The 57444-nt window shown below is 67.8% G+C and carries 46 protein-coding genes and 11 pseudogenes (1 of these 57 only partly in view); 33 read left to right on the top strand and 24 right to left on the bottom strand.

The window, feature by feature from the left end; all coding sequences use genetic code 11:
* Both OG978_RS00280 and OG978_RS00275 read left to right on the top strand, forming a co-directional pair.
* Positions 1–527: the 3' portion of a hypothetical protein gene (locus OG978_RS00280; RefSeq protein WP_442817629.1), read on the top strand. The gene continues 103 nt to the left of window position 1, outside the view; the window shows 527 of its 630 coding nt (coding positions 104–630); its start codon lies beyond the left edge, outside the window; its stop codon occupies positions 525–527.
* Positions 528–962: 435 nt separating this feature from the next.
* Positions 963–1160: pseudogene (locus tag OG978_RS00275) on the top strand (ISL3 family transposase); the annotation flags it as partial.
* 33 nt (positions 1161–1193) lie between these two features.
* On the opposite strand, the gene OG978_RS00270 reads toward OG978_RS00275, so the two are convergent.
* Together OG978_RS00270 and OG978_RS00265 are read right to left on the bottom strand one after the other, a co-directional pair.
* A complete protein-coding gene (locus OG978_RS00270; RefSeq protein ID WP_326763270.1) occupies positions 1194–2198 on the bottom strand; it encodes an IS3 family transposase in 1005 nt (334 codons plus the stop codon).
* A gap of 20 nt (positions 2199–2218) precedes the next feature.
* Entirely contained in the window at positions 2219–2602 is a 384-nt protein-coding gene (locus OG978_RS00265) for a hypothetical protein (RefSeq protein WP_266726502.1), read from the bottom strand.
* A gap of 71 nt (positions 2603–2673) precedes the next feature.
* Between OG978_RS00265 and OG978_RS00260 the strand changes: the two are divergent.
* Together OG978_RS00260 and OG978_RS00255 are read left to right on the top strand one after the other, a co-directional pair.
* A pseudogene (locus OG978_RS00260) lies at positions 2674–4092 on the top strand (ISL3 family transposase); the annotation flags it as partial.
* A gap of 41 nt (positions 4093–4133) precedes the next feature.
* Positions 4134–4529, top strand: coding sequence for a GNAT family N-acetyltransferase (locus tag OG978_RS00255; RefSeq protein ID WP_326763268.1), 396 nt, complete (start codon positions 4134–4136; stop codon positions 4527–4529).
* 189 nt (positions 4530–4718) lie between these two features.
* Here OG978_RS00255 and ltrA read toward each other — a convergent pair whose 3' ends face one another.
* Positions 4719–6173 carry a group II intron reverse transcriptase/maturase gene (ltrA, locus tag OG978_RS00250; protein WP_326763267.1) on the bottom strand — a complete coding sequence of 485 codons (1455 nt, stop codon included), beginning with the start codon at positions 6171–6173 and terminating at the stop codon, positions 4719–4721.
* A 648-nt stretch (positions 6174–6821) separates the two neighbouring features.
* Between ltrA and OG978_RS00245 the strand changes: the two genes are divergently transcribed.
* Entirely contained in the window at positions 6822–7085 is a 264-nt protein-coding gene (locus tag OG978_RS00245; RefSeq protein ID WP_326763266.1) for a hypothetical protein, read from the top strand.
* A 46-nt stretch (positions 7086–7131) separates the two neighbouring features.
* On the top strand, positions 7132–7260 hold the full coding sequence (locus OG978_RS00240) for a hypothetical protein (RefSeq protein WP_326763265.1): 129 nt from the start codon (positions 7132–7134) through the stop codon (positions 7258–7260).
* Positions 7261–7366: 106 nt separating this feature from the next.
* On the opposite strand, the pseudogene OG978_RS00235 reads toward OG978_RS00240, so the two are convergent.
* Positions 7367–9026, bottom strand: a pseudogene (locus OG978_RS00235) (transposase domain-containing protein).
* Positions 9027–9212: 186 nt separating this feature from the next.
* On the opposite strand from OG978_RS00235, the pseudogene OG978_RS00230 reads away from it, so the two are divergent.
* A pseudogene (locus OG978_RS00230) lies at positions 9213–9428 on the top strand (IS6 family transposase); the annotation flags it as partial.
* 67 nt (positions 9429–9495) lie between these two features.
* Here OG978_RS00230 and fxsT read toward each other — a convergent pair.
* Positions 9496–11775, bottom strand: coding sequence for an FxSxx-COOH system tetratricopeptide repeat protein (gene fxsT / locus OG978_RS00225; RefSeq protein ID WP_326763264.1), 2280 nt, complete (start codon positions 11773–11775; stop codon positions 9496–9498).
* A 77-nt stretch (positions 11776–11852) separates the two neighbouring features.
* Positions 11853–12281, bottom strand: coding sequence for a hypothetical protein (locus OG978_RS00220; protein ID WP_326763263.1), 429 nt, complete (start codon positions 12279–12281; stop codon positions 11853–11855).
* 364 nt (positions 12282–12645) lie between these two features.
* On the opposite strand from OG978_RS00220, the gene OG978_RS00215 reads away from it, so the two are divergent.
* A complete protein-coding gene (locus tag OG978_RS00215; RefSeq protein ID WP_326763262.1) occupies positions 12646–13668 on the top strand; it encodes a DNA-directed RNA polymerase subunit alpha in 1023 nt (340 codons plus the stop codon).
* A gap of 139 nt (positions 13669–13807) precedes the next feature.
* Here the strand turns inward: OG978_RS00215 and OG978_RS00210 are convergent, their stop codons facing one another.
* The gene (locus OG978_RS00210; protein ID WP_326763261.1) at positions 13808–14095 is read right to left on the bottom strand and encodes a hypothetical protein; all 288 of its coding nucleotides are present in this window, start codon (positions 14093–14095) and stop codon (positions 13808–13810) included.
* Between the two features lie 179 nt (positions 14096–14274).
* Here OG978_RS00210 and OG978_RS00205 point away from each other — a divergent pair.
* Positions 14275–15965 (top strand): annotated as a pseudogene (locus OG978_RS00205) (ISAzo13 family transposase).
* 1023 nt (positions 15966–16988) lie between these two features.
* Here the strand turns inward: OG978_RS00205 and OG978_RS00200 are convergent.
* From OG978_RS00200 to OG978_RS00190, 3 genes are all read right to left on the bottom strand, one after another.
* Complete coding sequence (locus OG978_RS00200) at positions 16989–17567, bottom strand: hypothetical protein (RefSeq protein WP_326763260.1); 579 nt, start codon at positions 17565–17567, stop codon at positions 16989–16991.
* A gap of 1100 nt (positions 17568–18667) precedes the next feature.
* Complete coding sequence (locus tag OG978_RS00195; RefSeq protein ID WP_326763259.1) at positions 18668–19030, bottom strand: hypothetical protein; 363 nt, start codon at positions 19028–19030, stop codon at positions 18668–18670.
* A 497-nt stretch (positions 19031–19527) separates the two neighbouring features.
* The gene (locus OG978_RS00190) at positions 19528–21237 is read right to left on the bottom strand and encodes a GH25 family lysozyme (protein ID WP_326763258.1); all 1710 of its coding nucleotides are present in this window, start codon (positions 21235–21237) and stop codon (positions 19528–19530) included.
* A gap of 223 nt (positions 21238–21460) precedes the next feature.
* On the opposite strand from OG978_RS00190, the gene OG978_RS00185 reads away from it, so the two are divergent.
* The 5 genes and pseudogenes from OG978_RS00185 (at position 21461) to OG978_RS00165 (ending at position 24618) form a co-directional block, all read left to right on the top strand.
* On the top strand, positions 21461–22639 hold the full coding sequence (locus tag OG978_RS00185; RefSeq protein ID WP_326763257.1) for a peptidoglycan-binding protein: 1179 nt from the start codon (positions 21461–21463) through the stop codon (positions 22637–22639).
* Positions 22640–22694: 55 nt separating this feature from the next.
* Complete coding sequence (locus tag OG978_RS00180; RefSeq protein ID WP_326763256.1) at positions 22695–22949, top strand: DUF6332 family protein; 255 nt, start codon at positions 22695–22697, stop codon at positions 22947–22949.
* A gap of 382 nt (positions 22950–23331) precedes the next feature.
* Positions 23332–23679: pseudogene (locus OG978_RS00175) on the top strand (Tn3 family transposase); the annotation flags it as partial.
* A 190-nt stretch (positions 23680–23869) separates the two neighbouring features.
* Positions 23870–24151 carry a hypothetical protein gene (locus OG978_RS48125; protein WP_442817628.1) on the top strand — a complete coding sequence of 94 codons (282 nt, stop codon included), beginning with the start codon at positions 23870–23872 and terminating at the stop codon, positions 24149–24151.
* Positions 24152–24195: 44 nt separating this feature from the next.
* Positions 24196–24618, top strand: coding sequence for an RICIN domain-containing protein (locus OG978_RS00165; RefSeq protein ID WP_266767452.1), 423 nt, complete (start codon positions 24196–24198; stop codon positions 24616–24618).
* A gap of 221 nt (positions 24619–24839) precedes the next feature.
* Here OG978_RS00165 and OG978_RS00160 read toward each other — a convergent pair whose 3' ends face one another.
* Positions 24840–25970 (bottom strand): alpha/beta hydrolase family protein, encoded by a 1131-nt coding sequence (locus tag OG978_RS00160; protein WP_326763255.1) that lies wholly within the window; start codon positions 25968–25970, stop codon positions 24840–24842.
* A gap of 117 nt (positions 25971–26087) precedes the next feature.
* Here OG978_RS00160 and OG978_RS00155 point away from each other — a divergent pair, with 117 nt between their 5' ends.
* From OG978_RS00155 to OG978_RS00115, 9 genes and pseudogenes are all read left to right on the top strand, one after another.
* Positions 26088–26276, top strand: a complete 189-nt coding sequence (locus OG978_RS00155; protein ID WP_326763254.1) for a hypothetical protein — start codon at positions 26088–26090, stop codon at positions 26274–26276.
* A 403-nt stretch (positions 26277–26679) separates the two neighbouring features.
* A pseudogene (locus tag OG978_RS00150) lies at positions 26680–26907 on the top strand (transposase family protein); the annotation flags it as partial.
* Positions 26877–27263 (top strand): annotated as a pseudogene (locus OG978_RS00145) (hypothetical protein); the annotation flags it as partial. The pseudogenes OG978_RS00150 and OG978_RS00145, both read left to right, overlap by 31 nt.
* A gap of 43 nt (positions 27264–27306) precedes the next feature.
* A complete protein-coding gene (locus tag OG978_RS00140; protein WP_326763253.1) occupies positions 27307–27852 on the top strand; it encodes an ISAs1 family transposase in 546 nt (181 codons plus the stop codon).
* 94 nt (positions 27853–27946) lie between these two features.
* The gene (locus OG978_RS00135) at positions 27947–28585 is read left to right on the top strand and encodes a GrpB family protein (protein WP_326763252.1); all 639 of its coding nucleotides are present in this window, start codon (positions 27947–27949) and stop codon (positions 28583–28585) included.
* On the top strand, positions 28582–29832 hold the full coding sequence (locus OG978_RS00130; protein WP_326763251.1) for an MFS transporter: 1251 nt from the start codon (positions 28582–28584) through the stop codon (positions 29830–29832). The genes OG978_RS00135 and OG978_RS00130 overlap by 4 nt, the downstream gene beginning before the upstream one ends.
* 503 nt (positions 29833–30335) lie before the next feature.
* The gene (locus OG978_RS00125; RefSeq protein WP_326763250.1) at positions 30336–30506 is read left to right on the top strand and encodes a hypothetical protein; all 171 of its coding nucleotides are present in this window, start codon (positions 30336–30338) and stop codon (positions 30504–30506) included.
* A gap of 182 nt (positions 30507–30688) precedes the next feature.
* Entirely contained in the window at positions 30689–30886 is a 198-nt protein-coding gene (locus tag OG978_RS00120) for a hypothetical protein (RefSeq protein WP_326763249.1), read from the top strand.
* A 47-nt stretch (positions 30887–30933) separates the two neighbouring features.
* The gene (locus OG978_RS00115) at positions 30934–31653 is read left to right on the top strand and encodes an IS6 family transposase (RefSeq protein WP_326763248.1); all 720 of its coding nucleotides are present in this window, start codon (positions 30934–30936) and stop codon (positions 31651–31653) included.
* Positions 31654–31998: 345 nt separating this feature from the next.
* On the opposite strand, the gene OG978_RS00110 is transcribed toward OG978_RS00115, so the two are convergent.
* Entirely contained in the window at positions 31999–35022 is a 3024-nt protein-coding gene (locus OG978_RS00110) for an NACHT domain-containing protein (RefSeq protein ID WP_326763247.1), read from the bottom strand.
* Positions 35023–35036: 14 nt separating this feature from the next.
* On the opposite strand from OG978_RS00110, the gene OG978_RS00105 reads away from it, so the two are divergent.
* From OG978_RS00105 to OG978_RS00095, 3 genes and pseudogenes are all read left to right on the top strand, one after another.
* Positions 35037–35246, top strand: coding sequence for a hypothetical protein (locus tag OG978_RS00105; RefSeq protein WP_326763246.1), 210 nt, complete (start codon positions 35037–35039; stop codon positions 35244–35246).
* Positions 35247–35342: 96 nt separating this feature from the next.
* Positions 35343–35606, top strand: a pseudogene (locus tag OG978_RS00100) (helix-turn-helix domain-containing protein); the annotation flags it as partial.
* Between the two features lie 177 nt (positions 35607–35783).
* Positions 35784–36332: a hypothetical protein gene (locus OG978_RS00095; protein WP_326763245.1), complete on the top strand. Its 549-nt coding sequence runs from the start codon at positions 35784–35786 to the stop codon at positions 36330–36332.
* A 165-nt stretch (positions 36333–36497) separates the two neighbouring features.
* On the opposite strand, the gene OG978_RS48120 is transcribed toward OG978_RS00095, so the two are convergent.
* The 5 genes and pseudogenes from OG978_RS48120 to OG978_RS00075 form a co-directional block, all read right to left on the bottom strand.
* Positions 36498–36854 carry a helix-turn-helix domain-containing protein gene (locus OG978_RS48120; protein WP_442817627.1) on the bottom strand — a complete coding sequence of 119 codons (357 nt, stop codon included), beginning with the start codon at positions 36852–36854 and terminating at the stop codon, positions 36498–36500.
* A 266-nt stretch (positions 36855–37120) separates the two neighbouring features.
* Positions 37121–37909, bottom strand: a complete 789-nt coding sequence (locus OG978_RS00090) for a hypothetical protein (protein WP_326763244.1) — start codon at positions 37907–37909, stop codon at positions 37121–37123.
* A gap of 164 nt (positions 37910–38073) precedes the next feature.
* A pseudogene (locus OG978_RS00085) lies at positions 38074–38877 on the bottom strand (TniB family NTP-binding protein); the annotation flags it as partial.
* A 391-nt stretch (positions 38878–39268) separates the two neighbouring features.
* A complete protein-coding gene (locus OG978_RS00080) occupies positions 39269–41629 on the bottom strand; it encodes a hypothetical protein (RefSeq protein WP_326763243.1) in 2361 nt (786 codons plus the stop codon).
* The gene (locus OG978_RS00075; protein WP_326763242.1) at positions 41626–42456 is read right to left on the bottom strand and encodes a hypothetical protein; all 831 of its coding nucleotides are present in this window, start codon (positions 42454–42456) and stop codon (positions 41626–41628) included. The genes OG978_RS00080 and OG978_RS00075 overlap by 4 nt, the downstream gene beginning before the upstream one ends.
* Positions 42457–42585: 129 nt before the next feature.
* Between OG978_RS00075 and OG978_RS00070 the strand changes: the two genes are divergently transcribed.
* Positions 42586–42855, top strand: coding sequence for a hypothetical protein (locus OG978_RS00070; protein WP_326763241.1), 270 nt, complete (start codon positions 42586–42588; stop codon positions 42853–42855).
* Between the two features lie 46 nt (positions 42856–42901).
* On the opposite strand, the gene OG978_RS00065 is transcribed toward OG978_RS00070, so the two are convergent.
* Positions 42902–43441, bottom strand: a complete 540-nt coding sequence (locus tag OG978_RS00065) for a hypothetical protein (protein WP_326763240.1) — start codon at positions 43439–43441, stop codon at positions 42902–42904.
* Between the two features lie 230 nt (positions 43442–43671).
* Between OG978_RS00065 and OG978_RS00060 the strand changes: the two genes are divergently transcribed.
* Positions 43672–44568 carry a trypsin-like peptidase domain-containing protein gene (locus tag OG978_RS00060; RefSeq protein WP_442817626.1) on the top strand — a complete coding sequence of 299 codons (897 nt, stop codon included), beginning with the start codon at positions 43672–43674 and terminating at the stop codon, positions 44566–44568.
* 255 nt (positions 44569–44823) lie between these two features.
* On the opposite strand, the gene OG978_RS00055 is transcribed toward OG978_RS00060, so the two are convergent.
* From OG978_RS00055 to OG978_RS00040, 4 genes are all read right to left on the bottom strand, one after another.
* Complete coding sequence (locus OG978_RS00055; RefSeq protein WP_326763239.1) at positions 44824–46752, bottom strand: integrase; 1929 nt, start codon at positions 46750–46752, stop codon at positions 44824–44826.
* Positions 46753–46797: 45 nt separating this feature from the next.
* Entirely contained in the window at positions 46798–47208 is a 411-nt protein-coding gene (locus OG978_RS00050) for a hypothetical protein (protein WP_326763238.1), read from the bottom strand.
* Entirely contained in the window at positions 47205–47939 is a 735-nt protein-coding gene (locus OG978_RS00045; RefSeq protein WP_326763237.1) for a hypothetical protein, read from the bottom strand. Before OG978_RS00045 ends, OG978_RS00050 begins: the two co-directional genes overlap by 4 nt.
* A gap of 169 nt (positions 47940–48108) precedes the next feature.
* Positions 48109–49098 (bottom strand): hypothetical protein, encoded by a 990-nt coding sequence (locus OG978_RS00040; RefSeq protein WP_326763236.1) that lies wholly within the window; start codon positions 49096–49098, stop codon positions 48109–48111.
* 326 nt (positions 49099–49424) lie between these two features.
* Between OG978_RS00040 and OG978_RS00035 the strand changes: the two genes are divergently transcribed.
* Positions 49425–51845 (top strand): DEAD/DEAH box helicase, encoded by a 2421-nt coding sequence (locus tag OG978_RS00035; RefSeq protein ID WP_326763235.1) that lies wholly within the window; start codon positions 49425–49427, stop codon positions 51843–51845.
* A gap of 320 nt (positions 51846–52165) precedes the next feature.
* Here OG978_RS00035 and OG978_RS00030 read toward each other — a convergent pair whose 3' ends face one another.
* Both OG978_RS00030 and OG978_RS00025 read right to left on the bottom strand, forming a co-directional pair.
* A complete protein-coding gene (locus tag OG978_RS00030) occupies positions 52166–52942 on the bottom strand; it encodes a hypothetical protein (protein WP_326763234.1) in 777 nt (258 codons plus the stop codon).
* A gap of 6 nt (positions 52943–52948) precedes the next feature.
* A complete protein-coding gene (locus tag OG978_RS00025) occupies positions 52949–53275 on the bottom strand; it encodes a hypothetical protein (RefSeq protein WP_326763233.1) in 327 nt (108 codons plus the stop codon).
* Positions 53276–54184: 909 nt separating this feature from the next.
* On the opposite strand from OG978_RS00025, the gene OG978_RS00020 reads away from it, so the two are divergent.
* The 4 genes and pseudogenes from OG978_RS00020 (at position 54185) to OG978_RS00005 (ending at position 57144) form a co-directional block, all read left to right on the top strand.
* Positions 54185–54604, top strand: coding sequence for a hypothetical protein (locus OG978_RS00020; protein ID WP_326763232.1), 420 nt, complete (start codon positions 54185–54187; stop codon positions 54602–54604).
* A 53-nt stretch (positions 54605–54657) separates the two neighbouring features.
* A complete protein-coding gene (locus OG978_RS00015; protein WP_326763231.1) occupies positions 54658–56133 on the top strand; it encodes a DEAD/DEAH box helicase family protein in 1476 nt (491 codons plus the stop codon).
* A 56-nt stretch (positions 56134–56189) separates the two neighbouring features.
* A pseudogene (locus tag OG978_RS00010) lies at positions 56190–56546 on the top strand (helicase associated domain-containing protein); the annotation flags it as partial.
* 166 nt (positions 56547–56712) lie between these two features.
* The gene (locus OG978_RS00005; protein ID WP_326770307.1) at positions 56713–57144 is read left to right on the top strand and encodes a helicase associated domain-containing protein; all 432 of its coding nucleotides are present in this window, start codon (positions 56713–56715) and stop codon (positions 57142–57144) included.
* The last annotated feature ends 300 nt before the right edge of the window (positions 57145–57444 follow it).

Genomic DNA, 57444 nt, shown 5'->3' with positions numbered 1-57444 from the left:
GCGACGCCGATCCCGCAGACGCGATCCGCCTGTGGAAAGCCGCCCGCCGCTCCGAGGAAGAACTCCGGCGTCGAGAGGAGACCACCACAGAGTTCCAGGACCTGGCCACCTCGGTGCGCTCCGCACTCACTCACCCGGAACTGATCGAGACCTTCGGTCAGTTACGCCGGGCGATGATCCAGGTCCGTGCCAGGGAGGGCCAGCCGTCTCTGGGCTACTTGCAATCCGAGGCCGGGCGGACCGCTGATGGCCGGCACTTCCGGCTCCCGAAGAGCAGTCTGAGCGCCGTTCTGCGGGGGGAAGCGGTCCCCTCCCGCGAGCACGTCACCGCGTTCATGGAAGCCCTCGGCGCTTCCCCCCGCAAAGTCAGACCGTGGGAACGAGCGTGGGACCGGATCGCGCAAACCCACGCCCGCCAGCCTCCGGCTGTCGTCGAGATCCGCGTCGCGGACGGCCGTGCCACCCCAACCCCCCGTCCTACTGATGACCGCAGCCGCGAACGGCCCCGACTACGACTACCTCCGTGACCAAGTGGTGAGCGACTACATGAACACCGACATGCCCCGCATCTGGAAGGGCCCGCAGCGCCCCTACCCGCCAGCAGGCCAGACTCGCTCCGGCCTGCCCATCCGGATCCCGCGACGCTACGAACGCCCAGCCCACCGCCTTCAGCCTCACAAAAAACCCAGCCCAACCAGCGCCACACCCGTCCTTGCCGCATTTGGCCGCCCACGCCCGGCCGCTTCCCAAGCCCTGGAGAAGACCCTTCAACTACGCCTGCTCCGTGACGCGTAGCCCGGGCGGTGCAGCCGTAAGCCCGGTGGCTTTATTCACCAGTAGTGGTTCTGGCTCAGGTTGTGTGGTCCGTGCACTGTGAGTAACGACTGAACTCCCTGGGGCGGCCAGGTAAGTTGCCTCAAAACGAGCAGTGGCATGCGTGGCTGGGCCGATAGTTCGTGGCTGTGAATGAGATCTTGTTCCGGCTGGAGGAGCTGTTGTTCCCGTCGATCGCGGATGTCGCGGTGCTGTCGGTAGACGTGAACATCGCGATAGTGCGTGTTGATGTGCGGTGCACCGCAGCTGGTGCCTCGTGTCCGGGTTGTGGGGCATGGTCAGCCAAGGTGCACGGCTCCTACCTGCGATTTCCCGATGATGTTCCGGAAGATTTCAAGTCCAGTGAGACGGTCGTGACGCTATGAGGTTTGTGGTGCGGGTTCCCTGCGTTTGGCCGGGTCGTTGATCCAGGCCGTCTGGGGTATCTCGGGTGGTCTGGGGCGGCGGCCGAAGCGTTCGGGGTGGCGGGCGTATGCCTCGGCGAGGGTGACCGCGCGCTGGTCGCGGACTTCCTCGGCGGTCCCGAAGTGGACGGAGGCTGGTGTGTGCCAGCCGATACCCGAGTGCCGGTGCTCATGGTTGTAATACGCGATGAACGCGTCGAACCACTCGCGGGCGTGGGCCAGCGAATCGAACCGTTCAGGATAATCCGACATGTACTTCGTGGTCTTGAACTGGGCCTCGCTGTAAGGGTTGTCGTTGGAGACCTTCGGCCTCGAGTGCGACCGCGTCACGCCCAGATCGATCAGTAGTTGGGAGACCTTCTTCGACGTCATCGAGGTGCCGCGGTCCGCGTGCACGGTCTGGGGCACGATGCCGTTGCGGGCGATGGTCTCGCGGATCAGCTCCTCGGCCCGCACAGCTGATTCGGCTCGCTCGACGGTGTGGCCGACGATATACCGGCTGAAGATGTCGATGATCACGTAGGCGTGATACCAGACGCCCTTGGCCGGCCCGGCCGCCTTGGTGATGTCCCAGGTGAACACCTGCGAGGGCCCGGTGGCGACCAGCTCGGGCACCGCCTTGGCGGGATGGGTGGCCTGCCGTCGGCGCTCACCGGACTGATCCTGCTCGCGCAGGATCCGGTACATCGTCGAGACGGAGCAGTGATAGCGCCCGGCATCCAGCTCGCGGGCCCAGATCTGCGCGGGCGCCAGCTCGGCGTACTCGTCGCCGTTCATCAACTCGAGTACCGCAGAACGCTCTTCGGCCGTCAGGGCCGACGGCTGCATCTGTGGGGCACGTGTTCTGCGTGGTGGTGGGGGCCGGAGCCGACGGTAATGCGTGGCGCGGGAGCGGCCGGTCAGCCGACAGGCGGCCGTGATGCCCAGCTGAACCTCGACGCTGGTGAACGCCTCGTCCACGACAGGGTCGGCGGCAGGCTTCAGTCCGCGCTCTCGGAGATCATTTCCAAGAGCGCGGAAGCTTTTCCCATCACCTCGAGTGCGGCCTTGTTCCGTGCCAGGTCCCTCTGCAACCGCTCCACCTGCTGCCGCAGCTTTTCGTTCTCCACCTCCGCGGCGGACTTCTTCGCACGGGCCGGGCTGGTCCGGCGGTCGACCAGGTTTTCCAGGGCCCCGGCATCCCGGGCGGCCCGCCACTCCTTGACATGCGAGTGGTAGAGCCGTTCCCTGCGCAGGACCGCACCCTTCTCGTTCCTGGGCGCGGCGTCGTACTCGGCGACGATTCGCAGCTTGTACTCCGAGGTGAAAGTGCGGCGCTTCGGCCTCGGCGCCGGCTCGGACCCGACGGGCTCTGTACTGGGCATAAGGGACGGTTCTCCTGTCGTGCCCTCTCAGGCTAACCCCGCAGAACGGGATGTCTCACCCAAGGCTGACAGAGAGGGTTCCGAGCGCGGGACGAAGCGTGGTTCTCCAGTTGCGGGTCCGCCGGTTCACCTGCGGGAACGTTGAGTGCGGACGTCGCACGTTCGTCGAGCAGATACCCGGCCTGACCCGGAGAAACGGTCAGCGGACCGAGCGGCTCCGCTCGACCCTGGCCTCGATCGGTCTTGCCCTGGCCGGCCGGGCCGGTGCCCGGCTGGCTGCCATCGTGGGCGGGGCGGTCAGCCGCAGCACGGTCCTGCGGTTGGTCGACGCGCTTCCCGAGCCGGAGGTGCCCGCTCCGCGGGTGGTCGGCGTCGACGAGTACGCCACCCGCAAGGGCCGCCACTACGGGACCGTTCTTGTGGACGTCGAGACCCGCCGGCCCATCGACCTGTTGCCTGACCGGGAGTCGTCGACCCTGGCTGCGTGGCTGGCCCAGCGGCCCGGAATCGAGGTGGTCTGCCGGGACCGCGCGCCGTTCTTCGCCGAAGGCGCCGCCGTCGGCGCCCCGCAGGCCGTGCAGGTCGCAGACCGGTGGCACCTCTGGCACAACCTCAGTGAGGCAGCCGAGCGGAGCATCGCCCAGCACCGGCGATGCCTGCGTGTCCTGGTGCCCGAGACACCTGAAACGCCCGAGGCGGAGCCAGGACCTGTGCAGGAGTCCTCCGACTCGCCTTGGCCGACCGGCCACCGGTTCGCCGACCGAACCCGGACCGTTCACGCCACGGTCCACGCCCTGGTGGAGGCGGGGCACAGCCGCCGCGCGATCCAGCGGCAGCTCGGCATGACCAGCCGAACCGTCAAACGGTACGCGGACGCTGCCAGGCCAGAAGATCTTTTCACCGGTCAGTGGCAAGCACGGCGCTCGGTTCTCGACGAGTACAAGCCCTATCTCGACGACCGCTGGAACGAGGGCGGAACGAACGCCTGGAAGCTGTGGGAGGAGATCGTTCCGCTCGGCTACACGGGCAGCTACCAGCGGGTTCGCGCCTACCTCCGCCAGAAACGCACTTCACCAGGGCCGGTGACGGCCCGTGCGCCTTCGCCCCGGATCGTCGCCGGGTGGGTCCTCCGCCGACCGGAAAGCCTCTCCGAGACTGAACAACTCCGCTTGAAGCACGTCCGGGCCAACTGTCCCGAAATCGATGCACTCACCAGGCACGTCCGGTCCTTCGCGACCATGCTCACCGAGCGCCAGGGCGAGCTCCTGCCGGACTGGCTCACCGCCGTGAGACAAGACGATCTCCCCAGCCTCCACACCCTCGCCGCGGGCATCGGCCGCGACCGTGACGCCGTCATCGCCGGCCTGACCCTCCCCTGGAGCTCTGGTGTCGTCGAAGGCCATGTCAACCGGATCAAGATGCTCAAGCGCCAGATGTTCGGCCGTGCCGGCTTCCGTCTCCTCCGGAAGCGGGTTCTCCTCGCCCAGTAGTCGATGCGGACCAAGTACCTTCTCGGCACTAGGATCTGGACGTGGCGATCAAGTATGAGTGGCAAGGCGACTTCGACAACGCATCCCTCAACAGATTGCACGCCGACGGTTTCGGATCCCCGGTCGCTCAGACCGACTGGCAAGCACGGCTTGAGCGCCACAGCCTTGGCTGGGTCTGCGCGAGGGAAAATGGCGATCTGATCGGATTCGTCAACGTTGTCTGGGACGGCGGAGCACACGCCTTCATTCTGGACACGGTGGTCGCCCAGCATCTTCGGTCGATAGGGGTTGGCGCCGCGCTTGTCGCAGTCGCAGCCAAAGAAGCCCGTGCCGCGAAGTGCGAGTGGCTCCACGTCGACTTCGAGGAACATCTGCGCTCGTTCTATTTCGACGCCTGTGGCTTCCGGGAGACAGCAGCAGGGCTGATCGCCCTGTAACACCACGGCCCGACCCCCTCAGCCCCGGTGCACACCGCCCCACTCATTCCCAGCTGTCACTCACCGTGTCGGCACCGCTGAGTAGGCCCGGAGCGCGGTGCCGGGATTGCTCCCGGTCCGTTTCTCCGGACCTCTCGCCGAACCCGCCGTGCGCCTCTCAGCGCAACGGGCTCTCCACGGTCTCTGCCGTCAGACGGGGTTCGCAGGGTGCCATGGGTTGGGGATCCTGCTGGCCCGGTATCGGTAACGGCTGACCGTGACCGATGCGATCTGGAACAGTTCGGCCCCGTCCGCCGCGATCGGTAGCCACCGCCCGGTGGGGGTGGTGAACCGGCGGCGGACTTCGCCCCAACTCCAGTGGTGACGTTCCCGCAGCATGCGGATCAGACGCCACCACACGAAGGCGTCAAGCTTCGTGAAGACATGCTTGGCGACAGCGTGCTTGAAGTAGTTGGCCCAACCGCGCATGATCTGAGTGAGTCTGATCAGCACGGTGGCGAGATCCTGCTGCGATGTCCTGCCTGTCACAGCACGGACCTTCGCCTTCAAGGACCGGATGGGCCGGTCCGCGATGAAGGTGTAGACGTGCCATCTGTCCGTGCCTCCTTTGCGTTTCCACTGGATGCGGAAGCCCAGGAAGTCGAACCCATCACTCATGTGCGCGATCCGGGTCTTCGCCTGCGACAGGCGCAATCCCAGAGGTTCGAGCACGTCAGCGACTTCTTCGCGCAGTGCCGCAGTGTCGGCCTCGGTGCCGTGCACCAGGACGACGAAGTCGTCCGCGTAGCGGACGACCCGCCACGTCGGCCGACCCTTGCGGCGCCGGTGGGCGCGTTTACCTTCGGTGGCCATCGTCCCGCCCGGCTCCCACGTCTCGTGCAGGTGCTCATCGAGCGCCGACAGAGCAATGTTCGCCAGCAGCGGGGAGAGGATGCCGCCTTGCGGGGTGCCGGTCAACGTCTCCTTGTTCTCACCGAGTTCAGTAAGAATCCCGGCCTTGAGGAAGGCTTTGACCAGCGACAGGACACGCTTGTCCTTCACCCGATGACGCACTCGGTCCATCAGGGCCGTGTGGTTGATCGAGTCGAAGCACGCCTCGATGTCCGCATCCAGCACCCAGCGATATCCCCGGGTGCCGAAATAGTGGATCTCGGCGATGGCGTCCTGGGCCCGCCGTCGGGGCCGGAACCCGTAGGAGACCGGCTTGAAGTCGGCCTCGAAGATCGGTTCCAGCACCAGTTTCAGCGCTGCCTGAGCGACCCGGTCCGCGATCGTCGGAATCCCGAGTTTACGGACCTTTCCCGAGCCTCCCGGCTTGGGAATGCTGCGTTCCCGCACCGGCAGAGGACAGAACGCACCGCCCTTGACGGCGACCCGCAGGTCGTTCAGGAATCCGGGGACACCGATGGATTCCTCGACGTCGGTGGCGGTCAGGCCGTCGACGCCGGGAGTCCGGGCTCCCCGGTTGCCCGCGACCCGGTCGAACGCCACCAACAGCGTCGCCGGATCGTGCACGAAGTTGAACAGGTCATCGAACCGGCGGCCGGGATCGGCCACCGCCCAACGGTGAAGCTTGGCCTGCATCTCCAGTACCCGGGCCCGAGGGCCCGGGGCTCCGCCATTCGGCGGGGCATCTTCCGGCATTGCAGCGTCCTTCCCTTCTCGATACCGCTGCCGCCCTTCCCCATGCGGCCGGCTTTCCCGGCCTCGGAGTACTACGGCGGCTCCGCCCCGTCCCGGACCGATCGGCGGTCGATGCGCCCAGCCCCGGCAGCCTGCTGGAGACAGGTAGCGGGGCGAGGTTCGGGACGGTTCCCGTGTTCACTGTGGTTCGCTCGACGGAGTAGGAGCCCGACTGTGTCCCTGCGGCATCGCCACGAGTACGCCGCAGGCTTTCCTCGTGGCCTCCCGGCCAGCTTTCGTAAACCGACCCAGGAGTTGTCAGACCACCCGAAAGGATGACCCGAGTACGCACCGCTTCCGGCCCAGATCCACCAGGTTGGAGCCGGAGGCTCGTTAAGAGACGTAAAACGCCGGTTCCTCGCGTACTCCTCTCCATCACACTTGCCGGACCCGCCCCATCTGGCAGTACTGGTCACGTCCCGGCTTCGTCAGGGCCGCTCTCACCCTCCCCGGCATCACCCGGATCAGGCTGCCCTCAGCTTCAACCCAGCTGCTGCGACAGCGGGTTGGTGCAGGCCTTCCACCTCCACTCGAACCAACAGCGCCTCACGGCGCAAACAGAAGTTGAGCCAGAACCCGTTTTCATGAACAAAGCCAGCTGGCCGCGCGGTGGCGGACCGGTCCGCAGAGGCAGCCGCCTGGCTGCGCGAGCTGGTGGCCGGCGGCGAACTCGCCGCGGACGAGGTTCTCGACGAGGCGGTCGACTCCGCGGTGCTGACCGGTCTGCTGGCGCTGCAGGAGGCGCGCACCGCGACCGATCCGAGCACGGCGGCGGAACTCTGCCTGAACGCCGTCCCTCACATCGCGCTCGTCACCCTGGCCAGCACCCATGGCCGAGGCCAAGGCGACCAGGGCGGTGCCACGTCCGGGTGACAGCGCCCGCTGGTGGGGCGGTACAACCTGGCGAGCCACGGTTCACGTGAACGAGGAGAACGCCAAGGTCGACACCGACACCCGCAACAACATGATCAAGCATTATGACGACGGCCAGAGACAGATGTACGCCATGTTGCGCGGGATGGCGACGAAACGCGGGCTCACGGACTAGGAGCTGGACGCGAGCCCCGGCGAGTACGAGGACCAACTCCAGACGCTCGCTGAACTTCTGAGTCGGCACTGTCAAGTTGAGTGAGTGGTCTCCCAAGGCCACGAAGTTAAGGACGCAGGGGAAACTGCAACTCGCCTGACAGCTGGGGACCTTGGGACGAGGTGGGAGCGATCAACTCCGCAGCGAGTGTGTAGCGCCCGCGTCCGAGGCGTTGCAGTATCCCTTCTTTGGTCCATTGTCCCAACTGGGCACAGAAGCTGCGGTAGTGGCTGATTTCTAGAGCGGCGGCGAGTTCGATGGTCCGCCAGGACCGGTCTGGCTCGGTGCGCAGGAGCTGGAGGGCCCGGTCCCAGCGGCTCGTCCCGGAGCGGGCGTTCATGGTCTCTGGCAGCCGCGGGGAGGGTCGTGAGGCGGCACGGGCAAGGACGTCGACGGCGATGGACACGATGTTCTGGCTGCGTGCGGGGCGCTTTTCGTTCTGTTCGACGGGGTAGCGCGAGACAGGGCACTTCACTTTCCGGGCGCTGAGGCGGGCGCGGCGAGGCGGCAGGAGGTTGTTCAGGATGGCTTTACCGATGGCTTCGGCCCGAGGGGTGGCGGTGGCCGGGATGATGCCGCTCGCGGTGATGACCTGGTCGCGGGTGGCCTGGAGGGCCACGGTGAAGCCAGCGCGGTCGGGGTCGGTCCCCGGTGCGGACTCCACGGCATCGACCATGGCGCGGCGCAACGTCTGGTAGAGGGCGAGCTGGGCCCAGAGTTCTTGCTCCAGGCCGAAGGGGTCGGCCGATCGCAGGACTCGGCCGGCGAACAGTGTGTGGCGCAGGGCCAGGAAGGATGACTCGACCTCCCAGCGTTCGTGGTACAGGTGCACGAGGCGCGCGGCCGGGTCGGCCCGGTGGTCCAGCAAGGTGGTGGCGAGCCGGTAACGGTCGCGGATGCGGTGCCCGTCGCCGCACATGACGGTCACGTCTGCGTCGATGATGCGGAAGGTCCGGCCGTCGATGCGAGTGAGGAAAGAGCCGTCGGGCAGCGCGGCCCAGATGGCGGATCAGCATCTGGGCTCCGGTGTCGCCCACCGCGGTGAGGAAGCCGCTGCCGTCGAAGGCCCGGTCGGCGAGCAGTAGCATGCTCGGGTTCAACAGCGGCAGCAACCGACGGGCGTAGATCGTCTCTCCGGTGTTGGTCGGGCCGAACACCGCACCGAGCAGTCCGCGGGTGCCCGTCTCGCACAGGGCCATCAGCCGCAGGTGTGGATAGCCCTCCAGGCCGCCACGGGTACGCCGGATCTTGCCCAGAAGAGCGCGGATACGGGGCTGGTCAGGGGCTTCAATGGAGCTGCAGCCGTCGAAAGCGACCGTCCGCCATCGCCGATAGCACACCCCCGGCGTCGCGGGCTGAGCCAGGGGCCCGGCCATGACCTCGAACAGTGCCTTCAACGGAGCGGGCCCCAGCCGTCGGCGTAGATCGCGCAGGGCCTTCTCCGACGGGGCCGGTAGTGGTAGTCCGTGCAGGCCAGCGACCAGCTTGTCCCACACCCGCGCGTACCCGAGACCGGGAAACAGCCCCAAGGCCAGCACGAAGTACACACCCACCCGGGACGGCAGCTGTCGCAGCCGGTGCTGCACGGCTCGCGTCTGTTCCAGCACGTCATCGACGAGCTCGAAGGGTAGGTACTGGGTCAGCTCGCCCAGGTGGCCAGGAGCGAAGACACCATCCGCAACCGTGATGGTACGGGTGAGCGTCGTGGTGGCAGACTGGTCGGACAACGGGACCTCTCGCGGCAGGAAGACTTTGGTCGGTCTCCCGCTTCTACCAGAGGTCCCGTTCTCGCATCCCCAAGGTCCCCAACCGTCAGGCGAGTTGCAGTTTCCCCCACGCCCTTAACTTCGTGGCCTTGAGTGGTCTCCGGGCCGGAATGGTAGCCGGGTTTGTTGATCGTTCGGGAGTAGCTGGTGGCGGAGGGCGCCGGGGAAGGGCCGTCGTACAAGGGGTTCCGGTTTCCGGCGGAGGTCATCTCCCACGCAGTATGGCTGTACCACCGCTTCCCGCTCTCCTTCCGCGAAGTCGAGGAGCTGCTCCTGGCACGCGCGATCACCGTCTCCCATGAGGCGATCCGCCGGTGGTGCGACCGGTTCGGCCCCCGCTACGCGGCCGCCCTGCGCCGCCGCACCCGCACGACCGCCTCATGCACGACCAGAAAGACGCCCCGCCCACCAGGATCTTCGCGGTCCCTCTTTACAACGGAGGCTCCCCAAGACCATCCCCCGCCGACCGCCACCGGGACAGAGCATCACGAGCAGAACAAGTGTCGGGGTGTTCGTTGCCAAGCAACCGCTCGCGATCGGCGAGCACGCGCTCTTCGATTTCGATGGCGTCGTTGGTGCGCCCGGCCTGCCGGTAGGAGGCGGCGAGGTTGGCGCGGGCGCTCAGGGTGTCGGGGTGTTCGTTGCCGAGGAGTCGCTCGCATTGGGCGAGGACGGGCTCTTCGATTTCGATGGCGTCGTTGGTGCGCCCGGCCTGCCGGTAGGAGGCGGCGAGGTTGGCGCGGGCGCTCAGGGTGTGGGGGTGTTCGTTGCCGAGGAGTCGCTCGCATTGGGCGAGGACGGGCTCTTCGATTTCGATGGCGTCGTTGGTGCGCCCGGCCTGCCGGTAGGAGGCGGCGAGGCTGGCGCGGGCGGCCAGGGTGTCGAGGTGTTCGTTGCCGAGGAGTCGCTCGTACTCGGCGAGGACGTGTTCGAGCAGGTTGATGGCGTCGTTGGTGCGCCCGGCCTGCCGGTAGGAGGCGGCGAGGCTGGCGCGGGCGGCCAGGGTGTGGGGGTGTTCGTTGCCGAGGAGTCGCTCGTACTCGGCGAGGACGTGCTCTTCGATTTCGATGGCGTCGTTGGTGCGCCCGGCCTGCCAGTAGGAGGCGGCGAGGCTGGCGCGGGCGGCCAGGGTGTCGGGGTGTTCGTCGCCCAGCAGCCGCTCGCAGTCGGCGACCATGTGTTCCCAGTACGTCGAGGAGGCGCTGTGCAGGTGAGCATTGAGGAGGCTTGCTCCCGTGCGGTAGAGCACGGGGTGGGCGTCGGGCGTCCATAAGGACTCTCCGGCATGGGTGGTGAGGGAATCCGTGTTGGCGCGTAGCGTGCTGGCCAGTTCGCGCTGGGTGTGGTCGGGGTCTGGCCATATTTCGACGAGGGTGTCGGCGGCGGTGACGGCGGTCGTCGGCTGCTGGTCCTGAGGAGTGGTCTCGCGCACGGCGCGTGCGGTGAGCGCGTGGATACGCACCGCTCGGGGGTTGTCGGCGGAGTCGTACGTGATCAGTCCGTACCGGTCGAGGAGCCGCAGCGCTGCGGCTGCCTCGTCACCCGTGACGGTCCGCACCGCGCTCCTGCGCCGTCGGCGCAGGCCGAGGTTCCGCCGAGCCGGGACGGCGGCGCGCTGTTGCTGGATGAGGTAGGTGAGGAAGGCGTTGGTGGTCCATAGGGCGGCGGGTTGTCCGGCGGGGTCGAGGTAGGCGGTGATGCGGAGGGCGGTGCGGGCCAGGGGTCCGTGGGGGTCCTGGTCGGTGGCGTCGAGGGCGAGGAGCAGGGTGGTGGTGACCTGCCGGCCGTAGCGTTCGGCGTCGGCCCAGTGGGGCAGGAGTTTGTCCAGGTGCGTGGCGCGGTCGGTGAACTGTTCCAGGTAGGTGCTGCAGGAGGTGTTCTCGCGAAGCATGTAGGCGGCGGCGTGTCCCAGTGCCAGCGGCAGGTGTCCGAGTGCCTCGGCGAGGGCCGGGGCTCGGTGGTCGGCCAGGTGGGCTTTGTGGTCGTGGGTGAGGCGGGTGGTGAGGTAGTCGGTTGCTTCGGTTGGGGTGTAGACGTCGACGTCGATGCGGGTCCGGCCGCCGCCGGTCAGGCGCGGGTCTTTGAGGCGGGTGGTGGCAAGGGTCCAGCCGGTGCCGCGCTGGCTGTCTGGCCACCAGGGCTCGATCGCATCCGGGTTGGTGATGTCGTCCAGGATGACCAGCCATCGTCGGTCGGTGGCCGCCAGCCAGCTGAGGAAGGCTCGTGCGTCCGTTTCCAGGTCCGTGCCGGTATGGCCGGGCGCCTGCACGAGCGCAGCGGCCTGCGCATAGACGGTCAGAACCTGTTGGATATCGGTTGCCGGCGTCCACACCACCAGATCGGCGCCGTCCGTGACCGCTTCACGGGCGTAGGCGGCGGCCAGCTGCGACTTGCCCACCCCGCCGCCGCCCGACATCACCTGCACAGACGCACGCGTACCGGACCGCGACCGCTCACCGTGCGGGGTGTCACTCGCCAGCACGACGCTCCGGCCGTGCCCGCGGGCCTCGTCGACCGCCTGACGCAGTACCTCGCGCGGCTGGAACGCGGACGCCAGCACCGGCACCGTCCCCACCACCACCGGCCACCCCACCGGCACGCCGGCCTCTGCCACGTACTGCTTGTCCACATACGTGACCCGGCTGTTGTCACCCAGCGCGGAACCGGTGATCCCCCCGCCCGCCGCGACCCCACCTGCCCCAGCGGACACTCTGCGCGCCGCCCCCGCCCCTGGGGGAGTCGCACCGTCTCCAGACTTACGCCCGCGACGGGCCCGAGGGAAAAGGCTCACCGCTCGCTTCCCTCACCCAGGGCACTGTCGGTGATGTCGCCACCAGCCGCGACCCCGTCCCGCCCGGCACGCACATCATCCCCATCCCGCCGCGAGGAGCCCATCCTCGGCGGGGTGCGGGGACCGGTCACCTTCGAGTCCTTTCCGAGAGCGGAGCCCGTGATGTCACCACCGGCCACGACCGCACCACGACCACCACGCACACGGCGCCCGCTCGCGGATCCACCGCCGCGGAACAGCGCGACCACCGACACCAGCAACGCCACCAGCGCCACCATCGAACCCACCACGCTCGCAGCCTGACCAGCCGTGTCCAGATCAGCCAGAACCGCCACCAAAACCAGCCCCACCGTTCCCAGGAACGCCACCACCGCCGTCACCCACACCCACACCCGCGCCACCCCCGCCGAAGCCACAAAGCTCACCGACCTTCCCGCAACAGACCACATGAACAAAGCAGTTCAAATCTCAAGAGCCGAGAATCCAATGTGCCGTCAGCTCTACTGAGACCGTAGCGGCCCAGCGCTCCCTCGCCCCAGCCAAACAGGAAAGCCCACCCCCGCCGACGCATCCGTGCCAGCTGCCGTCCTCCCGCCGATGGCGCTGCGGCTACCAGCTCATCCCGAGGGCATCCAGGTCCGCACTCACTCCTGTGCGCCGTTCCATCCTGCGGAAATCTGTGCTTTGCCCCGAGCCGGGCGGTGCGGCCTCTTGTGAGGTCGTATTGCCGATACCGTGCGGTGTCTACGGCGTCAAATAGCGGGCGCCGAAAAATGGAGGCAGCACCCTATGCTGATTGCTCAGCGTCCCGCGTTGACCGAAGAGGTTGTCGATGCGTTCCGCTCCCGGTTCGTGATCGAGCCGCTGGAGCCGGGCTTCGGCTACACCCTCGGCAACTCTCTCCGCCGTACGCTCCTCTCCTCGATCCCCGGCGCTGCTGTCACCAGCATCCGGATCGACGGTGTCCTGCACGAGTTCACCACCGTGCCGGGCGTCAAGGAGGACGTCACCGACCTCATCCTCAACATCAAGCAGCTGGTCGTCTCCTCGGAGCACGACGAGCCGGTCGTGATGTACCTGCGCAAGCAGGGCCCCGGCCTGGTCACCGCTGCTGACATCGCCCCGCCGGCCGGTGTCGAGGTCCACAACCCGGACCTGGTCCTGGCCACGCTGAACGGCAAGGGCCAGCTGGAGATGGAGCTGACCGTCGAGCGCGGTCGCGGCTACGTCTCCGCCGTCCAGAACAAGCAGGCGGGCCAGGAGATCGGCCGTATCCCGGTCGACTCCATCTACTCGCCGGTGCTCAAGGTCACGTACAAGGTCGAGGCGACCCGCGTCGAGCAGCGCACCGACTTCGACAAGCTGATCGTCGACGTCGAGACCAAGCAGGCCATGCGTCCCCGTGACGCCATGGCTTCGGCCGGTAAGACCCTGGTCGAGCTGTTCGGTCTTGCCCGCGAACTCAACATCGACGCCGAAGGCATCGACATGGGCCCGTCCCCGACGGACGCCGCCCTCGCCTCTGACCTCGCGCTGCCGATCGAGGAGCTGGAGCTCACGGTCCGTTCGTACAACTGCCTCAAGCGCGAGGGCATCCACTCCGTGGGTGAGCTCGTGGGCCGCTCGGAGGCCGACCTGCTCGACATCCGTAACTTCGGTGCGAAGTCGATCGACGAGGTCAAGGCGAAGCTGGCCGGCATGGGCCTGACTTTCAAGGACAGCCCGCCCGGATTCGACCCGACGGCCGCGGCGGACGCGTTCGGCGCTGGCGACGACGCCGACGCCGGGTTCGTCGAGACCGAACAGTATTGACAGGGCGATTCACGAGGTTCGGCGCTGGCGCCCGTCCGCGCCGGATGCGCGCCACCGCTTGGGCGTCCGCCCCTTCCCCGCTGGGGCCTTCACGGCCAGGCAACCAACGACCCCGGTCCGTGCAACGCCGCTCCGCTCCTCAGTACCGGAGTGCCTGGTTGAGTTCGTCGATGGTGGTGGCCCGCAGTTCTGGCGTGTACGCGTTGGTCACCTCGTCCGGGGTGACGCCGAGACCGCGGGCGAGCTGCCCGGTCTGCGCGGGAGTGAGCCCGTTGGTTAGTGCGATCGACGCCCACACGAGGAAGAAGCGGCGCCGCGGGACGGTGACACCGTCCAGCTCGTCGACCGCGTCGAGGTCCCAGTTCATCAGCCGGGCGTGGTGAAGCAGCCACCGGTAGAACTCACTGTCTCCCGCACTGATCCGCATGAATTTCTCCCTGGTCGCCGTGGTGCCCTCAGGCCGCGACTCCGCGGCCGCGGGCATGTGTTCAGCCTGCATGGCACGCTCGTGGCCGCGGGCGCGGCTTACGGATGTTTCCTGTTTCGTATTTAGGGCTCGTAAAGAATCAACACGTTGCTTCACGGTCTCCCTGTCGTTGGTGTGGTATGCGCATACCGAGTGAGGTTCGTGACCAACTTGCCCTGAGATTCGGAGTGTTGTTCCCTCATCTGAATGAGCGGCAGCAGCGGCTGGCGCTGGCCGCCGAGGCCCGGCTGCTGGGGCACGGTGGGGTCCGGGCCGTCGCGCGTGCCGCAGGGGTGAGCGAGACGACGGTGCGGAAGGGTGTCTTCGAGTTGGAGGGCGGTGAGGACCCACTGCCCGATGGCCGGGTCCGCCGGGACGGCGGCGGTCGCAAGAGCGCCGAGAAGCTTGACCGGCTGCTCGTTCCGGCGTTGCTGGCGCTGGTCGAGCCGGATGAGCGGGGGATCCGATGTCGCCGCTGCGGTGGACGACCAAGTCGCTGCGGTCTCTGGCCGGGGAGCTGACGCGGCAGGGCCATACCGCGTCGGCGCCGACCGTGGGCAGGCTGCTGCGGGAGAACGGTTTCAGTCTGCAGGCCAATGCCAAGACCCTTGAGGGCGCTCAGCACCCCGACCGGGACGCGCAGTTCCGGTACATCAACGACCAGGTCAAGGACCATCAGGCGGAGGGCGAGCCGGTGGTCAGTGTGGACACGAAAAAGAAGGAAGTCGTCGGGGATTTCAAGAATGCGGGACGTCAATGGCGGCCGGCCGGTGAACCCGTGCGGGTTGACGTCCATGACTTCCCCAGCGATGCACTGGGCAAGGCCCTGCCTTATGGCATCTACGATCTGGCGGCGGACACCGGCTGGGTGAATGTCGGTACGGATCACGACACCGCAGCCTTCGCGGTCGAATCGATCCGCCGTTGGTGGAACGGGCAAGGACGCCTCGACTACCCGCAGGCCAGACGTCTGTTGATCACTGCCGATGCCGGCGGCTCCAACGGCTACCGCACCCGGGCCTTCAAGACCGAGTTGGCCGCGTTCGCCGCCCGGACCGGCCTGGCCGTCACGGTCTGCCACATGCCGCCGGGCACATCGAAGTGGAACAAGGTGGAGCATCGGCTGTTCTCCGCGATCACCATGAACTGGCGCGGCAGAGCGCTGAACAGCCACGAGGTCGTCGTGCAGTCCATCGCCGCGACCACCACCCGCACCGGTCTCACCGTCCACGCCGAACTCGACACCGGCACCTATCCCACCGGTGTGAAGGTCAGCGACACCGAGCTGAACGCGGCGCCGGTCACCGGACATGCCTTCCACGGCGAATGGAACTACACCGTGCACCCCCACCCCGCCAGCCCGGCAGACCCCACCAGGCCGACGCCCGGGCCGGCGGCGGTCTTCGACCGCGGTGCCCTGTCACATCCCGCGCTGACCGGCATGACCTGCACCGCACTGGCCGAGCTGACCGAGACCCTGACCCCTGGCTGGCAGGCGCTGCAGAAACAGGACCCGGCCACCCGACGCGACGGCGGCACCCGGCGCCGGGCCCCGGGCGGCGGCCGCAAAGCCAAACTCGACCTGGCCGACCGGGTCCTGGCCACCGTGCTGCAACAAAACCTCGCTCTGCCGCCTACCGTGCTGGCCCACCTCTTCGCCGTCAGCAAGGACACCATCCGCCACACCACCAGCGAGATCCGACGACTGATGGACCAGCACGCGCACACACCCCAGCCCCCAGCAGCACACCTCAGCACCCTGGCAGGACTCCTCGTCCACGCCACCGCACACGGCGCGACCCTCACGACAGAGACCAAACCAACGTGTTGATTCTTTACGAGCCCTTAGCCGCAGCCCAGGCAATGAACGGAGTATGCCCCTGGCATACTCCGTTCGCTGGAAGTTGGTAGCTGTGCAGTGCCCGCGTGCGTAGCATCGGCGGTGTCGTCGTGAGACGCAGGAACGGGGCCGTCCCCTGAAGGAACGGCCCCGCGGAGCGGTCGCCGGGCTACAGCGGGAGCCGACTGAGTAAGTCGAGCAGCAACTCGACTGCACTCAGGTAGAAGCTCCACGCGGCGTAGTCCGGCGCATCGTCCCACTTCATGATCTGCCTCCTCGACAAGGCCGGGAGAGGCACTTCCTCCCTCCAGCCAGCTGGTCCGGAGGGAAACCCGCGAAGAGGGACACCGCGCGATCGCACTCTAAGCGCCGGGGCACGGCCACCCTCCGCCATGAACGAAAGTGCACGCTCGGTGCCCCTTCCTGACCGAGTACGAAACCGCCGCGATGGCAGGACCGGAGCGCCGGGAGCACGCTGGAGTCATGACCAGCGCGCCGATCACCGTGCACCAGCCCGCCGGCACGGGCGGCCGACGCGTCACCGTGCACACCCACGGCCGTGCCCTTGGCGCAGGCCCCCAGGCTCCCGCGCCCAGCATTCGCGCCGCCCAGGCCGACCTGCTCGATGTTCTTCCCGGAGAGCGTCTGTCCGACCTCGATGAACTGCGAGCCCGAGGCGTGCTCGGTTCTCGCCCGGCGGCGCCCCGTCCCCGCGGCGGACCTTCGGAACCGGTGGCCGCACCGCCGAGGAACAGCCCTGCCATCCCGCCTGACACTCCCTCAGCGATGGTGCGGCACCTGAGTGCTGCCGCGCCCGCGAAACGCCCGGTGGGCGGCACTCCACCCCCTCCATTGGCTGACGCGCCGAACGGGCTGATGACTCGTTCCGCCTGTCGTGAGGAGCGGGGAGCGGGGAGCTGCCAGCCCGAGTGCGAAGGAGCCCTGACGGCTCGTGTAGGCCGTCAGGGCTTCGTGTCGTTTGCCGCCGGGGTGAGGCTGGCTGGGGTGAGGGGGTCAGGGTTGCGGTCGCAGGACCTTCCAGAAGGCGACGTCGGCGTTGGCGCGGTTGGAGTAGGCGCTGGTGTCCACGTCGTACCGGGCGCCGGTCGCGGTGCTGACGTCGTTGGTGTCCAGGAAACCGCCCCTGTTGTGGTAGGTGCTCCACAGCTGGACGGTGTCGTTGAAGCGGACGAGGCCGTCCAGGGGCGCGGAGGTGGTGTCGAAGATCTGCCAGCGGCTGCTGTTCTCGTCGCGGTCCTTGCCCCAGGCGGTAGTGACGTCGTAGATGCCACCAGAGCTCTGCTGGCCAGCACTGGCTGCGCCGTTGACGTCCAGGTAGCCGCCGTTACCGTCCCAGAGATTGCGCAGGTAGACGATGTCGCCACTCCTCACCGGGGAGCCGGCGGCCTGGCAGGAACCGGAGACGATCTCCCAGGTACCGGTGCCCGGCGCGCGCGTGGCGGTGGGGGCCGTGGAAACTGCCAGCTTGGCCCCTGGCGCGCTGGAAGTGCCATTGGTGTCGAGGTAGCCCCCGTCGCCCTGATAGAGGTTCTGCAGGTGCAGCCGGTCGCCGTAACGCAACTCGTTCGCCATCACTGGTTCCTCTCTTCGGTGGATCCGCGCTGAGCCGGTTCCCGCTCTGGACAGCAGGCGGGGCCCGACACTTCGGATGGTGTCGGCGGCGGCGACGACGCGCCCGGGCAATACATGCAAAGCACACCTTCAGATGAATTGAACTGATAGCGCGCGTACTGGGCGAACAGTCTTTTCAGGACAAAGGTGCGAGCGGGTGCATCCTCTTGCCGACCGCGTGCGGACACGAAAGAAGTGGCGGATACGGCCCGCCCTGCGCCCTTCGGTGTATGTGGAACTGGTCAGCCAGAGGTCTGGGACCGGGGTCCCGTGTGGGATAGCGCGAGTTCATAGGCCCAACCAGCTCGCCAACTGCGGTGCATAGCACCGCAAACAAGGCACTACGCGTTAACGGCGGCAATCAAATCTTCCGGTACGCCGGGGACCAGGGGGCTTCGAACCCGCGGGTGAACGTCTCCGGCAGCCTCAAGCGCATCGCGGTGGGCTCCCGGACGAACGTGTGGGGCGTCGATCCCGCCAGCATGTGCTGGGAGTGGTGTGGGCTGGGGTGTTGCGGGTTGGTTGAGAACCAGTCGGGAACGGGCTGGTCGGGGTGGTGGGTGGTCTGGCCTGGGAGTGTCTCATCTGTGACCTGCTGTGGTCGGGGCCTGGGTCGTGCCGTGGGCGGCCGCCCCGTCGCTGTCGTGATCGTTTTTCATCTCAAATTCGTCCTTCTTCCTGCTCGGATTCAAGGGATTCTTTATGGGATTCCCGCAGGGTGGATTCTGAGTACGTTTCAGGGCCCGAGAGAGGGTTTCTCTCGGGCCCTTCGGGTGTTGATTGCGGGTCAGTTTTTGATGGTGGGTGAGTGGTGATTCTATGGGGTTGTCGGGATTGGTGCGCACGGCCCTGGGCTGTCGGTGCGGCGCATCCTGAAGGGTATGGGTGAGAACGACGAGGTCCAGGGCGGTGTCGCCGGACCGGTGTCGGCGCCGGCGGTGTTCGTCGTGGGGAGAAGTTGGACCGTGGCCGGTGGCCGGTGGCCGGTGGCCGGTGGCCGGTGGGCAGGCCGGTGCCCCGGTCCGGCTGGTGGGCCGGGCCGGGGCACCGGTGGGGGTGTGTCAGGTTCCGAGGTATTCGAGGAGCCAGCTGATAGGCACGTCGTCTGCGGAGTCTCCGCCGTCCTTCTTCATGCGGCCGATGACGACTTTCTGGGTGCCGGCGGGGAGCCGTTCGCCGAGGCGGTTGCCGTTGTCGGGGACGGTCCGGGGCTGGACACCGCCCCAGGTGCTGCCGGTGTAGATGCTCACGCCGAGTTTGGTGTCCGCCCAGGCGCAGCCGAAGCTGAGCCAGCAGTCGCCCCACGGGCCGGCGTTGGGCGGCGGCACGGTCAGGATGATGGTGTGCTTGTAGTGGATGAGACCGCCGGTCTCGGTGAACGCGAAACCGTGCGGGATCTCACCGAGTTGAAAGTTGTTGGCCACAGATACTCCTTGCTCAGCAGGGGTGCGGCACATCACACGGTATGAGCAGGACCGATCTCTTGATCTCCTGCCGGAGACAAACCCCCGGTTCGAGCGGACCTGAAGTACGCCCGGCGGCTTCCACCGCGCCCGTACGCCTCTCCCCACCAGCCAGGTTCGGCACCCGCGGACCAGGGCCACCCATCTGACTGGCGGCGGCGTTGAGCACCAGGCCCAGCCAACGGATCCTGGTTCTCGCCACACCCGCGCCGGACCGTCGACGACCTCGCCTCCCACGCCCACGCGATCGGCGAGCTGCTGCTCGAAGCCACCCCCGCAGTACCTCGCCAACACTGCGGCCACCGGCATCCTCACCCCCGGTCCTGCGACGACATCGACCCCGAACCTGACCACGGCCTCGCCGCTACGCCCGTCTGAAACGTCCGGTGGGCGGCACCCGCATGGGGTGCCGCCCACCGGACGTTGGTGGCGCAGGTGTCAGTCGACTTGGAGGGGGATCAGATGAGGGTGATGTCCCAGTGGATGCCGCCGCTGCGGGGGATTTCGTAGACGTACTCGGCGGAGATCCCGTTGAGGGTGCCGTGCCAGCGGGCGTCGTTGCCCCGCGGGGCGCCCTTGCGCTGGGTGGTCTTGATCCAGTTGGTCACGCAGCGGCCCTCGTCACGGGTACGCAGGTCGAGCTTGTAACCGTTGGCGTGGGAGTGGTTGCCCCGGGTGCTGTGGCCGGACTCGGTGCCGCCGGTGATGACGATGGTGCAGCCGCTGGCCTTCTTCAGAGCGATGACGCCCTGGATGGTCCGGGCACGGACACCTGCCAAAGAGGTCCGCCCGACCGGGGCCTTGATACCGGCCGCGGCGAGCTGCGTGAGGGCCTGGCGCTGGGTCAGCCTACCGTTCGCCGGAGCGGGCGTGGTCGGGGCAGGCGTGGTCGGGGTGCTCGTCTTGGTTCCGTTGACGAGCTTGTTCCACGTCTTCGGGCCGATGATCCCGTCGGCGGTCAGGCCGTGGGACCGCTGGAACGCGGCAGCCGCGGCCTGGGTGGCCGGGCCGAACGCCCCGTCGACCGCGATGCGGTTGCCATACCCGGCCAGCTGCGCCTGGGCCGCCTTCACCGTGGATCCCTTCGAGCCCTGGCCAACGGTGCGGACCAGCTTGTTCCAGGTGTTCGGGCCGATGATGCCGTCGGCGGTCAGGCCGTGGGAGCGCTGGAACGCGGCGGTGGCGTTCCGGGTGTTCGGGCCGTAGATCCCGTCGGCGGTGACGGACTGGCCGCCCGCGGCCAGCAGGTGCTGGGCGGTGGTGACGTTGACGCCGCGCGTCCCGTTCTTGAGCAGCGGCCAGACGGCCGTGGACGGAGCAGATGGCGTCGTGGACGGAGCAGGCGGCGTCGTGGGCGGAGCAGGCGGGGTTGTCGAACCTGTTCCCGGGCGGGTGGGGGTCTGGCCGGGGCTGAGGTGGGCGAGTGCGCGGAGCTGGGTCAGTGTGCCCTTGTAGACGTTGATGTCGGCTTTGCCCCGCAGGCCGGGTACCGTCCCGTTCTCGGTGTACTGCCAGATCGACCAGTACCTGCCGCCGACGGGAGCGGGCTCACGCGTTCCGCTCTCGTAGCGGGGCTGCCACAGCGGGCTGTTGGCCAGGGCGCCGGTGTTGCCGCGCAGGCAGGTGTCGGCGAAGTCCTTCGAGGTGTAGACGATGGGGTTCACCCCGAACGCCTGACGGGCCTTGGAGAGGAACGCGGCGACCTGGGTGTTGTTCACCCCGGCCGGGCACCGGCCGCGGATCTTCTCCAGGTCGACCACCGGGGGAAGTTGCCCGGGCCGCTTGCCGTCGTAGCCGGCGGCCCGGGCCGTACGGACGAAGTGGTCGGCCTGGGCCACGCCGGAACCGGAGTCGTAGAAGTGGTAGGGCGCGGCCATCAGCCCGGCCTGCGAGGCGCCTGCGAAGTCACCGGCGAACTGCGGGTCGCGGTAGCCGGTGCCCTGGGTCGCCTTCTGGAACACGAACGAGTACCCGGCCCTCGCGGCTGCCGACCACTGGATCGGGTGGGAGTTGTGGTGGCTGGTGTCGAAGCCCTTCACGCTGTACGCGGCCGGGCTGTTCGCCTGCGCCTGCTCGTTGCCGGAGTAGCTGATCAGGCCAAATCCGGCGGCCGCGACCGCCACCATGGCACCCGCCTGAAGACCCGTCTTCTTGCTGATGATGCACACGACTTCACCCCTCGTCAGACCCACCGGCACACATCCGGAGGGCGATTCACACGGCGCCTTTGCGGCGTCGACGAGATGAAGATTCGGGGTACCGCCGTCCCACCGGTAGCCTGATCGCCATTCCAGCCGTACTGCGCCGTCCCGGCCGTCCCACAAGGCCCCTGACCTGCGAAAAGGAACGGCTCTGGAACACGACGATCACATCGGCACCAGGGGGAGACCTGTGCAACCCAACCAAGGCGACAATTCACCCGCACAGCCACTGCCGGAAGTCACCGCACTGCTCCAGGCACTACGGCAGGTCAAGACATCCAAGAACCTCTCCCTGGACGCCTTCACCCACGACACCGGCTACTCACGCTCCTCGTGGAACCGGGTCCTCAAAGGCACCGCGTTCCCACCCCGGGCAGCCGTGGAACGACTCTGCTCCCGCCGCGGCCTGGACAAGAACACCCTGCTCGGCCTCTGGGACACCGCCGACCAGGCCCGCCGCGCCGCAGACACCCAGGACGAAGCACCGTCCGAAGCAGCGCACGTTCCGGCACCGGCGGACTCCGCACCAGGCGTACCGGACCCCACACCGCCGACAGCCCTTGCACCGGACCCCACACCACCGACAGCAGCCCCAGACCCCACACCGTCGGCAGCCGCGGACCCCGTGCCGCCGACAGTCCCGGACACCGTTCCTGGCACCGCAGCTCCGAAACCCGCAGCGGCCACCCCGGCTCCCGCACCATCCACGCCCGGCCCGGCCGAACCGGCAAGGCCGGCCGCTGCTCCCCGAAGCAGGATCAAAATCCTCGCGCTGATCGCCGCTGCCCTCGCCGCGCTGCTGCTGGTCGGACGCTGGTACTCGGTCCACGAGACGAAGGACTCCGCCGTCTCCCAGCCCGAGACCGGCGGCGACAACCGCCCCGGCGACGACCAACCAGTGGCCGACGAAACCCCCGTGCCCCCGAAGAGCAGCACCGCACCGACCAAGACTCCGCCGGACGACGAGAAGAAGGACAAGGACCAGGACTCCACGGGCGAGGAGGACACGAACACGAAGCCACCGCGCCCCAGCAGTTCAGCCAAGGACCAGGCCTCTTCCCCGGCCTCTGCTTCTGCCTCTCCCAGTACGGCCGCCTCGCCCGGCGCCGCCGGCCGCGCCAGCTGCCGCTACAACTGGGACCGCACCCAGGTCATGGCTAAGGGCATGGTCGGCTCGAAGGTGAAGCAGATCCAGTGCCTGCTGAACTCCAACTACGACTACACACTCACCGTCGACGGCAAGTTCGGAGAAAGTACCGACGTCGCCGTACGTGCCGTGCAGAGCTGTAGCGGTCTCAATCCCGACGGCCAGGTCGGACCCCAGACCTGGAAGTACCTCGACACCCCCATGTCCGGCTGCGGCCACTGAGCCAGGTGCTGTTCGGTCCAGGCGCAATGGCTTGACGTGATGTGAGACTTGCAGCATGGATATGGGGCGTGAGTCGCGGTGGGAAAAGGACGCAATGACGGTGGAGATCGTTTTTGCTCTGGTGACTGCCGTCGTGCTGGCTGCGGCGGTCTTTGCCGTCGCTCTGGCTCTCGCACTGGCTTTTGGCGTCTCTGGTCCAGCGGGGAAGGGCGCGTTGGTGGGGGGTGCGCTGCTCGGAGCGGCGGCCGGAGTGTGGCGTCTGGTCCGGGTGCTGCGCCGGTTCGACGCACAGCGCCGTAAAGGTCACTGACCGCAGGCCTCCTCCTTGAGGTCGGTAGCCCACCGGCGGTTGTTCCAGCATGTGGTGCCGGAGGCACCCCCCGCGGCCTCAGGGTGGCGGTCGGCGTCGGCATGGCGACCGTGCCCTGGGCCCGCCGATGTCCCGGAGCCGGAATCTCCTGCGGCACCTGTTGCGTCATGCCCCGCGGGTTCTCCTGCGGTATCTGTTGCGCCCTCTCACCAAGGCGTCGGGTGTTTGTGCAGGTCACCATGCCTGTAGGGGCGTGGTCGGGGTGCTGGCATCCCCTCTGCGCACCCCCTGCTGCCCGAACTGCCGAAAGAGAAAGGGGTGGGGGTGGGGCGGGCGGGAGCGCCTCGGGGATCGGCGGCCGGCCAGTCTGTTCGGCCGCGAGGGGCACCCCACACCGCTGGGGGCGGCGTTCGCCGAGTACGGGCGCATCGACAAGACCATGCACCTGCTCGCCCTGGTCGACCCGGTGGACGACACCTACCGGCGCCTGATGAACCGGCAGCTCACCGTCCAGGAGTCACGCCACCGCCTGGCCCGCGCGATCTGCCACGGTGGCCGCGGGCAGATCCGCCAGGCGTACCGGGACGGCCAGGAGGACCAGCTCGCCCTCGGACTCGTCCTCAACGCCGTCGTGCTGTGGAACACCCGCTACCTGGACGCCGCCGTCGCCCAGCTCCGCGCGGAGGGCCACGACATCAAGGACGAGGACATGGCCTGGGAGTCTTCGCTTCTTTGTCTGGGGTGGTTCTCGGTTCGGTGTCCGGTCTTGGGTGCTGTGGGCCGGGCTGATTCGGTTTGTTTCATTGGGGTGTTGAGCGCTGATGACCGGGCGATGATGTTGGACAAGTCGTGAGGATTAGCTGGTCACTGGGTGAGGATTACCTGGTCAGGGGAGTGAGAGCTCCCACTGGGCACCTGCTGTGACCCGGGCTTCGCTTCCCTTCGCGGACGACACCTCCACCTCATGGGAGACGGCGTTCGCCAAGATCGAGGACCGTCTGCAGGGCACCGAACTGGCCGCCCAGGCCATCGGGCTGGTAACCACGCCCGGAGCCGGGCGTTTCGCGCCGCCTTGCCCGATCGACTGCTGGAGTCCGGCTGTCGGGAACCGACGGCTGTTCGAGCCGGCCGATTATCCCGAGCCCTCACAGGGCGCTTTCTGGTCATACAGCTTGTTGATCACGACGGAGGCGGGGCAGTGATCGTTATGCCGGTGGTCGAATTGATCACTGAACGAGGAGAACTCATGGCCGTTTTCACTGCCGCTCTGGTGGCCCGTCACAGCGACAAGCTCGTGTCCGTCACCGCCTCGGGGACCGAGGACGGCGCCGAGGTCGTCCAGTGGACCGACAAGAACAAGCCCAACCAGCACTGGAACCTGGTGGCGACGACGGGTGGCTACTACAACGTGATTGCCGTGCACAGCGGAAAGGCCCTGTCGGTCACCGCCTCGGACACCGAGGACGGCGGGACCGTCGTCCAGTGGACCAACAAGGGCAAGCCCAACCAGGAGTGGAAGCTCGTCCAGAAGGACGACGGGTACTTCTCCCTGGAGGCACGCCACAGCGGCAAGCTCCTGTCCGTCGTCGGCGAGGACACCGCGGACGGTGCCAAGCTCGTCCAGTGGACCGACAAGAACAAGCCCAACCAGCATTTCCGCCTCGGCTGAGCCACGCCTTCGGAGCCCCTGCCGGAAAGCACCCCGGCGGGGGCCCCGCTGCGAAATGGGCTCTTGGACGGAGTGGTCGCCGCGACTACGAGTGGGGCGGGAGTGAACGAAGCCACCGCGTCACGCCCACCGGCTGCGGCCAGCGCTTTCAGGTGAACCTGGCATTCGTGAAAACGGGCTCGACAGGAGCGATGCGGGCCACCCAATCCCGTCTCGGGTCACTAGCTGCTGACCGGTGACCAGGTGGGTACGTTGTTGGCGGCCCCGAGGAGATGGTGGTCGAGCCAGGCGAAGGCTTCGTCGAGTGTCGGGGCGGTGTCGCTGAGCGGGACGGTCAGCCCGGCGTGTTCAGGTGCGGGCCGGCTGCCGTTCTGCAGGCTCAGTCGCTTGGGCACGGTGAGCTGCTCGAAGTGCTTGGTGATCTGCCTGAGCGGGAACAGCGCATCGCTCCCGGCGTGGGAGATGAACGTCGCGGTGCCACGGGCATTGGTTTGCCCGACGTAGGAGAACGCAGCCCGCTGCATCGCCCACGAGGCGACATCGTCGGGGTTTTCTCCGGCCTGGAGGTCCGCGAGGATCTGCTGCGTGTCCTCATCGAACTTGTGCTTCACCGGTCCGCCGGTGAAGTTGGTCAGGTCGGCGACCGCGGCGAGGTGTCCGCGGTCGTTCTGGTGGCCGGCGACCAGGTCCTCCCACGTGCTCAGCGCGACGACGGCGTCCACACGGGCGCCAGGATCGTGCGCCGCGACGAGCTGGCTGATGAGCCCGCCGTAGGCCCTGCCGAAGAAGGCGATACGGCTCGGGTTGAAGTGCTGTTGAGCGTAGTCGATCACGGTCGAGCCGTCGGCCCAGTCCAGGGGGCCGGCCACGTCGATCGTCCCTCCGGAGGTGCACGGGCCGTCCATGTACCCGCCGCCGTGCACGTCTGCCGTAAGCCCGAGCCCGCGGGGGGTGTAGGCCAGCACGTGGTAGCCGCGCAGCGCCAGCTTGAGATACGTGTGCTCGAACAGGGGCCAGCCGGCAGGCGTCCAGTCGGACGGCACGATCACCACCGGCCGGGGCTCTGGGGCATTGAGCTTGATGGTGTGTGCCGACAACCGGATCCCGTCGGCGGAGGTGATGCGGGGGAAGCCGATGGTGGCCTTCTGCCGCACCTGCTCCGTGAGCCGCTGGAGGTCATCGGTCAGCAGCGGCTTTTCCGCCGCGCCTTGCAGCGTGGCGATCAGCGCATGGCCCACATTGACGGCTTTCGGGTCGAGCGAAGTCGGTGTCGCGAAGACACCCTGCTTCGCGATCCGGGCCACGTCTGCCGCGGTGACCGTGGTGGTCGCCTCGTCCTGTTCAACGCTCATGGAACATGCCCTCTCGATTCCGTCGACCGGATGCACTGAGCAGGCCGACGGGGCTTTCCGCCGGACAGCCCGACGTCTTCCAGATCATTTCTCGCTCTGCAAGAGCCTGACCAGGGCGTGCAGGGGGACACGACAGCGCACCCACGTCCACCGCGCGCCCCCACCCAGGACCAATGGGCAAGCGCTCCCCACCGCGGCTTCTGCGAAGTCGCGGGGATCGGCGGCGGCCCGGCGCTCCTGACCGACTGGATGGCCGCACGCCGCATGGACGTGGTGATCCTCTCCGAGGACGGCCCCGACTGGTGACCGACCGCTTCCACTGGCCCCGCGCTACCAGCCCCGGGGCTGGGGCGATGAACTGCGCCGCCGCCTGCACAACGCGGGCCTCTCCGTATGGGAACTCGCCGACCTCCTCGGCGTCCACGAGCACGACGTCACCATGGACGCCCTGCCTAACCAGCCGCTGCACGTCGTCCTCGAACTCGCCCGGCGCCTGGACCTCCACCCCGCCGACCTCACGCCGTACGCCAGGGGCATTGCATAGTCGCGATCGGTCCGGTTCGTCTGCCTCATGCGTGACGTGGCGTCATGTCCCGGCCTGGTCTGAGATGCCCCCGGGAAGCAGAGCAGGCACGGTGCCGGTGATCATGTGGTTGTCGAAGACCCATGAGAACCGAGCGAGACCGTGCCTGCCCGGACATCATCGCCCATGCCCGCCGGGCTGGGGAATCTGGCCCTCCCGAACCTCTGCGCCACTACGCAGGACGCCGCTGACCTGCGACGCTTCCTAGTCTGGGTGCCCGATCCGCGTGGCCTGCGAGGACGACGGTATCCGCTGCTCCCCCTGTTGTGCGCGGCCGCGGCAGCCGTCCTGACCGGTGCCCGGTCTCTCATCGCGATCGGTGAATGGATCGGCGATGCCCCGCAGCCCGTCCTGGGTGTGCTCGGCTTCCCGGCCGACCGTTCACCGGCATCCGGCCGGCGCCGCACGCCGCCACCGTCCGTCGCCTGCTCCAACGCGTCGACGGCGACGCGCTGGATGCGGCCATCGGTGCTTACCTCCAGGCCAGAACGCCACGGCCGGAAGAGTCCGAGCCGCCGCCGAAGCCGGCTCTGCGGGCGATCGCGGTCGACGGCAAGACAGTCCGCGGCTCCCGCACCGCCACGACCACTGCGGTCCAGCTGCTGGCCGCGATGGACCACCACGGCGTGGTCCTGGCCCAGCGTCAGGTCGCCTCCAAGAGCAACGAGATTCCATCTTTCCAGCCACTTTTGGACACCATCAACGTGGAGAACACCGTGCTGACCGGCGACGCCCTGCACACCCAACACAGCCATGGTGCGTACCTCCGCCGACGACTACCTGGCCATCGTGAAGAAGAACCACCCCGGACTGTATGCGCAGGTCACCAAGCTGCCCTGGGCCGAGATCCCGCTGGACCACCGCACCCGGGACCGGGCCCACCACCGCGACGAGATCCGTCGGATCAAGGTCGTCGCCTTCCACCACCTCGGCTATCCCGGCGCCCGCCAGGCCATCCAGATCGTCCGGTGGCGGCGCGAGCTGAGCACCGGGAAACTGACCACCGAGCGCGTCTACGTGATCACCAGCCTCGACGTCTTCGACGCGACACCGGCCCAACTCGCCACCTGGATCAGAGGCCACTGGGGCATCGAGAACCGCCTGCACCACGTCCGCGACCGCACCTTTTGCGAGGACGACTCCAAGGTCCGCACCGGCCACCTGCCCCGCACCATGGCCGGCCTGCGCAACCTCGCCATCAGCGTCTTCCGCCAGAACGGCGAGACCAACATCGCCGCCGCCCTCCGCCGCACCAGCCGCGACTACCACCGGCCGCTGTCGACCCTCGGCCTCACGTGATCAACCCGGACAGATCGCGATCAGGCAACGGCCCTGGCTAACTACCCTCTAGCCTATTGGAGTTGACAAGCGAACCGAACAAGGACGAAATGTCATGATGCCACAGGAACGTCAAGAGCAGGAGATCCCCCGCGTCTCGATGACTGACGAGGAGATCGAAGCGGCGAACCTGAAGACGCCCCCCCTACTCAACAGCAACATCAAGCTGATGGAGTACACGCCGGAATGGGCCGCCGCGTTCGCGGAGGAGGCCCGCCGGATGAGCGACGAGCTGGGCGCGCTGCCACACCGGATCGAACACACAGGGTCCACCTCGGTACCCGGGTTGCCCGCCAAACCGGTCATCGACATCCTGCTGATCGTTCCCGACTCCGCCGACGAATCCGCCTACGTGCCCAGCCTGGCTCCCCTCGGTTACGCGCTCGCGGTCCGGGAGCCCGATTGGTATGAGCACCGCGTCCTGCGCAAGCCCGACCTCGCGCCCAGTGCCGAATCAGCCAATCTGCACGTGCTCTCCACCGGCTGCCCCGAGATTCAGCGCATGATCCTTTTCCGCGACTGGCTGCGCGCCCACACGAACGATCGCGACCTCTACGCCCGAACCAAAAGGGACCTCGCACAGCGGACATGGACGTACATGCAGCACTACGCCGACGCGAAGAGCGAAGTCATCGCGGACATCCTCGAACGTGCCATGAGAGCTGAACCTCCCAGCGCCCATGGCAGCTCATGAAAGGTGATCTCAGCCTGCTGCGGGAGCGGAATTTCCTCCTGTTCTTCCTCGCCCGCACATCGTCCCTGACGGGCAACGTCATCGCACCGCTGGGCCTCGCCTTCGCCGTGCTGGCCTTGCCTGACGGCTCCCCGTCCCAACTCGGACTACTGCTGGGGACCCGCACAGTCGCTCAGCTCGGTCTGATTCTGCTGGGCGGAGTCCTCGCGGACCGGTTCCCCCGCCAGCGTCTGATCATCGTGGGGGAGACCGCCGCCGGATGCTCCCAAGCGCTCACCGCCGCCCTGTTTCTGCACGGCAGCGTGCCGATGAACCTTCTGATCGTCCTCGCCGCCGTCAACGGCGCGTCCTCCGCTGTCAGCCAACCAGCCGCCACCGCGCTCGTACCCCAGCTCGTCGACGCCGAACGCATTCAGCCTGCGAATGCGTTGCTGCGCCTAGCGGCCAACCTCTCGCGTATCGGAGGCGTGTTCGCCGGCGGAGTACTCGTCGCGGCCGTCGCGCCTGGCTGGGCCTTGGCGGCCGACGCCGCCACCTACTTCCTGTCCGCCGTGCTGCTGATGTTCAGCCGCCCTCGTACGGCATCGCGGGCACTCACCGCGACAGAGGCGCCGACCAGTCTCCTCAGCGAACTGCGCAGCGGCTGGACAGAGTTCTCCTCCCTGCGCTGGATGTGGCCGGTCGTAGGCCAGTTCGCCATCGTCAACGCCTCCTTCGGAGGAGCCATCATGGTGTTGGGCCCGGCGGTGGCCAAGCAGGAGCTGGGCGGGGCGGTCGCCTGGTCGGTCGTTCTCGGCGCCCACTCGGCCGGTTTCGTCCTCGGCAGCCTGATCGCGATCCGCATCCGTCCCCGTTACCCCCTGCGTACGGGCGTTTTCGTCACCTTCGGCTTCTTCCCGGCCTACCTGTTCCTCGCCGGGGGCTCCCCAACCTGGCTGATCGCCACCAGCATGCTGGTGGCTGGCATCTGCATTGATGTGTTCGAGGTCCTGTGGAGAACCACGGTCCACACTCATGTTCCCGAGCAGTCCATGTCCCGGATCAGCTCATATGACTCGCTGGTCTCCTTTATCTGCACGCCCCTGGGCCTCGCCGTGGCAGGCCCGGTGGCTGCTCACATCGGCATAGCCGAAACACTCCTGCTCAGCGGTGTACTCGTCCTCCTGGCCAGCACCATCCCTCTCCTCCTCTCGGCCGTCCGCAACCTCCCGGCTCGTTGCACTGTCCCGGAGCATGTACCCGAATAAGAGCTCGCAGAGGATCAATATGCCTTGACCACCCCACAGCTGGTCATCAGCGACGCCGCTTCAGCCCACCCGAAACGGCGAGGTTAGCTGTGGTCGGCCAGGGCCCAGGTCGTTGCCTGATCGCCGACAACCACATGATCACCGGCACCGTGCCTGCTCTGCTTCCCGGGGGCATCTCAGACCAGGCCGGGACATGACGCCACGTCACGCATGAGGCAGACGAACCGGACCGATCGCGACTATGCAATGCCCCTGCGCCGTACGCCGAGGCCGTCTACCGCCTGCCCCGCTACCGAGACGCCGAGCACCCGCCCGAGGACCCCGGCGCCGACGATCGTTATCTAGGTCTGTCAACTATCCCTAGAAGTCAGGTCGTTGCTTGCTTGTCAGGCAAGTAAGGCAAGTTAGGTGTCCTCCCCGGCTAACTCGAAGGACATGGGGGTGAGCCCAACTGACGGACTGCGGCCCCGTAACCGTCTGCCAGCCTCGTAGTTACATCCGCTATGAACACCACACACCGCATCATCGGGGCCGTGGCCCTGTCCCTCGGCGCACTGGCCGCCACCGCACCCGCGCACGCTGACGACGGCTCCAACGGCCCTGCCTACCTGCGGATCGACGCGTCCGATGTAGCGGGCTACTGGGACGCCATCGTCGATTCGCCGCCGGAGTAGCAGAAAGGAATCTCCCGCACGATGGTCAACGACAACCCCCGCTGACTATCAACCGGTCAAAACCGTTCAGGCCCCCGCGCGAATCCGCCGGGGCCTGAGCCCTGTGCGCCGGGCGAGTAGCGTGGTTCCCATGCGACTGACGTTGCCCTTGCCGAAAACGTCATCCATTGAGGTCATGCGGCATGTCGGTACTCGTGGAGAATGCCGCCGAGGCGATCGCGGCGGCGTATGTCGAGGCGGGCGATCTCGTCCGGAACAGTGATCGGCGTGGGCAATGGATACAGCGGGCGGGCATTCGCGATGCCCTGATGCGGCCGATGGGAGTTGTAGAACTGTTCGATCGCGCGCAAGGCGTGGAGCGGCACTGTCACGTTGACTGACCGGCCTGGGATGATCTTCTGGTTGGTCGTGCTGGGAGGGGGCGTCCGTGGACAGCGCGCCGCCGTCGTACAGGGGGCACCGGTACCCGGTGGAGATCATTGCGCACTGCGTGTGGCTGTGCTTCCGTTTCCTGCTGTCGTTCCGCGAGGTCGAGGAGCTGATGCTCGAGCGCGGCGTGATCGTCTCCCACGAGACGGTCCGCCGCTGGTGTACGAAGTTCGGGCAGGCCTACGCCAACGGCCTGGGCCGCCGGCGTGTGCAGCCGGGCGACAAGTGGCACCTGGACGAGGTCTTCCTCAGGATCAACGGTGAGCTGAAGTACCTGTGGCGGGCCGTCGACGCCGATGGCAACGTGCTCGACATTTTGGTCCAGAACCGGCGGGACACCGCTGCGGCCAGGCGGTTCTTCCGCAAACTGCTCAAGAAGACCTGCTCGGTGCCGAGGGTGGTTGTCACCGACAAGCTGCGCTCCTACGGCGCGGCCCACCGCGAGGTCATGCCCTCCGTCGAGCATCGCTCCCACAAGGGTCTGAACAACCGGGCCGAGAACAGTCATCAGCCGACGAGGCAGCGCGAACGCGCGATGAAGGGCTTCCGCAGTACCGGCGGGGCCCAGCGGTTCCTGTCCGCGTTCAGCGGCATCTCACCGCACTTCCGACCACGCCGCCACCTGATGACCGCCACCGAATACCACACCGAGACGACCACCCGCTTCGCCATCTGGGACGAGATCACCGGCGCCACCGACCAGCCCATCGCAGCGTAAGCCAAGCCCCCCCACCCGACCCCTACACACCCTGACACGCCCTCAATCGATCAACACCGCACCAACGTGACAACGCCGGCGTCAATACCCGAACCAAGAAGATCATGCGGCAGATGCGCGGCCGAGCAGGATTCGACCTCCTCCGTCACCGCATCCTCCTGCAATAAGGAGAACGCACCGTCACCACCGACGAACAGAGCCGCTCGTTTGACAGACCCCTACCAAGCACGAAACTCGCGCGCCCTCTCACGAGGCCAGGGCAGGCTCGTCACCGCTGGCCGACTATCTGCTCAGCCTCTATCTGCACGACATCGGCGTGGTCCTGGACGAGGCTGTGCGAACACCTCAACTGCTTGCTGTCCGCGGTCGCGGGTACAGCCTGACTGCGTCTGGGGCGAATTTTCCGAGACCGACGACATTGCTTGCGTAGCTGATGGAGATCTGGATTCCCTCGATATGGCTCAGTGGAGTGATGTCAATCATGGAAGTTCGTGCCGAGCGACAGTTAATGAAGAAGCTTTCGAGATTTGGGAAGAGGTCCGGGACTAGATCCAGCTGTATTTCTGAATTTGGGAGAAGGCGGAGATAGGTGATGCTGGGCATTGGGGCGGCGTGGTTGAGGTCGTATTCTGAAATGCACAGCTCAGTCAGGCGGGGGAGCGTGGAAAGTTCTTGCCACTCTCCGCTGCTGGGTGCGGCGTTAATTACTAACTCCTGCAGTTGCTGCCACCTGGAGATGCCGGCCAAGCGTGTGCCGACCCAGCCGCCAAGCTCTAGCCGCGTCAGACCTTTGGGTGCTGGCAGTTCCGCCAGGGTTTCCCAGGGCAGACGCGTGTAGAGGGTAAGATTGGTTATTTTGGGCAGGGAATCCAATGCGTCAAAGGAGAATTCGTCCGGTAAGTGAAGGAGGCTCAAATTGAGCAACGGAAGTCCTGCAAGTTCTTCTATCTCTGTGATTTGGGTGCATTCGGAGATGGTTAGTTCCTTTAGGGCTGGCAATCCGCGAGCGAAATTTAAGTCTTGGAGTAATTGGCCGGAGTAGATCCGCAGAGTTTCGGTGTGTTCAGGTGAGAGGTGTTCGACGATCTCGCCTGCGGTGAACTTCCCTCGGAAGGCGACGTTGGTGATGGGTTTCAGGAGTCGCAGCGCGTTCAGCTGATCAGCGGTGTGTACTTCCAGAAACAGACGTTCCTGATCCGGAAGGGGGAGCAGTAAGTCGCGGGCGTATTGATCAGCCTCGAAGTGCTCCCAGCGCCGGAATAGCGCGGAGGGCGTTGCGTCAGAAGGCATGGACTGTACGAAGCGGTAGAGGAAGGCGTAGGCCTGGTCGCCGCCGATGGCGGCTGCAGTTTCGATGACGGGACCCACTTCATCGTCTTCCAGGCCTTGGGGCCCCGGCAGCAGCTCCAAGACGCCCGGCCCCAGCGCGGCAAGCGCCTCCGCCTCCTCCGCGGAGCGGGGAGGCATCAGGACACGCGCACGCTGTTCGACCAGTCTGCGAGTGTCGGGCTCGATTTCGGTCGCGTAGTACAGGCTGGCTGCCGCCAGGAGGTGGAGCCTGGGACGGTGCTGGTTCTCAGCATCACCGCGTTCGACGAGGCGCCGTAGCAGATCGGCGCTTTCGACTGGCCTGGCGTGGGTGGCAGCCATGCGTACGACGTCCTCCCACTGGTCATCGTGGGCGTTGTTGACCAGGAGTGGGAAGTCGTGGGCTTCGATGGCGGCCTTGGCCCCGAGGTAGTCCTGGAAAGTGCGGTGCACGAAGTCGATGGTGTCCATGGTGGGCTGGCGCAGGAGCCCGCTGCGTCCAACCAGGTGAGTCAGAACCTGGTCGGCAGTGCCTTGCTCGGCCACGGCCTGCATGGCCGGCAGCGCGTCACTGACTAGGGCCAGCGCGGTTGCCCGGCCCATCTCTGTCTGGCGGTTGCGGATGAGCCAGTAGGCCAGACGCTGAAGAAGCTGGACGTTCTGGTGCTCGGTGAGCTGAATGCCCTCTGGGACGTCGATGCTGCGCTCAAGGTCACGGCGCACGAGGAGCATCGACAGTGCTGCCTCGTAGAGCTCCATACGACTATGAGGCAGATGACCGCGGCGGTCCCGGTGCAGCGCACAGATAAGCGCACACATCAGGGGAGTGCTGGACAACTGTGCCAGGTCACGCTGAGCACGTACCGTCACCAGGAGCACTGCTTCGAGATCACGCAGCTGCGAGCGTTCGGTGTCGGTCGCCGCACTGTGCCGGGCAGCGGTATGCCACCGACCGACGAACATGCCCGTGTCAGCGGCACTCATGGGCCGTACGGACAATTCGGTGAAGCGCGACGAAGCCAGCCAACCTTCGGGAACCGCTGACGGCCGGGTGGTGACCACAAAGTATGCGTCCTTGTAGGCCGCCAAGAGCTGTTCAAGCCAGTCCCGTGTGGCAGCCCGATCCTCCTGGGGGACTTCGTCGATGCCGTCGACCAGGACCAGGGCCTCACCTCTGGCGAGCACGCCATCGGCCCATCCCTCAGGCTGGGAGCTGGCCAGAGGTGTTCCGACCGCAGAGAGGAACTCATGTGGCTCCGGAAGGGGCCCACGCCGCACCAGTGTGCGCAGCGGCAGGACGAACGGAATCTTCCCCCGCCAGTCCGCCAGTTCATCCGGCAGCTCATCGCGCGCTGTGGCGACAGCCAACCACTGCAGCAGCGTTGTCTTTCCGCTGCCGGCGAGCCCTCGCAGAAGTACCCGTCGACAGCTGGCCAACGCGTTCTCTGCACGCTTCACCACAACGGATGGCCGGTCCGCCTCCTCGCTACTCGAAGGCCAACTCTCTGGCTGCTCCGCCAGTTCCAAGCTCAAGTACGCCGCGTCCAGCGGCCAGTGTGCACGTTCTGGCCGGCTCAGGTCCAGCCCTACGACAGTCAGCCGGGAATGCCGCTCCGCGACGTAGCTGAGGTACCGCTCCTCGAACGAAGGCTGCACCGTCGGCCGCACCGACCTACGAAGCACTCTTCTCGGAGAGCCCTCCCCCACCTGCGGCATGCACGCGGCGGCGCGGCGTAAGGCCAGCAACGGGACTACCTCCGTACCCAGCGCCTTAGCCAAGATCACCAGCGTGGCCTCGGATGGCACCTTATGACCGCTCAGCGCTTGGCTGACCGTTGTTCGCCCTAGCCCTGTCCGCTGCTGCAGCCCAGCCATCTGCAGGCCTCGCTGTGTCTTAAGGGTGCGCAGCCGCAGCGCGAGCTCCGCCAACGGATCCTCGTGCACCTCCTCCATGTCCTGCTTCTCCTCTCTTGGGCGACCGTCTTCATTCATCTTTGTTCGGCCTGAACCCCTGTGAACACCAAAACCGCGAAGTTCATCGAAGTCGCCGTCGTCAACCACCTCGGGAAGAAGGCATGAACACCTCCACCAACCACCTGATGCTCCTGGTCCTCCTCCTCTCGGTCGTCGCGCTTTTCTGCACGCTCGTCGGAGCCGCAGCCGGCCTGCTCGCTCGCATCGACGGAGCCACCTACGCCACCGCCCTGTTGCGTGGTGCCGTGGCCTTCGCAGGCAGCGCCACCCTGTCCCTGGCGCTGCTGACCTTCGTCCTCACGGCGTTGTGAACCGAGTGCCAGGTTGACCGCCCACTTTGCATCTTGCGTCCGTTTCACAGGCCGCTCGTTCTCCTCGGCTGGTGTGATCTTGATGGTGTTTTCCAGGATCCGGTCCGTAAGGGCCGCCCGTGGTCTCTTCCCCTGGAGGACCGGGTGCTGCTCGTGGCGGCCCACTGCCGCACGAACTTGACGTTGCGTCAACTTGCTTCGCCTTTCGGCGTTCCGAAGTCCGCAGCCGACCGCATCAGCGACGACCTCGGCCCGTCACTCGCGCTGCATCCCCGCAAGCGGTTCGCGAAGGACACCGTGCTCATCGTGGACGGCACCCTGGTGCCCACCCGCGACCACGCGATCGCCGAGCAGTCCAAGACTCCTTGGTGAGGATCCGGTCGAGCGCCTCCACCGCCAGGGGCCGCAGATCCGCCGAGAGCGCGGGCAGGGGCTCCTTCGGGGCGTACGAGGTGGTCACCGGGTCACCCCCGGGCGCTGCGCCGCGAGCAGCGCACTGACAACGGCCTGTCGGTGCCGTGTGCTTGGATCGCCGCCATGACGAAGGACGACGACATCCAGCAGGCCCCGGAGGGCTCCGCCGAGCTGTGGATCGGGGCGGTGCCCTCCCTCGGGCCCGGTGGGCGTGATGTGCTTCTGGGGCTCGGTTCGCACGCCGACGAGCCCGGAGCCCGGCTGGCGCGGCTTCTTCTCGACCGGGGGCACGAGGGTGAGGAGGGCGTTTTCTATCTGCTGCCGGAGGATCTGGCCGCCCGCTACGAGCGGACCGGTGACCGGCTCGCGGTGACGCTCCTCGCCCGCCGGGACGTCCTCGCTCACAGCCTCCGGGCGCGCCCGGAGGAGGGGCGCGTACTGTCCGGAGCACTGCCCTCCGATCCGCTCGACGCCGACCGGGTCGTCCTGCTCCGCCGCGAGCTGACCACCGGCTTCGTCCCCGTCGAGCAGGGCGGGGAGTTCCAGCCGGTCCTCCTCGTCGACCACACCGCCGGTCCGGATGCCGGGCCCGAGGAGCTGATCGCCTTGTTCGAGGAGGGCGAGGCGGGCATCGCCGTACTCAACGCGGAACTGCTGCCGGACCGGGCCTGACGTTCCAGTGCAGGACGGTTCGGTCGGGGCCGAAATGTCCCGTCGGTAGCGTGCCGAACGCAGCCCGCCGGCGGCGAACCGGCCCCGCCGGGAGCGGTCACCGGAGGATGTCGTGGCGGTCCCGGCGGAAAGTCGCACCGGACCGTCGACGGGCCCACGACGGCTTCAATGATCGAAGACATTGGCCAGCCGTCCTTCGATAGGAGCCCTGCCTCGGGAAACGGCACGGTCGGTGAGAAGGCATAGCTGTGCCGGGGTGAGTCCGGCAAGGTCGCGGAAGTCGCGGTTCATGTGTGCCTGGTCGTAGTAGCCACACACAGCCGCCCGGTCAGCCAGCGACCTGCAGGCACCAGTCGGTAAGGTGAGCGCCCGTTGAAACCGCAGTATTCGGCTGGCGGTTCGCGACGGCAGTCCGATCTGCTCGCGGAGCAGCACCTGGAGCCGCCGACTGCCGCGGCCCGTGGCAGCGGCCAATTCTTTGGCGGATACCTGTCCGTGGCCGGCGCGCAGCCGACTCCACACCTCGGCAACTGTGACGGAGCAGTGATGTTCAGGGGGTTGGGCTGCTTTGGTCTGGTGTTCCGTCTTTGGAGTGGGACTCGGGACGGCTGAAGTGGCTGTGTTCGGGTGTGATGGGTGTGGCCTGGGATCGCGTTCGGTTTGGTTGTTCGGGCGTTTGGCCTGCGGTCCGGTGGCTGTGTGGGAATGATCTTGGGTTTCCCGTTGATGTAGTGGTGCGTCTATAGGCGGCTGCGTTCTATCCGGGCTTCAAAGCGCGGTTTGGCTGGTCAGTGGTGTGTGTGGGTGAGGAAGATACGGAGGGGGTCGTTCGCGCTGGGGGTCAGGTGGGTGAGGTTCAACCGGTGAGCGATGAGGCCGAGGGCGTCGTTGGTGGTGCGGTGTGGCCGGTTCGGCAGGGTGGCGAGTGCGCGGGTGAGGGCGACGGTTTCCGGGTAGATCACCAGGTCGCGCGCGAGGAGTGCGGGGGAGGCGCTGCCCGTGGTGGCCAGGTGGGGGTTGCCCGCGCAGAGTCGGGTCAGGCGGGTGTGCCAGCGGTGGGTGAGATGTTGCTGGTGGTCGTACCAGCGGGTGGTGATGGCGCGTGCCGCGGTCCAGGCGGTAGCGGCGCCGGGATGTCGTAGCAGGCGCTGGTGGGCGTGGCGCGCGGCCGCGAGTTGGGGCACGGCCCACGTGTGGATGGGGGAGGCAAGCCGTGGGTCGGGGGCGGCTTGGTGGTGACGCGGGCACACCAGCCGGTGCGGCGGTGGGTGAACCCAGGCGGTGTCGGTGGTGCCGTGGCTGCGGTGGTGGGTGCACAGGGTGCAGGCGCGGACGGGCTGCTGTGCGGCGTTGAGCCGCTTCCAGCGTGCGGCGGCCTCGGCGCTGGGGGCGGTGTCGTTGAGGGCGGGGCGGGGCAAGGCACGCAGGAGGTTGGGGAGTGGGACCCGGGCGAGGGCAGCGAGGTGCCGGGCCGCGTTGTGGTTGAGGTGGAGTTCGGCTGCCGGCAGTGTGCCGTGGCCGTGGAGGGCGATACCAGCCCCGTCGAGGAGCTGGGGCAGAGTCAGCTGATAGGACATAGCGATACGTTGGGCGTACGAGGCGGTCGCTTCGCCGGGCAGCGGCCGTACTCGGAACACGCCCGGCGCGGCTGCCGGGACCTGCAGCCATGCCCTTGCGGTGACGGCGCTGCACTGTGGGGCGCCGGCCTCTGCTACGGCACGGTCCGTAACGTCTGTCCGGCTCACAGGGTGCTGGCGCTGCGGCTTCGGGGCCGGGTGTGGGGTCGGTAGTGCTGTTCGGCGAGGTGGTCCAGGCGGATGGCTTCGAGGCTGGTTCTGGTGATGCGTTCGGTGCCGTCGAGTAGGGCAGCGATGGCGGCCTGGCGGATGAGGCGGGCGAGGCTGCTGATACGGCCGGCGGTGCGTTCGTGCAGGTACGGGGCCAGTTGGGGGAGAGTTCCGGGCCGGTGGTGGCGCAGGTCGAGCGCGCCTTCCATGGCGGTAATGAGGTCGCGGAAGGGTTCGCTCTCACCGAGGCGGGCGGGAAAGGCGGCGCAGTCGATGAGGGAAGCGCGTCCGGCGAGCTGCGCACCGCGCACCCCGGTGAACAGAGGTGTGGTGGTGACGTCGATTCCGGCGTAGACGAAGGTGGCGCCGATGCGTTCGGTGAGGTCTTTGATCAGGTCGGCGCTCTGGGCGCCGGTGGTGGTGCGGGGGTTGAGCCGGTGGACCTCGTCGATCATCACCAGCTGGACGCCGGCAGCGGTGTAGGTGTGGCAGACCGCGTTGGTGATCTGGACCTGGGACATGCCGGCGGCGACGGGGATGCCGAGGTAGCGGGCGAACTCGGTGGCCAGGGTCTTGGCGCTGGCGGCGGGCGGGACCAGGACGTAGGCGACAGGCACCTGCCCGGCTGTGGCTGTGGGGCCGTGGCGTCGGGTGTGGGCGAGGTGGCAGGCACGACCGACCTGGAGCAGCGCGGTGGTCTTCCCGGCGCCGGCGGGGCCGGTGACGATCAGGGACGGCCGTGCGGTGACTGCCTGGTGTGAGTTCTCATTTTTGTTGTAGCGGAGGTATGCCTCTGACCTGGGGTGTTGCAGGCGGATGAGACATGTCGTGGTCCTGTTCTGTCACGTCGTAAGGGTGTTTGACCTGTACTGCTGCAAGTTGAGTGAGAAGCCTGCAGATATGTTGAGAAATCTGATGCACGACCACCCCTTTCCTCTGCTCGCTTGCACGTGCCGGTGCGGCTGGGTTGGTTCGAGGCGGATGATGCACGCCCGCCGCCCACCCGGTTCCGGCTTCGCTGTGGAGCCGCGGGTGTGCGTCCTCGTGATCGGCAGGGAGCGGTGTCTGGCAGGGGTCTTGCTGGAGGGCGTGACGGAAGCCACGGGAACGCTGCGGACGCGGGGCCCGGGGCGGCGTTCTGGCCGTCTGTCAGTGGTCGATGTCGTCGAAAAGACTGCGCTGTTCTGGGATCGGTTGGCTGTTCTGTGGGGTCTCTCGTCGGTAGGGAAGAGGATCGGGAGCCCAGTCGCGGTGTGCTTCGTCCGGATCCTCGCGGATCTGTTGGTAGATGTCTTGTGCGCGGTCGAACTCACCGGCGGTGTCATCGTCCAGCCGTCGCTCGAAGGCTTGGCTGTACCAGAACAGCGCGTCGTCGACGGGGTCGTTGTCTGGGTCGCCGTTGAACTCCGAGGCCCAGTCGTATACCCGTTGTTCGAGGCGGGGAACGAGTTCACGGCATACGTGCTCGAACAGGTTCTCGCGTTCCTCTTCCGTGAGGAGGACGTGCCAGGCATGGTGCAAGTCGTTGTCTTCAATCCACGAGGCGTCGGGTGCCATGACGGCTAGGTCCGTCATACGTGCGATCGCCTGCTGCCGGATGTCTTCGGGGAGCAAACCGGCGCGGTGGAGGCGGGCCAGTACCCGCGAGCGGATGTCGTCGTTGGCCGGCGTGCCGAAGTCCATGAGCACCGAGTGGAGATCGGGATCTTCCATGAGGTAGGCGCGTAGGAAGCCGTCGCTGCTGTCCCGCGACAAGTAGGAGAAGACGCTCTGTCGACGCTCGTACTCCTCCTGCCAATCCCTCAGAGGACTGCGGCGATGTCGGCGCAACGCGGAGATCCGTTTGGCCGTCGCCTGGTACAGAGGCGGCGGGATACGCAGGAGAGTGCCCTGGCGCTGTTCGCTGCCGGTGGGCAGGCAGTCCGTGCGGGAGAGCAGGGCCCGGTCGGTCATGCCGGTGAGGACGATGGGCAGCAAGTGGGCCTGGGTGGTCAGCCAGGTGGCGAAGCCCTCCCGGAGAGTGGGGTGGTGGAATGACCAGTACGCCTGCCCGTCAAGGGCGGTCGCCTCGGTGAGGAAGGTGCCGGTCAGCGTGGTCATGGCCCGGCTGGCGGCGCCGGGGGCGGCGCCAGCCCGATCGATGATGTCGCGCTGGGCCGGATCGAGGGCGAGGGGGCTGGGCAGCCCCTTGTCCTGACCTGTGGCGTACACGAGGGCGAGGGCTGCGTGGGCGTGTACGTCCAGTTGGTCGTAGACATCGATCAGGAGCTGCCGGGGCCGGGCCATGAAGGACGTAATGCTCTCGCGGGTCAGGGACAGCCCCGTGGTGAATGCCTGGAGTCCGAGGCGCCGTGCGGCTTCGGGGCGGAACGGCTCGGCGTCGGCTGCGGCTTCGAGGTGCGGTTTCATCCGGCTGAGCACGTCCGCCGGCTGATCGCCCGCAGCGAGATGGTTGTAGAGGATCTGCTGCCGCTCCGTGCGGGCGAGGTCGGCGACATCGACGGTGACCTGCTGTTCGTGCAGCAGGGGGTAGGCATACGGTTTCAGCAGGGGCCGGGCCTCGTTGTAGATGTAGTTGCGGGAGGTCAGCACGACCCGGGCCCCGTTCTTCACGGCGCTCATCACGTGCGGCAGGTCCCGTGCCCAGGCGTGGGTGAGGATCTCCTCATGGCGGACGGCGCCGAAGGCGTCATCGAGCCAGAAGAACTGGTCCTTCTCGTGCGGGTTCCAGCGCTGTACCAGTTCGTCGGAGGTGCGCGGCTTGATGGCCACGCAGCTCCAGTTGTCGGCGGCGCTGATGGCCAGCATCAGGGCGATGACGGATTTGCCCACGGCCGGGTCGCCGAGCAGCAGTACGAAGCCGTGGTCGCGCAGTGCGCGGGCGGCCTTGCGGTAGGCGCTGGTGACGACGAACGTGGAGACCTGTTCCGGCGCGGACTTCATCAGCACTGAGGCCTGGGTGTAGGCGCGTTCGTCGAGAATCTGTGACAGGTCACCGAGTCCATAGACACGGGGGACGAACATCCGCAGCTCTCGATGTGAGGCGATCATGTCGCTCAGCCACTGCCCGTCGAGGACCAGGGGGTGTGCCACCCCGCAGGCGCGTAGTCGCCGCTGGATCTTTTCCTCGGACAGGCCGCTGACCCGGGCGTTGGTCAGCAGCACATAGGTCGCGCATACCCCGCGCTTAACCAAGGCACGGACCTTGGCGAATTCGTCCTCGAGTTCCGACGGGGCGAGTGTGGCATCCGCCTTCTTGGTGTGCTTGCACTGCAGCGCAAAGGGGCCCGGCGGCACATCCTGCACGCCTCCGGGCTCGTCGGGCGGTTGCCAGGTGCCGTAGAAGGCGCCGTCTCTGCCCCCGTCGTTGGAGTCCGCGAACGCCTGTACGGACTGTCCCCACACCTCCCGCAGCACAGCTGCGCACAGGTCCTGAAAGGCGCGCCAGCCCAGGGTGTGCAGGGCGAAGCGAGGCGACCCGGGGGCGATGGTTTCGCTCGTCCCCGTCATACGTCGTCCTTGTGGCCGTCATCGGTTGAGCCGTCGCTGAGCGTGGTGAGCGCCTCCCACATCTCCTCGTCGTCGTAGTCCGGTTCAACCAGGTCTGGGGTCAGGATGTTGCTGTCGGGATCCAGCTCCTCGGACTGGGCAACGACCTCGACCAGGAACTTCTGCGCGGCCTTCATGAGACCGGGGTCCCGTGTCCACAGCCCGAACTCCAGGCTGCGGCGGGAGCTTTCCGTGCCGTTGGCACTTCCCAGCCACAGCCGGCTGGGCCGGAAGCCGATGACATCGGCCACCCCGCCCAACCCGTCTTCGTCGTGCCGCCACAGCTCACCCAGCAGCAACATTTTGGTGTGCAGGATCGGAACGAGATGATCACCGGCCTTGCGGTAACCGAGGCTGCGTAGCGCAGGCAGCTGGATGTCCGGTGACGCAGAGCCGGGACCGAGTACAGGCGCCGCGCCGTCCTCATGGAGGCTCAGTCCCTCCAGATTGGGCAGCGCCCGAGCGGGGAAGCCGGCCGCGCCCTTCACCGCGTTGGCCACCTTGCGCAGTCTCTCCAGGGACCGTGGGCCCCTTGACTGTTTACTGACCACCACGCATGCGGACGGGAACCCGGCTATCCGGCGCAGCAGTTCAGTGTCGTCCACCCACAAGAACGCCCCGAGCATCCCGGCCCCAAGGCTGCGTGAGCGCCGCTGTTGCTCCAACTCGTTCCGGAACGTGTCGATCCCGTCGACGAGGCCGGCCAGCACATTCGTCCCGAACCGGGCGGGACCACCTTCCGCTGCGACCGCCTGCACGTTGAACTGGTGAGAAAACGACAGACTCACGACCCCTCCTATAACAGGAGCATTATGGCGTGCCGTCACAGACGGGTCGTACGGTCACCCCCACCCTCCCGTCGAGGCGCCCGGCCAGGCGGCAGCATGCCGTCGTCGCAGCTGCAGGGACAGACGTGAATGGCCACGGGAGGCACCCTGCTCGTCGACGAGGCCAGCGGCGTGATCTTCGTCGGCGAGGCGACCAGCCCGCCCCCGGACTCTCCGCTGACCGAGGCCTACTTCCAGCACGGTGTCAGCGTCCACCTCGCCGCCGGACGGAAGACACCGGCAGCATCAGCCACTTCCTGGGCATGTGGCACACGCACCCGCACTCCCCGGCACAGCCCAGCGCCACCGGCCGCGCCGGTGCTGCGATGTCACGCCGATGAACCTCGCCACGCCTGCTGAACAGGACCTGCGTGCGGGGCTGTCGCCACGGATGGCGCCGACGCCGTCAGCCGAGAGGCAGGTCGAGGTAGCGGGCGGCGTCGTGCAGGACATCGCGGGTGAGGGTTTCGGTGCGGTCGAGGATGGAGAGTTGGGCGGCCATACCGATCAGCGGGGTGAGGTGTTCCATGAGTCCGTCGGTGATGCGGTAGAGCTCTTCCTCGTGGTCCAGGAGGCTGCCGAGTTTGTGGTGCCGTAGCCGCAGCAGGCTGTCGAGGGTGGCCAGGGTGCCGGCCCATTCGTCGGGGTGTTCCGTGCAGCGAGGCGGGAGCCGGTTGACCCAGAGTGTGGGGACTGAGCGTGGCCGGATGGGGGCGGTAGCCTCGGTGAGGCGTCTGAGGGCGGGGAAGCGGGCGGCGCGGGCCTCACGCAGGATGTCGCTGGAGCCGATGCCGCTCCAGAAGACGGTCAGGCCCAGTTCGTCGGCGAGGTAGTCGAACGTCGGCTGCAGGTCCTCGGGCCGCAGCCGGTCGATTCCGTCGATCAGGCAGACCTCCGTACGGGCATGGCGCATCACGTGGACCGCAGGCCCGGTGAAGTCCTTCATGCGCTGTACGGGCCGTTGCTCGGTGTCCGGGCGGTACAGATCCCAGCCGAGGAAGACGGCCAGGGCCGCGGACCAGTCGGCGGATGTGCCGGGTTCGGGCGGGGCGTTGACGCAGACGACGGGGATGCGGCTGTCGTCGATGCCGTGGCCGCCGTCCCCACCATCTGGCAGGGGCTGCTCGCCGAGGTCACCGCCAACCCGCGCGACCTCGCAAGAAGTACGGCGCCGAGGTGGTCGGCCGGGCGCAGGGATACGACGTCGCCGTTCTGAAGCTGAAGAACCCGCCGTCGGGGCTCGCTCCGCTGGCCCTCGGCAATTCGGACGAGGTCGCGGTCGGCGATTCCACGATTGCCATCGGCGCCCCGTTCGGCCTGTCCAACACGGTCACCACGGGCATCATCAGCGCGAAGAACCGCCCGGTCGCCTCCGGTGACGGCTCCGGCGGCAGCAACTCGTACATGAGCGCCCTGCAGACCGACGCCTCGATCAACCCGGGCAACTCCGGCGGCCCGTTGCTCGATGCGCGCGGTGCGGTCATCGGCATCAACTCGGCCATCCAGTCGACCGGCAGCAGCGTCGGCCAGACCCAGGCGGGCTCCATCGGCCTCGGCTTCGCGATTCCGATCAACCAGGCGACGAACGTCGCCCAGCAGTTGATCAAGACCGGCAAGCCGGTCTACCCGGTGATCGGAGCCACGGTCAGCATGGACGAGAAGACCGGCGGCGCGGTCATCTCCGACCAGGGGGCGGACGGTACGGCAGCCGTGTCGAAGGACGGCCCCGCGGACCGGGCCGGCCTCAGGGCGGGCGATGTCATCACGAAGTTCAACGACACCGTGATCGACAGCGGCCCGACCCTGATCGGCGAGATCTGGACCCACAAGCCCGGCGACCGGGTGACGCTGACCTACCAGCGCGACGGCCGGACGGCAACGGCCGAGGTCACCCTCGGGGACCCCGGTCCCGAGTACGCGGCGAACCGGCACAATGTCGGCTTCATGGTGGCCGATTCTCGCGGCGTCCCTGGTGGGCCAGCCCGATGTGGTGCAGCAGGGTGCGTTTGCCAGTACCGCGGCAGTCGCTGTCGATGGCGACGTGCTGGCAGGGGTGGCGGCGTTCGCCGTTGAGGCGCAGCATCCGCCGTGCGGTCTTCATGCCTGTGGCGATGTCGGTGGTTTCGACGAGGCTGAGCTGGGCGTGGTAACGCACCCGGGGGTCGTCCTCGTCGACGGGCACGGGGCCGTCGACCGGCGGGATCGGGGGAGGGGCCGGCTGGTGCCGTACGCGGGCGCGCCAGCCGTGCAGAGTGGTCGGTGACCCAGGAGACAGGGCCGGCGCCGACGCGGGCGGCGGGACACTTTGAGCGTCACGTACGGGGGGTTTCACCGGTCATCTCCCTGTCGCCCGTTGCCCGGTGGGGGAGGGCCGGTGCTGCTGTCACCTTGGGTGGTGTCTGGGGTGGGCCTGCAGTTGTTGTCGCCCACGGGCCCGGGATCGGTGGGGCCGGGCGGGTGGAGGCCGGGCAGGGAGGCCAGGAAGTCGTCCAGGCTCAGGCCCGCGCCACGGACGGGCTCGGGCGTGTCGAACAGCTCTCCGGAGGGACGGTCGAGGGAGCGGAAGGGGCGGACGGAGTCCGGGTCCAGGGGCGGCAGGCCGTCGGCGTAGGGCTTGGTGGTGGGCGTCGGCCGCGCGGGGCGGGGCACCGCGGCAGCCGCGCGGGGACCCGGCCTGGCCGCGGTAGGCGAGGGCCCGGCGGCCGCGGTGCGCAGCAGCTGAGCGGTGGCCCGGGTGACGGCGGCCTCGTCACGGCGGCTGCCGCCGGCGGCGAGGTGGATACGCAGGGCCTGGTCCCAGGTTTCCTCGGTCCACCGGTCCTTGAGCAGTCGGCGGTGGATGAAGGGCACCTCGACCCACGGGTCGGTGCCCGGCTCGGCCCGGTGGTTGAACAGCCAGGCGACTTCCGGGTGGTCGGGGGAGTAGTGGACCTCCCAGCGCCCCTGCTGCGCTGCGATGCCGGAGGGCCCACGGAAGAGGTCCAGCTTTCCCCGGTCGAGGTTGTAGGTGCGGTTGTTGATCTGGAAGCCCTTGCGGCTGACCCGGACCCACACCGTCGGCAGCAGCTTGCGGTTCTCCTGCGCGGTCAGCGTGGTGGACCGGTAGCCGCGCAGGGACACCAGGGCTGCGTACATCTGGTTGGGAGTCAGGCACAGCCCAGGAGTGAACGGACTACGAAGTGCTGCGTGAGGGGTCTGCTGCCAGCGGAGAACCACCCACTGCTCGAACAGTTCCTGGAGCTGGGGGATTGTCCACAGAGGCTGCTTGCGGACGCGTTTGCCACGCAGGTCCAGACGGTGATGGGTGTAGGAGGCCAGGTACTGGCTGAAGCCGGTTTTCACCGCCAGCATGGCGCGCTCCACGATGGCCTTGTCGACGGCGGTGCGCAGCCGTGCCTCGCGTACTTCGATGCCCATGCAGTGGCAGGCGCGGGTGAAGTCCGCGGAGATGAACGGCGAGCCGTGGTCGATGACGAGTGTTTCGGGTTTGATGACGGGCCTGGCGGCGGCGCCGGCGAAGCGGGGGTCGGCCGCCAGGAGGTCCTCGAAGGGGAGGTCGGATCCTTCCATGAAGGTTTCCGGTGCCCAGCCCGGGCGCGCGGGTAGCGGGGCCGTGGTCTGGGCGACGACCTGCATGGTGTCGAACGAGCGGGTGGCCCGCCCGGCGGTCCACCGTCCCGTCCCGCCTGTGCGGCCGGTGCGCTTGGGCACGAGCAGAGAGCCCACGATGCTGCGGGTGGCCACGTCGATGGCGATGGTGAGCTCCACAGAGATGCCCCGTCCGTCGTCGCCGAGGACGAGGACGTCCAGTCCGGTGGTGTCGATCTGCACCAGTTCCCCGGGCCAGCGGGCCCAGGTCGCCCGCCGGGCGACCGGCCGCTCTGCGGATGTGGCAGGTCCGGCCGCGTGGCGGGCCGCCGCGTCGTGCGCGTTCTGCGCGGTGATCCCGAGGCGCTCCAGTAGCCGGTAGAACGTCGCCGGACTGATCACCAGGCCCCGGGCGGTCTTCGGATCGGCCAGCAGCTGCGCGTAGCGGGTCCGGACCGTCTGCTGCACCCGGTCGATCAGCCGGGACAGGGTTCCCGGAGACAGGCCCTTGTCGCGTTCGTCGTCCAGGATCTCCCACACGAGGTCGACCACCCGCGCATCGACGCGCCCGTGCGGGGCCGTACTGCGCAGGCTGCGTTTGTCGACCAGGCCCATCAGGCCTTCTTTGCGCCAGGCCGCGCACTTCCGTTCGACAGTGGCCGCGGACACCGGTGTTCCTGCCTGCGACAACTGGCCGGCCTTGGCCTGGTAGCGCTAACGCAGGGTGCGCCGCTGCGGGTCGAAGGCCGGTCGGGGCTCGGTGGTGGCGGGAACGTTCGGGGCCTGCTGGTGCAGTACTTCCTTGACATGCCGCTCCCACGCGAGGGCGGCCTTGCGTACATCCTTCGGCAGCGCACGGAACTCGCCGAGGCGGCCGGGCAGCGAACTGCGCGGCGCCGCCCGGTTCAGCACGGCGAAGTCGGAGGCCGAGGTCACGGCCGTCTGCAGGATGATCAGCGGCTCCACAGGCTCTGCCGACTCTGCGGCGTCGAGGAAGAGACGCGGTCCGTGGAAGGCGGTCACGACCCAGGCCACGCCGCGGAAGCGGATAGTGTCCCCCACAGCCAGGGTGTCAGCAGCGGCGAGCGCCCCCGCACCTGCGGTGTGCCGCGAAGCCGAGGTCACACGGCCTCCCCTGAGCGGGCCCATGCCGTCGACGACGGGGTGAGCGGGACACCCATGTCGGTATGCAGCCGCTGCGCCCAGATCAGGTGATAGGCAAGGTCCACCCCCGCGTACGGGGGCAGGGCGGCGGCTCGTAGCCCAGAGCGGATGGTTCGAGGCGAGGTGAACTGCTGTGCCAGCAACTGGTCCTGCCCTGCCGTGAGCCATCGTGGGCTGCGGGCGGCGTAGAGAAGCTGGAGGTTGTCCAGTTCCACCCCGGTGGGAGGTTCCATCACCCGGATCTGCCAGCCTGCTGCTGCCGCAGCCACCGCCAGCACCGCCTGCTCGGATTGCCACCGGTCGGTGAACTGCTCCGGCTGCACGCAGATCACCTCGCGCCAGCCCGCCCGTAAGGCGACGAACGCTGGCCGCAGGCGGTGGCGGCGCCCCTGCTGGCTCCAGCGCAGCTCCATCGGCCCCGCGCTGCGCAGCCCGACCGCCAAGTCGCGGTCCAGGACCATGCCGCAGCGCTGCTGCCGCAGCGAGCCGCAGGCCAGCAACTGGTCGGTGGCCGAGGCCCACGCGTTGGTGACGAACGACTGCCGTCCCGGGTAGGGCACGGGCCGCTCCAGCGGTGCCAGTTCCTCGAACGGCACCTCGCCGGCCTCTGACACCGGGCACTCGCGCTGTCGTCCGAACCGGTCGAGGTAGCAGACGGTGATGTCGCATGCGCTGACCGGGGCCCCTGGCATGTCCGCCGCCCCCTTGGCTGTTGTCGTGGGCCGCACCGTGCGTGCCCCTGCTCCAGCATCCACGTACGGATGGGGCATGCGCAGCCGCACCCGGCTCCACCCCACGATCGAGGGAACAGGGCAGATACGTGTGCGAAACCAGACGGGGCGTGCCGCTGTGGGCGGGAGCTCATACGACGGTGAACGAGTCACTCCAGTCCCAGGGCAGGCAGCAGAGGTTCTCCAGCGGCGCCCGGTGCTCGTCGTCGCGGTGGATCAGCGCTGTGACCGGCCTCCGGCCACGGCGGCGCCCGCCGCACTCGTCATCCCTGGTGGCCGGCGCGCACCGCTGATGCCGGGCGAGCCACTCCGCCACCGGGACCTGCCACCTGCCCGGCGGCAGTTCGAGCGCATCCGCCAGCTGGGACAGCTCGGCCACCAGACGGGACTCGGCCGCAGCCCAGGGCCCGCCGGGCAGAGCGGCGCGTTGCTGCTCGTAGCGCAGCAGCGCCCGGGCTACCTGCAGCACCTCCGGATACACCAACAGCCATGCCGTCTCGACGACTTCGGGCTGCAGTCCCGCCCGCCCGGCCCGCCCGGTCCACCGCCGGGTGAGAGGGGCGCGGCGCCACCACCACCCAGTAAGGGCGAAGGCGTCCGAGACCAGGAACCCTCCGGCCGGCCCGAACCGCCGCTCAAGCCGGCCCCGCCGACGGTGGGCGTCGACCGACTCCGGCAGCGGCGCCAGATCCACTCCCGCCCCATTCCTCTGACGCACGTGCGTGAACCGGCCGTGCCGCTCGCAGATCCGCCACCGCTCCGGCCAGACGAGCCACACCCCACCAAGGCCGGCGCCCCGTGCCGCCGTACACAGTCCGCAAGCCGGCACGAGATAGTGCGCCAGCGGCTGCCACGGCCACTCCCACCGCGCCTGCCCACCCGGCAGAAGATGTGCCTCGCGCAGATGCGGCAGGGCCCACCGAAGCCGCGCGGACGGCACCCCGAGCATCTCCGCGAGCCGGTCTGCCGCCGCACCGCTGAGGAACACCTCGGCCAGATATGGCTGAAGGGCCTCCTGGCCCGGCGGCCCGTCGCCGAGTTCGGCGAGCAGGAAGCCGACCTCCACCCCCTGTGCCCCGGCCACCCGCCACAAGAACGAACAGTTCGACTCGTTGGCCACGAAGCGGACCGGCCGCCGCGGCAGACTTCTGCTCCACACCGTATTCCCCAACCCCTTTGCCCAGGCGGCCCGGCAACCGTCCAATCACGATGCTTGCCGCCCGCCGTACATCGCGCCTCCCGCACCGGCTGTCCTGCCCAGGACGCCACGCCCGCAATGAACCGGATCTCCACCGCACTCCGCTCCCTACCACGGTGAGGACCCAGAGGGCCCGGGGCGTTCACCCCAACGGGTGAGACAGGCCGGGGTGAGTGCCCTGCGCCGCGGGCTCGTCCGCATCCTGCCCCTTAGAAACCCGTCACCTGCCCTTGCGCCGGAGCCGTCTTGTGCTGCACGACCAGCCCGCCAAACGCCTGCCCAGCGAACTGTGGACACGCCAGCGCGCCGCGGCCGACTGCGTCCTCAACGCCTTCGCTATGGGATACGAACGCCAGCAGGTGATCATGCCGTGCGGCACCGGAAAGACCCACCTCGCCGTCCACATCGCCCACGAGCTCACCTCCGACAGCCGCAGCCTGACCGTGATGCCGACCCTGGAACTGCTCAACCAGACCGCCCGCGTCTGGCACACCTCCGGCCGGCCGGGCCACTTCCTGGGCCTGTGCTCCGACACACAGACCAGTGAGCCCATCCTGAGCGGCGTGCTCACCATGACCAGCGACCCCGCCCGGCTGGCTGCCGTCGTACGCGGTGCAGACGGTCCCGTCAGTGCCTTCGCCACCTACGCCTCGCTGCCCAAGCTCGTCGAAGCTCACCAGCGCCATCTGCTGCCGCGCTGGGACATCGCGGTCGTGGACGAAGCCCACCGTACCGCCGGCGCCCGCGGCAAACCGTGGGCCGTCATCCACGACAACGACGCCATCCCCGCCCGCCACCGCCTCTACCTCACCGCCACGCCCCGCATCTGGGACGTCAACCGAGACATCGTCACCGAACCGATCGCCTCCATGGACGACGTCTCCCTCTACGGACCTGTCGCCTACCGCTACTCGCTGGCCGAGGCCATCCATGAGGGACGCCTGGCCGACTACCGCATCGCCGCCCCCGAGATCCACGACCCGCACCTGCGCACCCTCTTGACCGCCGGCAAGGGGGCCAGCCGCACGCCCCAGACCGATGCCATGCGGGTAGCGGCGGCCCAGCTGGCCCTGCTCAGAGCGCGCGAGGAACACAGCATCCGCCGCACGGTCGTCTTCAGCCGCAGCATCGCGCAAAGCGATGCCTTCGCCGAAACCCTGCCCGAGACCGCCGCAGCCATCCCCGGCGGCCACGCCCACGGCCTATGGGTCGCCAGCATCCATTCCCGTAACAGCCGTTCAGAGCGGCGAGAGCACCTGACCCGGTTTGCCCAGCCTCCGCAAGACCAGCACGCCAGCACTCTCGCGGAGCTGAGCGTGCTGTGCAACGTCCGCCTATGTGTCGAAGGTGTCGACTTCCCGCTGGCCGACTCCGTGCTCTTCGCCGACCCCAAACAGTCCACCATCGACATCGTCCAGGCGATCGGCCGCGCTCTGCGCATCGGCCCTGGTATGAACAAGATCTCCACACTGGTCATCCCGGTGCTCTTCGGCCCCGGGCAGCGCCCCGAGGCAGCAACGTTCGGGACCCCGTACCACCTCCTGCACCAGGTCATGATCGCGCTCAAGGCGTACGACGAGCACTACTTCCACCGCCTGCCGATCAACGGCGCCCGGCTGCTACCGCCCGCACCGGCCCTCGCCATTCACCCGGCACGCGCAACGGAGATCGCCCCGCACCTGATGCTGCGGATCATGGAGCCCGAACCCGATGTCTGGGAGAACGGGATGGCCTGCGCGCAGGCATTCTTCGACACCCACGGCCATCTGAACGTGCCCAGCAACCACATCACCGATGACGGGTTCCACCTCGGCTGCTGGCTGGGGTACCAGCGCGCTCTCAAGGCCGCCGGACACCTCTCCGCAGCCCGAGTCGCCGCCCTGGTCACCTGCACCATGCCCTGGGCCCACACCGAAGACAGCACCGAAAACCTCCTCCCCGTTGCCCAGGACTACGCCCGTGCCCACGGCCATCTGCTCCCGGAACCGGATGAGACCTATCAGGGTCGACCACTGGGCGCCTGGCTTGCCGAGCAGCGCCGCCTGGCCGCCGACAGCACCCTGCCCGCCCCCTACGCCCGCGCCCTGAAGGACATCGACCGCTGGTGGAACCCCGCCTGGCACGCGGCGTGGCAGCGCATGTACACGCGTGCCCGCGAGGCCGACACGGACCTGTCTCTCTACCCGGGCCCGCTCCCCGCCGACGCGGACGACCTCACTCGCTGGCTAGACGAGCAGATCGATGCCTTCCCTACTCTCGCCAAAGCACAGCAGACACTCCTGGCCGCTCTGCCGCTGCAGCGCGGCCCCCTCACCCTTGCCCTGTGCCGTCCCCTCGGCAGCCAGAGCGCCACGCACGCCCACGGACTGCGCGCCGCCCGGCGCTTCTTCCGCCGCTACCAGCATCTGCGCGTCCCCGTTGACTACACCGACACCCACGGCAGTTCCTGCTTCCCGCTGGGTCAGTGGATCACCGACTTGCGCGACTTGGCCGGCGCGGCCCGCCTCAGCCGTGAAGAGACCGAATCCGTTGAGGCGCTCGGCATGGAATGGCTTCCTGGACTCCGGTGCGACGATGCCCCAGCCGCCCTGCCCAGGCCCCGCATTCCGTCGGCGGGGCAACATCGGAACCGACGCACCCACGGCGGAGCCGCCGGACGAGCACACTGATCCCATACACCCGGCCCGGTCCTGTGGATCGCCGGCAGTGACCAGCCGGCCAGCTTCTCTTCCGGCGCGGTGTGTTCGAGCAGTCGCAGCACCCGCCCGTGTGCAGCGCCCTCGACGACCTCGAACGTCTCGGTCCACCGCGGATCGATCTCGGGTTCCTCGTAGGCGATCATCAGATGCTCACTGGCACGAGAGGGGAACCACGGTGTCCGGGTTAGCTCACCATGCCCGCTGACCAGCGCCTCGATCTTCCCGGGTGTCCCTCGCCCGCCGCTCGTGCTGGGGTGACCGATCCCTCGATCACCCCAGCCTCATCGAGGTCAGGCGGCGATGTCCAGTTCCTCGAATCCATTGACGAAGCGGCGGCCGACGAGCTCCACCAGAACGTCGGGTCTGTCGGCGATCGCTCCAGGATGCAGGCGTGCCATCAGGCTGGGGCTGCGCAGAAGGCCACGGACCCACTGATCGAAGACTGACTCGAAGCGGGTGTGCGGCCTACCGAGCACCTTCTGCTCGAGCACCCCGGCTCCCCAGCCCACAACCCTGACCCAGGCCTTGATCCAGGGATGCAGTTCGGCCTCCTGCACACCGATGCCGTGCAGGAACGCCAGGTACGTGCGCACATCCCGGGGCACGTTGCGGGCTTTGACGATGAGGTGGGCCGTGCTGCGGGGAAGGGCCAGGCCCGCACGGTCCACCATTTCGTCCAGCGTCGGTCGTGCCGCCGCGTTGTACGCATCGCGCATCGCCTGCCCCAGTTCGGCCCGGGTGCACGCGAGGCCAGGCTTCGGCAGAACCGTGGAGCGCCTCGCCTCGCGCCTCGCCTCGGCCGCGGCCTTCTCGGCCCCGGCGAGAAGCTTCAGGGCGTGGCCGAGATCGCCGTCAGTGACCTCGACGAGCTCGATGACCACGACCTGCTTGGGAGGACGCGAGCCGCCCTTCACGGCCCGCTTCAGTGCCGACTCCGACGAGGTGGGGGTGATGCCGGCCAGGTCACGGAAGGTCATCCCGGACTGGCTGCGCAGGTCCCGGAGGTACTTGGCCAGCATGCCCACCTCCGGAACCGTGTAGTCGATCGGGTTCTCAGGTCGCGCCATGCCGCCTCAGCTCCCCGACCCGTTGTTCAGGACCGCGGTGACGATCCGGCGCAGGAAGTTCCCGCTTCGCCGCCGGTCACTGACACCTGCGGCGAGGAGAACAGCGACACCGATGGAACCGGCACCGCCGAGAAGTAGAAGGACGTCGTAGACGGTGTTCACGGGCATGTGCGCGGCCAGGCAGAGGACAACTGCCGCGGTCACAAAGGCGACCAGCACGATCGCCTGGGCCATCCCGAAACGGGAAGGCGTGATCACTGCGGGCGCGGACTGCGTCCGGCCGGACAGTACGACGGACGACATGGCCGCCTCGTCGGTACGCGGGGGCTTCACCGGGTGGGCTCCTCATGAGCTCGCGTACGGCGGCGGCGTACCGCCGCCGTACTTGCTGATGTCGGCTCACTGGGCCTTCGGTCCGAAGGCGTTGGCGACACCCCACGCGGACTTCAGGCTCAGCCGGATCGAGCCCCACCGGGAGTTGGCGCTCCCGCCTGCGCAGGACTCGATTCCACGCCCTACTCTGACAGGCGCAACGCCACCCACGCGGGCCCCAACTACATTGGTCCACCGCGTATCCAAGCCCGAGTTGACTCCTGTCCGGCCACTGGCCAGCAGGAATCCGGGGCGAGTCGACGTTGGGTCAGCTCCCGTCTCAGTTCAAGGCGTGCAAGGAGTCACCCAGACCTTCATGCTCGGGGTTGTTCGCAGGATCCTTACAGGACCAGGACCCTGCGTTTCACCGCATGAGTTTTGTCGGCTCACTGGTGAAGAAGACTGGCTAGTCATGCTTGGCGGCAGACTGGCCACTAGATAAATCAGGACTGGTGTGCCCTTTTCCTCTGGCAGGGACGAGGGCAACCGTCCGAAGCAGGCCGGCCAGAGGCCGAGCTGCAGGCCTGATGGCTCAGGCAGCGGCTGGCTCTGGTCCGACCTGCTGGAGCACCGGGAAAGCGTCCATGGACGACACCCTCTGATCCGAGAAGGCGCCTCCTCCCTTACGGGACGGAGGCGCCTGTCGTGGACGAAGACGCGACGGCTGACACCCTCTTCTGCCCCTCGGCCACATGTACACCGCCCGCGAACCAGCGCAGCGCCGAGAGGCAGCGGACACCGCCGTCGCCCTTGTCGCCGGACTTGAGCGCTACCGGACGGACTCTCTACCAGTTACCTGCCCCCCTGCCAGACCGCGCCCAGCGCCAAGAAACGATGTGCCAGGATCACCGTGTAAGGAGGTGCGGCCTGGTGAGTTCGCTGCAGGTAGACGTGCTGGCATACGAGGCGCCGTGCGAGCGGTGCTCCTTCTCCCTGTGGTGGGTGTTCGGGCTGCTGCCGTCATACAGCCCGCGCGGCGAGGAGTTCACCACCACGGACTTCCCCGAGGCCGTCGCCATGGCACGCCGCATCCTGGCGGCACCGGACGGCGACACGGCAGACATCGCGGCGCAACTGCACGACCGCCCCGCCTGGCAGCGGGGCCGCAGCTTCAACCCCAACCGGTGCAGTGCCTGCGGGCATCACGCCGACTGGCACGTCCTCGACACGCTCCTCAACCGCGTCTACCACCAAAAGGGCTGGATCTATGCCGCGGCCGGCCGGGTCCCCGTCCCTGAATGGCGTGCGATCAGAGGCCGCGGACAAGGAATCCACTGGCCGTACTGCTGACCACCGCCGCTCCAGCCTCAACGTCTCCTCCCGTGTCCTTGAGGAACCACTTGATGACCACCGACCCCAACTACGACGGCCCGCCCATCTCGGTTCGCCCCGAACGTCGTGTGCTGCGCCCAGATCAGCAGCAGGCGGTGGACAGCGCAGCCCGGCATCTGAAGCGCCCGGGTTCGCGTGGGCATATTGTCTCGGCGTGTGGGACGGGGAAGACCCTGACCGCGCTGCGCACTGCGGAAGCTCTCGATGTCTGGTATCTCCTGGTGGCGGTGCCGGGCCTGGATTTGATTGGTCAGTGGGCGGCCGCGGCCCGCGCGGAGGGGCGCCGTGAGCCGTTGATGGCGGTCTCTTCCTCCGATGCCCGTAAGCATCCTGTGCTGGCGGGTGCGGGGGCGGTGAGTACGGGTTCGGGGGAGTACCTGGCGTACTGGCTTGCTCAGTGCAGGAAACGGCGTGAGCGGGCGACGGTGTTCGTCACGTTCGATTCCCTCTCCAGGATCGAGGAGTCCCAGCACAGCGTCTTCGCTGCCCCTGTCTTCGACCTCCTGGTCGTGGACGAGGCGCACCGCACGGCGGGGAGCTGGGACAAGCAGTGGACGATGATCCACGACCACCAGCGTGTCCTGGCCGACCGCCGCCTCTACATGACCGCAACCCCGTACGAGTGGGAGGCTCCGCGCCTGACCGAGGCCCCCGATACACGGCCCCAGCCGAAGCGGACCGCGGCCACCGTCCCGGCCTGGGAGGCTCCCTCTCTGATCGCGTCGATGGACGATCCGAAGGTCTTCGGCCCGCGCCTGCACACCTACTCCCACGCGGACGCGATCGAGGACGGCGTCCTGGCCGACTACCAGCTCCTCGTGCCCACGATCACCAGCACCGACCTGCGCACCGTCCTCACCAACTCCGGCGACGCCCACACCGGGTTCGCGCCGAGTGCCCGTCGCACGACGGCGCTGCACCTGGCCGTCCTCAGGGCCATGACGGAGCACCACCTCAAGCATGTGATCGTGTACTTCCAGCAGGTCGCGGACGCCGCCGACTTCGCCCGCCAGTTTCCCCATACGCTGCGTGCCCTCCCTGGGAATCAACGCCCCGTATGGGCCGACGACCTTCTCGTGCAGTCGATCAACGGCACCCACACCCCCGACCAGCGCCACGCCATCCTCACCGGCTTCGCCGATGCCGACCGCGGCGTGCTGACCAATGCCCAGGTCCTGGGCGAGGGAGTGGACCTGCCGGCCGTGGACGCGGTCGTGTTCGCGGACCGTACGGCGAGCGTGCGCCGCATCGTCCAGGCGGCCTCGGCCGCGCTCTGCGTAAGCCCCCGACCATCGAGCGCAAGACGGCGAGCCTGGTCATCCCCGCCTACACCCCACCCGACGCCGACCCCACCGACCTCCTCTCCACCCCCTACGAGGCACTGTGGCTGGTCACCGCTGCGCTCCGGCATCATGACCAGTCGATTGCCGCCCGGGCCCCGCGCAAGAACGCCAAGCGCCGCCTGGACGCCAACACCCACACCCTGATCACACGCCGGTTCCGGTTCGACTTCACGCTCGACCCCGGGCATATCGCCCGGGCCATGGACCTGTTGGCCTGGCCCGCTGCTGGTGCGGTTCTGTCCGCACCCCGCCGCGCGGGACTCGCGGCCGCCGTCCGCTATCACACCGAGCACGGTCACCTGCGTGTCCCGGCCGACTACGAGGATGCCTACGGCTACCGGCTCGGCCAGTTCATCACCGGGCAACGCACCGCCTATCACCAGGGTTCTCTCGCCGAGGACTGGATTGCCGAGCTCGAAGACCTGGGCATGGTCTGGGACGACAGCGAAGCCGCCTGGCAGGGGCATATGGCCACCGTTGAGGCCTTCCACACCGAACACGGCCACCTCGCCATCCCTTCCCAGGAACCGGGCGGTCAGTTCCTCGTCGATCAGCGGTCCCTGGCCCGCAAAGGCCGTCTCGCCCCCAGCCGCGAAGCCCAGCTCACCGCCCTCGACCCGCACTGGACGCTCCCGCACGGCCCCGACTGGCACCGCAAATACCACCTGATCAAGCGCCATATCGAAGCCAGGCCACGACCCGGCCACGCTGCGCCGCGACACGGTGATCGACGGCGTGAAGGCCGGCAGCTGGCTGCACCGTCAGTTCACCACCTGGCACGATCTCAACTCCGGCCAGCGCGACCTTCTCACCAGCCTCGGCCTGACCGCCGATCAAGTCCCGCTGAAGAAAACGCCGAGAACAACTGTCACATCCGGTACCAGGAAACGCCGTTCCTTCGAGCAGACAGCGCTGCTGCTGCGCGCCTTCGTAGAGCGTCACGGCCGCCCGCCAGGGGCCAGAGAATGGATCGAGGCCGACGGCGAAAGCGTCATGATCGGCCCGTGGCTGTGCAAGACCCGCACCAAACAGAAAGCAGGTCAACTACCCGAAGATCAAGGCAAGTTGATGGACGAGATCCTCCGAGAGGACCGGTCCGGAACCGCCCGCGACGTCTCCGAAGAGGGGCCCGCAGACATCTCGAAGATTCCATAGTTTTTCTGCTTCCATAAGACGGACTGATCTCTTCCCGAAACCGACCACGAGTCAGCGGAAAAGAGATGCCCCATCAAGCAGCCGAGCACACCCAGGCCCTGACGCCCGCACATGCAGCCAGCCCAGGGCCGTGCGGAGCACGGCCCGTCGCCCTGATCGCGGAGCGAACAGGGCCAGAGTCCAGCGGAGTTGGACTCAAGGGCCACGGAGTGGCCCGGATCCCCGGGACGAAGTCCCGGACCACACGGAGTGCGTGGTCGTCTTCCGTCGCGTAGCGACGGCGCGTCGTGTTCGCGGAGC

The organism is Streptomyces sp. NBC_01591 (genome assembly GCF_035918155.1).
In the GTDB taxonomy this organism is placed as follows: domain Bacteria; phylum Actinomycetota; class Actinomycetes; order Streptomycetales; family Streptomycetaceae; genus Streptomyces.
This window is presented reverse-complemented; position numbering and strand designations above follow the sequence as displayed.

What these genes read in the sequence shown, in the direction of transcription:
- ltrA (WP_326763267.1), bottom strand. Translation starts at nt 6,173, where the DNA reads ATGCCGGAAGATGCCCCGCCGAATGGCGGAGCCCCGGGCCCTCGGGCC.
- OG978_RS00215 (WP_326763262.1), top strand. Translation starts at nt 12,646, where the DNA reads ATGCTGATTGCTCAGCGTCCCGCGTTGACCGAAGAGGTTGTCGATGCG.
- OG978_RS00160 (WP_326763255.1), bottom strand. Translation starts at nt 25,970, where the DNA reads ATGAGCGTTGAACAGGACGAGGCGACCACCACGGTCACCGCGGCAGAC.
- OG978_RS00200 (WP_326763260.1), bottom strand. Translation starts at nt 17,567, where the DNA reads ATGGCGAACGAGTTGCGTTACGGCGACCGGCTGCACCTGCAGAACCTC.
- OG978_RS00015 (WP_326763231.1), top strand. Translation starts at nt 54,658, where the DNA reads ATGACCACCGACCCCAACTACGACGGCCCGCCCATCTCGGTTCGCCCC.
- OG978_RS00135 (WP_326763252.1), top strand. Translation starts at nt 27,947, where the DNA reads ATGATGCCACAGGAACGTCAAGAGCAGGAGATCCCCCGCGTCTCGATG.
- OG978_RS00120 (WP_326763249.1), top strand. Translation starts at nt 30,689, where the DNA reads ATGTCGGTACTCGTGGAGAATGCCGCCGAGGCGATCGCGGCGGCGTAT.
- OG978_RS00080 (WP_326763243.1), bottom strand. Translation starts at nt 41,629, where the DNA reads ATGACGGGGACGAGCGAAACCATCGCCCCCGGGTCGCCTCGCTTCGCC.
- OG978_RS00105 (WP_326763246.1), top strand. Translation starts at nt 35,037, where the DNA reads ATGAACACCTCCACCAACCACCTGATGCTCCTGGTCCTCCTCCTCTCG.
- OG978_RS00095 (WP_326763245.1), top strand. Translation starts at nt 35,784, where the DNA reads ATGACGAAGGACGACGACATCCAGCAGGCCCCGGAGGGCTCCGCCGAG.
- OG978_RS00165 (WP_266767452.1), top strand. Translation starts at nt 24,196, where the DNA reads ATGGCCGTTTTCACTGCCGCTCTGGTGGCCCGTCACAGCGACAAGCTC.
- OG978_RS00140 (WP_326763253.1), top strand. Translation starts at nt 27,307, where the DNA reads ATGGTGCGTACCTCCGCCGACGACTACCTGGCCATCGTGAAGAAGAAC.
- OG978_RS00030 (WP_326763234.1), bottom strand. Translation starts at nt 52,942, where the DNA reads ATGGCGCGACCTGAGAACCCGATCGACTACACGGTTCCGGAGGTGGGC.
- OG978_RS00065 (WP_326763240.1), bottom strand. Translation starts at nt 43,441, where the DNA reads ATGAAGGACTTCACCGGGCCTGCGGTCCACGTGATGCGCCATGCCCGT.
- OG978_RS00130 (WP_326763251.1), top strand. Translation starts at nt 28,582, where the DNA reads ATGAAAGGTGATCTCAGCCTGCTGCGGGAGCGGAATTTCCTCCTGTTC.
- OG978_RS00210 (WP_326763261.1), bottom strand. Translation starts at nt 14,095, where the DNA reads ATGCGGATCAGTGCGGGAGACAGTGAGTTCTACCGGTGGCTGCTTCAC.
- OG978_RS00045 (WP_326763237.1), bottom strand. Translation starts at nt 47,939, where the DNA reads ATGCCAGGGGCCCCGGTCAGCGCATGCGACATCACCGTCTGCTACCTC.
- OG978_RS00180 (WP_326763256.1), top strand. Translation starts at nt 22,695, where the DNA reads ATGGATATGGGGCGTGAGTCGCGGTGGGAAAAGGACGCAATGACGGTG.
- OG978_RS00265 (WP_266726502.1), bottom strand. Translation starts at nt 2,602, where the DNA reads ATGCCCAGTACAGAGCCCGTCGGGTCCGAGCCGGCGCCGAGGCCGAAG.
- OG978_RS00090 (WP_326763244.1), bottom strand. Translation starts at nt 37,909, where the DNA reads ATGTCCTATCAGCTGACTCTGCCCCAGCTCCTCGACGGGGCTGGTATC.
- OG978_RS00125 (WP_326763250.1), top strand. Translation starts at nt 30,336, where the DNA reads ATGAACACCACACACCGCATCATCGGGGCCGTGGCCCTGTCCCTCGGC.
- OG978_RS00070 (WP_326763241.1), top strand. Translation starts at nt 42,586, where the DNA reads ATGGCCACGGGAGGCACCCTGCTCGTCGACGAGGCCAGCGGCGTGATC.